54 protein-coding genes (2 of these 54 running past the window's edge) are annotated in these 56,811 nt (G+C 67.9%); 21 read left to right on the top strand and 33 right to left on the bottom strand.

The genetic code is table 11. From position 1 onward, the window contains the following. The 4 genes from NF4_RS26765 to NF4_RS38810 form a co-directional block, all read right to left on the bottom strand. On the bottom strand, positions 1-1,073 hold the 5' portion of the coding sequence (locus tag NF4_RS26765; protein ID WP_063130144.1) for a MaoC family dehydratase. The gene continues 118 nt to the left of window position 1, outside the view; 1,073 of the gene's 1,191 nt are visible here — the first part of the coding sequence; its start codon is at positions 1,071-1,073; its stop codon lies off the left edge, out of view. Between the two features lie 12 nt (positions 1,074-1,085). Beyond that, a complete protein-coding gene (gene acuI / locus NF4_RS26760; protein WP_063130143.1) occupies positions 1,086-2,069 on the bottom strand; it encodes an acrylyl-CoA reductase (NADPH) in 984 nt (327 codons plus the stop codon). A gap of 158 nt (positions 2,070-2,227) precedes the next feature. Further along, positions 2,228-3,004, bottom strand: a complete 777-nt coding sequence (locus NF4_RS38815; RefSeq protein ID WP_063130142.1) for an SDR family NAD(P)-dependent oxidoreductase — start codon at positions 3,002-3,004, stop codon at positions 2,228-2,230. Beyond that, complete coding sequence (locus NF4_RS38810; RefSeq protein ID WP_232330658.1) at positions 3,001-4,539, bottom strand: class I adenylate-forming enzyme family protein; 1,539 nt, start codon at positions 4,537-4,539, stop codon at positions 3,001-3,003. The genes NF4_RS38815 and NF4_RS38810 overlap by 4 nt, the downstream gene beginning before the upstream one ends. A gap of 81 nt (positions 4,540-4,620) precedes the next feature. On the opposite strand from NF4_RS38810, the gene NF4_RS26745 reads away from it, so the two are divergent. Genes NF4_RS26745 through NF4_RS26735 form a run of 3 tightly spaced genes read left to right on the top strand, consistent with a single transcriptional unit; the run spans position 4,621 to position 7,859 of the window. Next, positions 4,621-5,811, top strand: a complete 1,191-nt coding sequence (locus NF4_RS26745) for a CaiB/BaiF CoA transferase family protein (protein WP_063130141.1) — start codon at positions 4,621-4,623, stop codon at positions 5,809-5,811. Next, positions 5,808-7,067 (top strand): acetyl-CoA hydrolase/transferase family protein, encoded by a 1,260-nt coding sequence (locus NF4_RS26740; protein WP_063130140.1) that lies wholly within the window; start codon positions 5,808-5,810, stop codon positions 7,065-7,067. Before NF4_RS26745 ends, NF4_RS26740 begins: the two co-directional genes overlap by 4 nt. Beyond that, entirely contained in the window at positions 7,068-7,859 is a 792-nt protein-coding gene (locus NF4_RS26735; protein WP_063130139.1) for an enoyl-CoA hydratase/isomerase family protein, read from the top strand. A gap of 299 nt (positions 7,860-8,158) precedes the next feature. Here the strand turns inward: NF4_RS26735 and NF4_RS26730 are convergent, their stop codons facing one another. The 3 genes from NF4_RS26730 to NF4_RS26720 are packed head-to-tail and all read right to left on the bottom strand — an operon-like array spanning position 8,159 to position 12,776. Next, entirely contained in the window at positions 8,159-9,487 is a 1,329-nt protein-coding gene (locus NF4_RS26730; RefSeq protein ID WP_063130138.1) for a PucR family transcriptional regulator, read from the bottom strand. Then, the gene (locus NF4_RS26725) at positions 9,484-10,938 is read right to left on the bottom strand and encodes a phytoene desaturase family protein (RefSeq protein ID WP_063130137.1); all 1,455 of its coding nucleotides are present in this window, start codon (positions 10,936-10,938) and stop codon (positions 9,484-9,486) included. The genes NF4_RS26730 and NF4_RS26725 overlap by 4 nt, the downstream gene beginning before the upstream one ends. Beyond that, positions 10,935-12,776 (bottom strand): DUF3556 domain-containing protein, encoded by a 1,842-nt coding sequence (locus NF4_RS26720; RefSeq protein WP_063130176.1) that lies wholly within the window; start codon positions 12,774-12,776, stop codon positions 10,935-10,937. The genes NF4_RS26725 and NF4_RS26720 overlap by 4 nt, the downstream gene beginning before the upstream one ends. A gap of 933 nt (positions 12,777-13,709) precedes the next feature. On the opposite strand from NF4_RS26720, the gene NF4_RS26715 reads away from it, so the two are divergent. Continuing rightward, positions 13,710-14,402 carry a type 1 glutamine amidotransferase domain-containing protein gene (locus NF4_RS26715; protein ID WP_063130136.1) on the top strand — a complete coding sequence of 231 codons (693 nt, stop codon included), beginning with the start codon at positions 13,710-13,712 and terminating at the stop codon, positions 14,400-14,402. Positions 14,403-14,503: 101 nt separating this feature from the next. After that, positions 14,504-15,526 carry a zinc-dependent alcohol dehydrogenase family protein gene (locus tag NF4_RS26710; protein ID WP_063130135.1) on the top strand — a complete coding sequence of 341 codons (1,023 nt, stop codon included), beginning with the start codon at positions 14,504-14,506 and terminating at the stop codon, positions 15,524-15,526. A 242-nt stretch (positions 15,527-15,768) separates the two neighbouring features. Here NF4_RS26710 and NF4_RS26705 read toward each other — a convergent pair whose 3' ends face one another. From NF4_RS26705 to NF4_RS26695, 3 genes are all read right to left on the bottom strand, one after another. Beyond that, positions 15,769-16,296, bottom strand: coding sequence for a hypothetical protein (locus NF4_RS26705; protein ID WP_063130134.1), 528 nt, complete (start codon positions 16,294-16,296; stop codon positions 15,769-15,771). Next, positions 16,297-16,611, bottom strand: a complete 315-nt coding sequence (locus NF4_RS26700) for a TetR-type transcription factor C-terminal domain-containing protein (protein WP_063130133.1) — start codon at positions 16,609-16,611, stop codon at positions 16,297-16,299. Between the two features lie 89 nt (positions 16,612-16,700). Then, the gene (locus NF4_RS26695; RefSeq protein ID WP_063130132.1) at positions 16,701-17,072 is read right to left on the bottom strand and encodes a hypothetical protein; all 372 of its coding nucleotides are present in this window, start codon (positions 17,070-17,072) and stop codon (positions 16,701-16,703) included. On the opposite strand from NF4_RS26695, the gene NF4_RS40305 reads away from it, so the two are divergent. Then, a complete protein-coding gene (locus NF4_RS40305) occupies positions 17,023-17,274 on the top strand; it encodes a DUF6939 family protein (RefSeq protein WP_439956774.1) in 252 nt (83 codons plus the stop codon). The two genes, NF4_RS26695 and NF4_RS40305, sit on opposite strands and share 50 nt — an antisense overlap. Here NF4_RS40305 and NF4_RS38095 read toward each other — a convergent pair. After that, entirely contained in the window at positions 17,181-17,609 is a 429-nt protein-coding gene (locus tag NF4_RS38095) for a hypothetical protein (protein ID WP_063130131.1), read from the bottom strand. The genes NF4_RS40305 and NF4_RS38095 overlap by 94 nt on opposite strands. A gap of 496 nt (positions 17,610-18,105) precedes the next feature. On the opposite strand from NF4_RS38095, the gene NF4_RS26680 reads away from it, so the two are divergent. Next, positions 18,106-19,365, top strand: a complete 1,260-nt coding sequence (locus tag NF4_RS26680; RefSeq protein WP_063130129.1) for a cytochrome P450 family protein — start codon at positions 18,106-18,108, stop codon at positions 19,363-19,365. Between the two features lie 359 nt (positions 19,366-19,724). On the opposite strand, the gene NF4_RS26675 is transcribed toward NF4_RS26680, so the two are convergent. Together NF4_RS26675 and NF4_RS26670 are read right to left on the bottom strand one after the other, a co-directional pair. Further along, the gene (locus NF4_RS26675) at positions 19,725-19,946 is read right to left on the bottom strand and encodes a ferredoxin (RefSeq protein ID WP_063130128.1); all 222 of its coding nucleotides are present in this window, start codon (positions 19,944-19,946) and stop codon (positions 19,725-19,727) included. Between the two features lie 5 nt (positions 19,947-19,951). Next, positions 19,952-21,241 carry a cytochrome P450 gene (locus NF4_RS26670; RefSeq protein WP_063130175.1) on the bottom strand — a complete coding sequence of 430 codons (1,290 nt, stop codon included), beginning with the start codon at positions 21,239-21,241 and terminating at the stop codon, positions 19,952-19,954. 143 nt (positions 21,242-21,384) lie between these two features. On the opposite strand from NF4_RS26670, the gene NF4_RS26665 reads away from it, so the two are divergent. Genes NF4_RS26665 through NF4_RS26650 form a run of 4 tightly spaced genes read left to right on the top strand, consistent with a single transcriptional unit; the run spans position 21,385 to position 25,626 of the window. Beyond that, entirely contained in the window at positions 21,385-22,545 is a 1,161-nt protein-coding gene (locus NF4_RS26665) for an acyl-CoA dehydrogenase family protein (RefSeq protein ID WP_063130127.1), read from the top strand. A gap of 32 nt (positions 22,546-22,577) precedes the next feature. Then, the gene (locus tag NF4_RS26660) at positions 22,578-23,807 is read left to right on the top strand and encodes an acyl-CoA dehydrogenase family protein (protein WP_063130126.1); all 1,230 of its coding nucleotides are present in this window, start codon (positions 22,578-22,580) and stop codon (positions 23,805-23,807) included. Positions 23,808-23,837: 30 nt separating this feature from the next. Then, positions 23,838-24,755, top strand: coding sequence for an LLM class F420-dependent oxidoreductase (locus NF4_RS26655; RefSeq protein ID WP_063130125.1), 918 nt, complete (start codon positions 23,838-23,840; stop codon positions 24,753-24,755). Between the two features lie 13 nt (positions 24,756-24,768). Further along, the gene (locus tag NF4_RS26650; protein WP_063130124.1) at positions 24,769-25,626 is read left to right on the top strand and encodes an SDR family NAD(P)-dependent oxidoreductase; all 858 of its coding nucleotides are present in this window, start codon (positions 24,769-24,771) and stop codon (positions 25,624-25,626) included. 133 nt (positions 25,627-25,759) lie between these two features. Here the strand turns inward: NF4_RS26650 and NF4_RS26645 are convergent, their stop codons facing one another. Next, positions 25,760-26,212 (bottom strand): MarR family winged helix-turn-helix transcriptional regulator, encoded by a 453-nt coding sequence (locus NF4_RS26645; RefSeq protein ID WP_063130123.1) that lies wholly within the window; start codon positions 26,210-26,212, stop codon positions 25,760-25,762. A gap of 69 nt (positions 26,213-26,281) precedes the next feature. Between NF4_RS26645 and NF4_RS26640 the strand changes: the two genes are divergently transcribed. Next, on the top strand, positions 26,282-26,884 hold the full coding sequence (locus NF4_RS26640; RefSeq protein WP_063130122.1) for a TIGR03086 family metal-binding protein: 603 nt from the start codon (positions 26,282-26,284) through the stop codon (positions 26,882-26,884). Between the two features lie 96 nt (positions 26,885-26,980). Here the strand turns inward: NF4_RS26640 and NF4_RS26635 are convergent, their stop codons facing one another. The 8 genes from NF4_RS26635 to NF4_RS26600 form a co-directional block, all read right to left on the bottom strand. Next, on the bottom strand, positions 26,981-27,781 hold the full coding sequence (locus tag NF4_RS26635) for an NAD(P)-dependent oxidoreductase (protein ID WP_063130121.1): 801 nt from the start codon (positions 27,779-27,781) through the stop codon (positions 26,981-26,983). A gap of 126 nt (positions 27,782-27,907) precedes the next feature. Next, positions 27,908-28,747 carry an NAD(P)-dependent oxidoreductase gene (locus tag NF4_RS26630; RefSeq protein WP_063130120.1) on the bottom strand — a complete coding sequence of 280 codons (840 nt, stop codon included), beginning with the start codon at positions 28,745-28,747 and terminating at the stop codon, positions 27,908-27,910. A gap of 21 nt (positions 28,748-28,768) precedes the next feature. Then, a complete protein-coding gene (locus NF4_RS26625) occupies positions 28,769-29,290 on the bottom strand; it encodes a DoxX family protein (protein WP_063130119.1) in 522 nt (173 codons plus the stop codon). 4 nt (positions 29,291-29,294) lie between these two features. Further along, positions 29,295-30,266, bottom strand: coding sequence for an alpha/beta hydrolase (locus NF4_RS26620; protein ID WP_063130174.1), 972 nt, complete (start codon positions 30,264-30,266; stop codon positions 29,295-29,297). A gap of 16 nt (positions 30,267-30,282) precedes the next feature. Beyond that, positions 30,283-31,968: a thiolase C-terminal domain-containing protein gene (locus NF4_RS26615; RefSeq protein ID WP_063130118.1), complete on the bottom strand. Its 1,686-nt coding sequence runs from the start codon at positions 31,966-31,968 to the stop codon at positions 30,283-30,285. A gap of 110 nt (positions 31,969-32,078) precedes the next feature. Continuing rightward, the gene (locus tag NF4_RS26610) at positions 32,079-33,431 is read right to left on the bottom strand and encodes a cytochrome P450 (RefSeq protein ID WP_063130117.1); all 1,353 of its coding nucleotides are present in this window, start codon (positions 33,429-33,431) and stop codon (positions 32,079-32,081) included. 16 nt (positions 33,432-33,447) lie between these two features. Beyond that, positions 33,448-33,642: a ferredoxin gene (locus NF4_RS26605; RefSeq protein WP_063130116.1), complete on the bottom strand. Its 195-nt coding sequence runs from the start codon at positions 33,640-33,642 to the stop codon at positions 33,448-33,450. A 45-nt stretch (positions 33,643-33,687) separates the two neighbouring features. Continuing rightward, positions 33,688-34,395, bottom strand: coding sequence for an SDR family NAD(P)-dependent oxidoreductase (locus NF4_RS26600; RefSeq protein ID WP_063130115.1), 708 nt, complete (start codon positions 34,393-34,395; stop codon positions 33,688-33,690). A 233-nt stretch (positions 34,396-34,628) separates the two neighbouring features. On the opposite strand from NF4_RS26600, the gene NF4_RS26595 reads away from it, so the two are divergent. Beyond that, the gene (locus tag NF4_RS26595) at positions 34,629-36,098 is read left to right on the top strand and encodes an aldehyde dehydrogenase family protein (RefSeq protein WP_063130114.1); all 1,470 of its coding nucleotides are present in this window, start codon (positions 34,629-34,631) and stop codon (positions 36,096-36,098) included. Between the two features lie 203 nt (positions 36,099-36,301). After that, complete coding sequence (locus NF4_RS26590; protein ID WP_063130113.1) at positions 36,302-37,525, top strand: CaiB/BaiF CoA transferase family protein; 1,224 nt, start codon at positions 36,302-36,304, stop codon at positions 37,523-37,525. Between the two features lie 16 nt (positions 37,526-37,541). Here the strand turns inward: NF4_RS26590 and NF4_RS26585 are convergent, their stop codons facing one another. Then, the gene (locus NF4_RS26585; RefSeq protein ID WP_063130173.1) at positions 37,542-37,796 is read right to left on the bottom strand and encodes a hypothetical protein; all 255 of its coding nucleotides are present in this window, start codon (positions 37,794-37,796) and stop codon (positions 37,542-37,544) included. Positions 37,797-38,007: 211 nt separating this feature from the next. Here NF4_RS26585 and NF4_RS26580 point away from each other — a divergent pair, with 211 nt between their 5' ends. After that, a complete protein-coding gene (locus NF4_RS26580) occupies positions 38,008-38,445 on the top strand; it encodes a TIGR03667 family PPOX class F420-dependent oxidoreductase (protein WP_063130112.1) in 438 nt (145 codons plus the stop codon). A gap of 73 nt (positions 38,446-38,518) precedes the next feature. On the opposite strand, the gene NF4_RS26575 is transcribed toward NF4_RS26580, so the two are convergent. Then, positions 38,519-38,815, bottom strand: coding sequence for a hypothetical protein (locus NF4_RS26575; RefSeq protein ID WP_063130111.1), 297 nt, complete (start codon positions 38,813-38,815; stop codon positions 38,519-38,521). 169 nt (positions 38,816-38,984) lie between these two features. Further along, positions 38,985-39,719, bottom strand: coding sequence for a TioE family transcriptional regulator (locus NF4_RS26570; protein ID WP_063130110.1), 735 nt, complete (start codon positions 39,717-39,719; stop codon positions 38,985-38,987). 81 nt (positions 39,720-39,800) lie between these two features. Here NF4_RS26570 and NF4_RS26565 point away from each other — a divergent pair, with 81 nt between their 5' ends. Further along, positions 39,801-40,991, top strand: coding sequence for an erythromycin esterase family protein (locus NF4_RS26565; RefSeq protein ID WP_063130109.1), 1,191 nt, complete (start codon positions 39,801-39,803; stop codon positions 40,989-40,991). Between the two features lie 170 nt (positions 40,992-41,161). Here NF4_RS26565 and NF4_RS26560 read toward each other — a convergent pair whose 3' ends face one another. The 4 genes from NF4_RS26560 to NF4_RS26545 form a co-directional block, all read right to left on the bottom strand. After that, positions 41,162-42,421 (bottom strand): amidohydrolase family protein, encoded by a 1,260-nt coding sequence (locus tag NF4_RS26560; protein WP_063130108.1) that lies wholly within the window; start codon positions 42,419-42,421, stop codon positions 41,162-41,164. A 150-nt stretch (positions 42,422-42,571) separates the two neighbouring features. Then, positions 42,572-43,999 (bottom strand): FadD3 family acyl-CoA ligase, encoded by a 1,428-nt coding sequence (locus tag NF4_RS26555; RefSeq protein WP_063130107.1) that lies wholly within the window; start codon positions 43,997-43,999, stop codon positions 42,572-42,574. 34 nt (positions 44,000-44,033) lie between these two features. Further along, positions 44,034-45,230 (bottom strand): amidohydrolase family protein, encoded by a 1,197-nt coding sequence (locus NF4_RS26550; RefSeq protein ID WP_063130106.1) that lies wholly within the window; start codon positions 45,228-45,230, stop codon positions 44,034-44,036. A gap of 35 nt (positions 45,231-45,265) precedes the next feature. After that, complete coding sequence (locus tag NF4_RS26545; protein ID WP_063130172.1) at positions 45,266-46,828, bottom strand: AMP-binding protein; 1,563 nt, start codon at positions 46,826-46,828, stop codon at positions 45,266-45,268. 166 nt (positions 46,829-46,994) lie between these two features. On the opposite strand from NF4_RS26545, the gene NF4_RS26540 reads away from it, so the two are divergent. After that, positions 46,995-47,711 (top strand): enoyl-CoA hydratase/isomerase family protein, encoded by a 717-nt coding sequence (locus tag NF4_RS26540; RefSeq protein ID WP_063130105.1) that lies wholly within the window; start codon positions 46,995-46,997, stop codon positions 47,709-47,711. A 19-nt stretch (positions 47,712-47,730) separates the two neighbouring features. Here NF4_RS26540 and NF4_RS26535 read toward each other — a convergent pair whose 3' ends face one another. Beyond that, positions 47,731-48,315 carry a TetR/AcrR family transcriptional regulator gene (locus NF4_RS26535; protein WP_063130104.1) on the bottom strand — a complete coding sequence of 195 codons (585 nt, stop codon included), beginning with the start codon at positions 48,313-48,315 and terminating at the stop codon, positions 47,731-47,733. Between the two features lie 354 nt (positions 48,316-48,669). On the opposite strand from NF4_RS26535, the gene NF4_RS26530 reads away from it, so the two are divergent. The 3 genes from NF4_RS26530 to NF4_RS26520 all read left to right on the top strand — a co-directional run bounded on the left by NF4_RS26530 (position 48,670) and on the right by NF4_RS26520 (position 51,462). Next, positions 48,670-49,938 (top strand): cytochrome P450, encoded by a 1,269-nt coding sequence (locus NF4_RS26530; RefSeq protein ID WP_063130103.1) that lies wholly within the window; start codon positions 48,670-48,672, stop codon positions 49,936-49,938. A gap of 64 nt (positions 49,939-50,002) precedes the next feature. Next, positions 50,003-50,839, top strand: a complete 837-nt coding sequence (locus NF4_RS26525; RefSeq protein WP_030520989.1) for a mycofactocin-coupled SDR family oxidoreductase — start codon at positions 50,003-50,005, stop codon at positions 50,837-50,839. 194 nt (positions 50,840-51,033) lie between these two features. After that, on the top strand, positions 51,034-51,462 hold the full coding sequence (locus tag NF4_RS26520; protein WP_063130102.1) for a hypothetical protein: 429 nt from the start codon (positions 51,034-51,036) through the stop codon (positions 51,460-51,462). A 108-nt stretch (positions 51,463-51,570) separates the two neighbouring features. Here NF4_RS26520 and NF4_RS26515 read toward each other — a convergent pair whose 3' ends face one another. Both NF4_RS26515 and NF4_RS26510 read right to left on the bottom strand, forming a co-directional pair. Further along, the gene (locus tag NF4_RS26515; RefSeq protein ID WP_063130101.1) at positions 51,571-52,467 is read right to left on the bottom strand and encodes a serine hydrolase; all 897 of its coding nucleotides are present in this window, start codon (positions 52,465-52,467) and stop codon (positions 51,571-51,573) included. Next, entirely contained in the window at positions 52,464-53,339 is an 876-nt protein-coding gene (locus NF4_RS26510) for a LysR family transcriptional regulator (RefSeq protein WP_063130100.1), read from the bottom strand. Before NF4_RS26510 ends, NF4_RS26515 begins: the two co-directional genes overlap by 4 nt. A 163-nt stretch (positions 53,340-53,502) precedes the next feature. Here NF4_RS26510 and bla point away from each other — a divergent pair, with 163 nt between their 5' ends. Beyond that, positions 53,503-54,447: a class A beta-lactamase gene (bla, locus tag NF4_RS26505; protein WP_063130099.1), complete on the top strand. Its 945-nt coding sequence runs from the start codon at positions 53,503-53,505 to the stop codon at positions 54,445-54,447. 130 nt (positions 54,448-54,577) lie between these two features. Here the strand turns inward: bla and NF4_RS26500 are convergent, their stop codons facing one another. Next, on the bottom strand, positions 54,578-56,811 hold the 3' portion of the coding sequence (locus NF4_RS26500) for a 2Fe-2S iron-sulfur cluster-binding protein (RefSeq protein WP_198165494.1). The gene runs 280 nt beyond the window's last position; 2,234 of the gene's 2,514 nt are visible here — the last part of the coding sequence; its start codon lies beyond the right edge, outside the window — the gene reads right to left on this strand; it ends in the stop codon at positions 54,578-54,580.

Below are 56,811 nucleotides of genomic sequence, written 5' to 3'. Positions count from 1 at the left end.
ACGATCTCGCCCTCGAAGTAGGTGACATCGCCCTCGAACGCGGGCAGGCGGAAATCGGCTTTCGTATGCCGGACCAGCCCGTCGTTACCGGCCCAGTAGGCCAGGTAATCGGTGCACCACGCGCCCATGGTCGCCCCGTAGCCGTAGGCCCGGGCCATACCCACGTCACCGGCTTTCTCGGCGTCGATATGACCGCGCGAGGGCCCGACGTAGAGCCCGTCGCGCAGTCGCGGGTCGATCTTGGCGCCTTCTTCGTCGAAGCCGAAGCCCTCGGTCCAGCCCGGATCCTGGTACACCCAGGGATCCTCGATACCCGCGGGCGCGGTCCAGCGGAAGGTGCCCCAGATATTGAACAGGAAGGCACGGTACTCGGTGGTGAAGCTGGCGATACTGTGCGGGCCGATCACCCGCCGGGGCAGTGCGTCGCCGACCTTCACCTCGTCGAAATGCGGGGATACGCCGAGCCGGTTGGACATCAGCCATTCGGTGCGCAGCGCGTCCACCTCGGCCAGTTCGGCGGCCGTCCACTTCTTGATCGCACCGAGCTGGTTCTCGTACATACCGCGCTTGTTCGCCTCCTCGGCGAGATAGCGGATCGCGGTCGAACGCTCCTTGGCGACGAGGGCGCCGTGCTGGTTGCGGTGGACGGTGTCGCCGCGCGAGAACATGGTGGGCCCGGCGAATTTCGTCTGGACCACCTTGTAGTCGTGGAAACGGCGTTCCTGGAACAGCTGGTCACCGGGCCGCACCGGGCAGCCGTAGAACCACCATTCCTCGCCGCCGAAGATGAGGTGGCTGTCGGGGATGCGGCCCACGCAGGCCGGTGCGGCGCCGTGCCCGTAGTCCAGCGCCACCGCGATCGACTGCGGCGCGACCAGCCCGCCGTACCGGGACGCCCGGGCGAACTCCTGATCCCAGTGCAGTGGGTTCGGATAGTCCATCGCCATCACCCAGCGGCGGATATCGGAGGTACTGCACGGATCCCACAGCTGGCCGCCGCCGATCGGTTTGCCGACCCGGTGGTCGACATCGCCGAGGTCGAGTTCGACGGTGGTGTCCGGTTTCTTGCTCACGAGAACTCCTGCTCAGCGGTTCACATCGACGACTATCCGGCCGCGGACGGTGCCCGCGATGAGATCGTTCGCCGCCGCGACGGTCTCACCCAGGGTGATCTCGCGGGCGATCGAATCGAGCACGGCCGGATCCAGATCCCGGGCGAGCCGGGCCCAGGCGTCGAGCCGTTTCGGCAGCGGCGCCAGCACACTGTCCACACCCAGCAGCGAGACGCCGCGCAGGATGAACGGGGCCACCGAAGCCGGGAAATCCATACCCTGGGCCAGGCCGCAGGCCGCCACCGCGCCGCCGTAGCGGGTCTGTGCGCAGGCATTGGCCAGGGTATGGCTGCCGGCGGTGTCCACGACACCGGCCCAGCGTTCCTTCTGTAGCGGTTTGCCCTTGCCGGCGAATTCGGCGCGGTCCACGACCGTGGTGGCGCCGAGTTGTTTCAGATAGGCGTGTTCGCCGGACTTGCCGGTCGCGGCGGCCACCGCGAAGCCGGCCTTGGTGAGCAGTGCGATGGCCACACTGCCCACGCCGCCGGTCGCGCCGGTCACCAGTACTTCGCCGCTGTCGGGGGTGAGTCCGTGGGCCAGCAGGGCATCGACGCAGAGGGCGGCGGTGTAACCGGCTGTGCCGATGGCCATGGCCTGCCGTTCGGTGAACTCGGCGGGCAGCGGGATCAGCCAGTCGCCGTCGAGCCGGGCCCGCTGCGCGAGGCCGCCCCAGTGGGTTTCGCCGACACCCCAGCCATTGAGGACCACCTTGTCGCCGGGAGACCAGCGGGCGTGGCTGCTGGCGGTGACGGTGCCCGCCAGATCGATGCCCGGAATCATCGGGAATTTGCGCACCACGGGGGAGGCGCCGGTGATCGCGAGTGCGTCTTTGTAGTTGAGCGTGGACCAGGCCACCTCGATCTCGACGTCACCCTCGGGCAACCGGGCCTCGTCCACGCTGGTGAGTTCGGCTGTCGTGCCGGATTCACCCTTGTCGATGAGAACTGCGGAGAACATCGGTGATGTGTTCCTTTCTCGATTCGTTCGGCTGCCGTTCAGCTTGTCGAACGACCGTGCCGAGGGACAGGGCGCCGAGCCGGGATCGCGGGAGAATTTGATTCTCTAAAACAAGAATTATATTTCCAGCAGTGGGGATCGGTGTCAACACCCCGGGGTCAGCGTGCGGTCCACCCGCCGTCGACGACGATGGTCTGCCCGGTCACGTACCGGCCGGAATCCCCGGCCAGCCAGACGATCGCGCCCACGATGTCGGCGGCGGTGCCCTCGGTGGGCAGCGGGATATTGCGGCGCAGATAGCCGGCGCCGCGATCGCTGTCGTAGAGGCTGTCGGTGATCTCGCTGCGGAAGAAGCCCGGCGCGACAGTGTTCACGCGGATCGAATGCCGGGCCCACTGCACGGCGAGTTCGGTGGTGAGCCCGGACAATCCGGCCTTGCTCGCGGCATAGGAGGCCTGCGGGATGCCGGGGATGCCCACCCGTCCGCTGATCGAGGAAACGTTCACGATCGAACCCCGGCCGAGTGCGCGCATGGCGGGGAAAACCTGCTGGGCGAGCAGCAGTGGAGCCAGCAGATTCAGCTCCAGGGTGCGCCGGATATCGGTCAGCGACTCCGCTTCCGCGCCCCCGGTGCCGAAGCGGTTACCGGCTGCGTTGACCAGGATCTCCGGCGGGCCCAGCGCGTCGGTGACCGCCGGGACGATCTCGGTGATCCGCTCGGGATCGCCCAGATCGCACCCCACGGCCAGGCCGTCGATCTCATTCGCCAGGGACTCCAGCCGGTCCCGGCGTCGCGCCACCACCGCGACCCGTGCGCCCAGTCCGGCCAGGGCCCGGCTCGCCGCCGCCCCCAAACCGGATGATCCGCCGGTCACGACGGCCACCCTGCCGTCGAGTTCGAAGGGGCGCACGGCCGCGGCGCGGTCGCCGCTCACACCGGATCCCGCCGCGCGAGCAGACCGGCGAGTTCGGTGCGCACCACCTTGCCCATGGCGTTGAGGGGTAGCGCGTCGACCGCGGCCCAGACCTCGGGAACCTTGTACCCGGCGAGCTCGCTTCGGCAGAATTCGGCGAGTTCCGCGAAATCCACGGGCCGTCCGTTTGTTTCGATCACGGCGGCCACCTGCTGGCCGAGCCGGTCGTGCGGCACTCCGCACACCACCGTCCGACCGACGGCCGGATGGGCTGCCAGTACCCGCTCCACCTCGAGCGGGTAGATATTCGCGCCACCGCGGAGGATGACCATCTTCTTGCGGTCGAGCACCGTGAGCCAGCCGTCCGCGTCGACGGCCCCGATATCCCCGGTCGCGATCGGCCCGTCCGGTGCGGGCTGTACTTCCCCGCCCGACCAGTACCCGAGCATCGGCCGCCACAGTCCGGCCCACGGCCCGTCCGTACGGCCCGTCAATCGCAACTCGCCGAGTTCGCCGGGAGGAAGCCGATTTCCGTCGTCGTCGTAGGCGGCGACATCGTAGTGGGGCAGTACCCGGCCGCTGGCCCGCGGACGCCACTGTGCGCCGGGCGGATCGATGGCGACCACGGTCGGCGCCTCGGTGAGGCCGTAGGTCACCCGTGGTACCGGGCCGTGGGCCTGCGCGAAGGCTGCCCGGAGGGTATCCGGGGTGTCGCTGCCGCCGCTCCACACCTCCTGGAGTGAACCCAGTTCGAGTTCCGCACGGGCGGCCAGATCGTAGAGCTGGGCCGGGGCGCCGTTCCAGACCGTCACTTTCCGGGTGGCGATCCATTCCGCGACCCCCGCGACATCGCGGCGGTCCATGATCACCGCGCACCCTCCGGCCTGGGCGGTGAGCAGGGTGGACAGCACCATGAGGTTGAGGATGGTCAGCGGAAAGCTGTCTCCTTTGCGTAATTCTGGGCCCCACCCGCGGGTGGCGACCAGTACGGCCCCGGGCAGCAGCAGATTGCGCTGACTGTGTACGACCGCTTTCGGACGCCCCGATGTGCCGCTCGTGAACGCGATCGCGGCCGGTGCGTCCGGATCGTGCGTGATCTCGGGTGCCGCCGGGGCCCGCAGCGCGGCGGCCCAGCGTGCCGGATCGACCCGCGTGGGGGTATCGAGCGTGCAGCGGGGGCCCGCCAGTACTACGCGGGGCTCGATCAGATCGTGCAGATACCGCTGTTCGGCCGGGGCGAGCGCTTCGCCGATACCCGCCCAGATCGCCCCGATCCGCTGCGCGCCGTGGAAGGCGGCCACGATCGGCAGATCGTTGGGCAGGCAGGCGGCGACGCGGTCACCGGGGCGGACGCCGAGCGACCACAGTGCGCCGGCGGCCGCGTGGGCTTGTTCGTCGAGCTCACCGTAGGTCCAGGAACCCGATGCCGCCTCGACGGCGACCGCTTCGGGGTTCGCCGCGAGGGCGGGTTCGAGTACCTCGGCGACGGACGCCGGAATCACGGGCACGCCGGCGCCGCTGCCGGGCCCGGCGTTCTCGCCATTGAAACTGGGCACCCATACTTGATATCACTATCCTTACAAAGATTCATCAGATAGCCGCCGATTCGTTCGGCCGGCCCGGTGAAGGTAGGGCGTATGCAGCACACAGGGCCGCTGGCCGGGGTGCGGGTGATCGATCTGACGGCGATGGTGATGGGTCCCTACTGCACCCAGATCATGGCCGATATGGGCGCGGATGTGATCAAGGTGGAGCCGCCGGCCGGGGACAACACTCGCCATATCTCGGTGGGCCCGGAACCGGGAATGGCCGGGGTGTTCGTCAACGTCAACCGCGGGAAACGCAGTGTGGTGCTCGATCTGCGCGAGCCGGCGGGCAAAACCGCGCTGCGCGAACTGATCAGCGGCGCCGATGTGTTCATCCACTCCATGCGCGGTAAGGCCGTGGCCGCGCTCGGGTTCGATTACCAGCAGGTCGCCGCGATCAATCCGGCGATCGTCTACACCAACTGCTACGGCTACGGCCGGCGCGGCCCCGACGCCGATCGCACCGCCTACGACGACACGATCCAGGCCGAATGCGGACTCCCGCACGTACAGGAACTCCTCACCGGCACACCGGGGTACGTGGGCACCATCATGGCCGACAAGATCGCCGGAATGACCGCCCTCTACGCCACCACGATGGCCCTGTTCCATCGCGAGCGGACCGGGGAGGGACAGGAGGTGGAAGTCGCGATGTTCGAAACCATGGCCGCCTTCATGCTGGTCGAGCACGCCAACGGCAAACTTTTCGACCCACCGCTCGGCAGTGCTGCATACCCGCGCGTGGTCACCCCCGAACGCACCCCCTATCGCACCGCGGACGGCTACCTCTCCGCGCTCGTCTACAACGACAAACAGTGGATCGCGTTCGTCGACGCGGTTCGCCCGGCATGGAACGGCCCGGAATTCGCGACGCTGGCCCAACGCGCCCGCTGCATCGACACGGTCTACGCCCACCTGCGCGAAACCTTCCGCACCCGCACCACCGCGGAGTGGCTGGAACTGCTGAACTCCCTGGACATCCCGGCGGCGCCAGTGCAGACACTCGACGATCTGTTCGACAACCCGCACCTGAACGCGGCCGGCTTCTTCGAAACCGTCGACAGCCCCGACGGCCCGATGCGTTTCCCCGGCCCACCGACCTGGTTCTCCCGCACCCCCGGCCGGGTGGCCGGACCCGCGCCCCGGCTCGGCGCGCACACCCGCGAAGTGCTGGCAGAGGCAGCTCCGCCGCGCGAACCGGAACCTGGTCCGGCGGATCGCAATGGCGGGGGTTCGGCATGACCGGCGCTGAGATCGAGTTGGCCGAGTGGCTGCGTCCCGGAGATCGGATCGTCATCGGTCAAGCCTGCGGCGAACCGACCACGCTCATCGAGGCGCTCATCGAACAGGGGCCCGGGATCGGGAAACTGTCCGCCTTCACCGCCACCAGCTTCTCCGGACAGTTCGCGCCCGGCGTCAGCCGGTCTTTCACCCTGTCGAGTATGGGCGCCATCGGCGCGCTGCGCAGTCTGACCAGAAGCCATGAACTCGATATCGTGCCCTGCCATATCGGCCGGGTGGCGTCGATGATCGAAACCGGGGAACTCGGCTGCGATGTGGCGTTGGTCCAGGTCAGTCCGGCCGACGGTGCGGGCCGGCACAGTTTCGGGCTGATCAGCGACTACGTCCGGGCCGCGGTCTCGCGCGCCCGCGTGGTGATCGCCGAGATCAACGATCAGGTGCCCTACACATTCGGCGAATCGCTGGCCGCCTCCGAGATCGACTGCGCCATCGCGGTATCGCGCTCACCGGTACAGGTGCCCTCGGCGGCGATCGCGGCCGTGGACGAGGCCATCGCCGGGCACATCACGGACTTCATCGGCGACGGCGCGGTCTTGCAAACCGGAGTCGGCGCCGTTCCCGACGCGGTGTTGCGATCGCTGGGCGACCGCCGCGACCTCGGTGTCCATTCGGGGATGATGGGCGACGGGCTGGTCGACCTCGTGGAAGCGGGGGTGATCACCAACGCGCGGAAGCGGATCGACCGGGGCGTATCTATCACCGGTGCGCTCATCGGCACCCGGCGGCTCTACGATTTCGCGCACCGCAATCCGGCCGTGCACATGTGTGCGACGTCCTACACCCACGACGCCGCCATACTCGCACAGGTCGAGAACCTGGTGACGCTCAACTCGGCGCTCGAGGTCGACCTGACCGGTCAGGTGAACGCCGAACAATCCGGCGAGAGCTACATCGGCGGCACCGGCGGCCAAGTGGATTTCGTCCGCGCCGGCCTGCGCTCACCCGGCGGCCGCTCGATCATCGCGCTACCCGCTACTGCGAAGAACGGCACCGTCAGCCGGATCGCCGCGGCGCTGTCCGGTCCGGTCACCACTGCGCGCAGCGAGGTCGACATCGTGGTCACCGAATACGGCGCCGCCGAACTGGCCGGGCGCACCCTCACCGAACGTGCCCGGCGCCTGATCGGTATCGCCCACCCCGATTTCCGGGACGACCTGGCGCGCACCGCGCATCGTATCGAGCAGCGAGGTTTTTAGATGGAAGACGCCGTACTCTTCGACGCCCGCGACGACGGGATCGCGGTCATCACCCTCAACCGTCCGCAGACCCGCAACTGCCTGTCCGCAGAGGTCCGGGCGGGGCTCTTCGCCGCCTGGGACCGGTTCGAGCGGGATCCGGCGCTGCGGATCGCGATACTCACCGGCGCCGGTGCGAAGGCGTTCTGCGCGGGCGGTGACCTCCGGGAAATGGTGGAAACCGGTATGGCCGAACCGCCCCGGGATATGTTCCCCGTTCCGTACGACACGATCGAACTGTCCAAACCCACCATCGCCGCGGTCAACGGTGCCGCGTTCGCGGGCGGCTGGATGATCGCCCAGGCCTGCGATCTGTGTGTCGCGAGTACCACCGCCAGGTTCGCGGTGACCGAGGTGAAGGTGGGGCGCAGTTCGCCGTGGGCCGCGCCGCTGATCCATATGATCCCGCAGCGCATCATGATGGAGATCCTGCTCACCGGGACCCCGATCACCGCGGCACGGGCCTACGAAATCGGTTTGGTGAACCGGCTGGCCGAGCCCGCCGACCTGCTGGACACCGCGCTCGACCTGGCCGCAACCGTACTGGCGGGTGCCCCGCTGTCGGTGCGAGCGGCCCGCGAAACCGTCATGGTGGCAACTGAAATGGGTCGTTCGGCCGCCCTGCAATCGGCACGGCACGCGTGTGCCCGTGCCTACCGCAGCGCCGACGCCCAGGAGGGTCCGGCCGCGTTCGCGGAGAAGCGGGCGCCGCGCTGGACGGGGAGTGAACCGGTGCGCTTGCGCGCCGAGTGATCGGTGACAGTGAGAATGCTCGTGTACGGAGACGGGTCGACCACCACCCTTCTCCAGCAGATCGCGGGATCGACGCTCGTGGGCGATGTGCTGCCGTCGTTCGACGTCGACGCGGGCGCCCACCCCTTTCTCGCCGAGGTCTTTACCGTGCCGGCCGGTCACCTGCGCATTCGGCACACGAGGCTGCGGGACGGTTCGGGTGCGGTGGTCGGCGAGAACCTGATCGCCTACCGCACAGCGGATTCCGACACCCTGGTTTCACCGTGGGATCCGGTGGGTCGGACCGTGGACCTGGTGGGTCAGGAAGAGACCTCGGATGCCCCGCGCAACACACTCGCACCGAGAAGACGGCACGCCTGCAGGGCCAGTGCGATATCGAGTTTGTCGTGCGGACCCGCACTGGTGCGGGTCGTCTCGACAGCCTTGGTGATGCGGTACTTGACCGTATTGCGGTGCAGTGTGAGGGCTTGGGCCGTCTGCACATGACTCTCGCCGGTCGCGTAGTAGGTGCTCATCGTATGGCGCAGGGTGGCGGCCTGGTCGCTGTCCTCGGCGAGATCCCCGAGCACCTCGCGCACCCACACCCGGATCGCCTCCAGATCCTTGGCCAGTAGAGAGACCACCGCGACGCCGGGGTCGCCGAAACTGATCCCGGGATACGAGTTCAGTGCGCCGGGCACCGTCGCGATGAAGTAGGCGGCTCGGGCCTGCTGATGCGAGCGGCGGAATCCGCCCGGTCCGTGGCCCGGTAACCCGGCGGCCAGCCGAATGCCCTCGGAGAGTCCGGTTCCCGCACGCAGTTCGGTTGTATCGGTGACCGCGGAACGCCTGCCGAACGGCAGCCAGGCCCACACTGTCCGGCGGTCGATGGCCGTGACGATTGGCGGGCCGTCGGTATTCAGGGACAGGCCGATCGCGCGCACCTGGCTGTCCAGCAGGTTCAGTGTGCTGGTCTGTTCCGGCCCCTCCCGCCACAGGATGAGCGCCAGATGTGCCTGGTTCAGCCGATACCCGGTCTCGTGCTCGAATGCGGCGGTATCGGGCCTATCGCCCGAGAGCGCCTTGTGCACGATGGACGAACGTACACTGCCACGGGCGTTCATCCACCGCGTGCGCTCGGCCTCGTAGGCGTCGAAGACGTATCGTGTGATCCAATCGATGTAGCTGTAGATGATCTCGGTCAGCCGTTTGACCGCGGTCAGGGCCAGCGATGCGGGTAGTTCGCGGCGGTCGAGTTCGGTGTAACAGATACGGAGCATTTCGTGCTGCCCCATGTGGTATGCCCGGACCAGCGAGTTGGCGGGCACATCGCGCTGGGCCAGTCGCAGGGCGTACTCGACGGCGGCTGTGGTGGGTTGCAGATGATCGACGGGAATATCGTTGAGCAGGACGTCGATCACGGTGGCGACATTGCCGCGCACACTGGATTCGAGCATTTCGGCCAGCCCGGGGTCGTCGTCGAGATGGTCGATCTCGTGCGCCATCAGAGCGCTCATGCCCGCGCTGATCTCGTGTTCGCGTGATTTCAGCGTGCGCGCGACCTGGGCTATGACGCCGACGACCTCGGCATCGGCCGTCGGTATCCGTGTCGGTCTGCATTGTTCTGCTGGTATGCGCGAGAGGGTCATCGGTAGGTGTTCTTCCTGGTCGACGAGCGATGTGAGGTCCGCAAGTACTTCAGTGCCGACTCCGCGGCATGCCGGCCACACATACCGTGCGCGCCCGCGCCCGGTGGGGTGGCGGCGGAACACAGGAAGACGCCGGGTACCCCGAGCGCATAGGGGTCCGGGGACAGCCGCGGCCGGAAGAGCAACTGCCTGGCGGTATTGGCGCCGCCGACGATATCCCCGCCGATATTGTTGGGGTTGCGCTCGGCCAGGTGCGCGGGCGTAGTCGAGACCGTGTGCACGATCTGTTCCCGGAAGCCGGGGGCGAACCGCTCGATCTGCGCGATTACTGCCCCGGTCGCGTCACCAGTGTAGCCGTGCGGTACATGGGCGTAGGCGTAGAGCGGGTGAATATCGCCCACCGAACGGGTCGGGTCGGCGACGAACTGCTGGCCGACCAGCACGAACGGTTTCTCGGGTAGCTGCCCCGCGACGACCCGGCGTTCCGCGGCGGCGATCTCGGTGAACGATCCGCCCACATGCACTGTGCCGGCCCGGCGGCAGGCCGGATCGCGCCACGGTACGGGACCGTCGATGGCGAAATCGACTTTGAATGCGGCCGGACCATGCCGGTAGGCGCCCAGAGCACGGGCGATCCGTCCCGGAATCCGTTCGCCGAACAGGTCGAGCACTCCGCGCGGGGGCAGGTCGAGGAGCACGATATCAGCCGGCGGCAGGTCGGCCACGGAGCGGACCCGCATCCCCGTCTCGACCTTTCCGCCGTTGTCGAGCAGCACCCGTTCCAGAGCCGTGGCGATGGCCTGGGAGCCACCCTCGGCCACCGGCCAGCCGTGCCGGTGCCCGGTTGCGGCGATCATCAGACCGACCGCGCTGCTCGCGGGAAGGTCCAGCCGGGAGAACGCGTGCGCGGCGATACCGCCGAACAACGCCCTGGCGCGTGGGGTACGGAACCAACGCGCGAGAGCGGCGGCCGGTAATACTGCCTTCATCCCGAACTTCGCCAGTGGCAGCGGATGACGAGGCAGATGCACGATCGGCCGAAGCAGTTCCGATGATATCTGCTCGAAATCGGCGACCGGACCCGCGAACAGGCCGCGCCACCGCGTCTCGTCGCCACCGAGGCCCGCCGCGGTGGCGGCGAGCGAACGGTACAGCAGTGCGGCAGGGCCGTGATCGAGTGGGTGCGCGCAATCGATTTCCGGCCACCGCCAGCGCAAACCATAGCGGTCCAGGCCGAGACGGCTGAGGAACGGTGAGCCTGCGCCCATCGGGTGGATGGCCGCGCAGTGATCGTGCACCAGCCCGGGGACGGTGAGGTCGGTACTGGACCGCAGACCGCCGCCGACCCGGTCGGCGGCTTCGAGCAGTTGAACCTCGATACCCTGTGCGGCCAGATGAACGGCGGCGGCGAGCCCGTTGGGCCCGCCGCCGACCACGACCGCAGTCGTCACGACGATGCCTCGGCCGTGGGTAGGGGTGCGGGCATCGACGGCTCCTGGGGTTCGGCCTGCTCGGCCGGAGTCCGGGGCAGGGTGGTTTCGTGGGACCACTCCACGGCGAACGGGATGGGGCCGTTGGGCAACCATGGTTGTTCGGCGACAGCGTCGGCGACGAGGTAGGTGCCGGTTTCGATGACACCCAGCGCGGCATCTATCACTTTATAACGTTGCGTCTTCTTGTGGATGGGCTGCGATTCGATCCATGCGACGAGGAACTCGCCGGGAGCGAAATTGCACCGGCGCTGTACGGCGCTGATGAGTCGCTCGTCGTGCAGATGGCCGTCCCCGAAATTGAACGCCACCAGACTGTTGCAGCTGAACTCGGCTTCGCGCAGCGCGTACCGGTCGATATCGGGTCCGAGGTGCCGGATCATCAGCGATAGCAGCGCACGCCCCTGGGAGTGCAGTGCCCGGAACCCCAGCGGCTGGTGCATGACCACATCGGCGACCTCGGGCGGATAGCTGTCGAGCAGTTGGGTGCGGGTGATCGGCGCGGGACGCGGAATGTGTTTGTCCAGCTCGGCCTCCGCACCCGGTGCGAATGCCCAGGTGGCTGCCGCCCAGTTGCCCGCGTACTGGCGCATCGACGGCAGGAAGGAGACGAGGTCGGGCCGCAGGTTCCCCAGAATCGGGAAGAATATGAGCCCAGCCGCGATGAGTAACGGCAACCACGGCGCCGACATGTCGGTGATACCGAAACCGTCCTGGTTCGGGAAGCCGATGAACAGGACGACCGCCGCCCAGCCGAACAGTATGTTCCATTCCAACGGGACTGCGAGCGGGAATGTGGACAGGATGAACAGGTGGAAGGCCACCATGGCCGCGACGCCGAGCAGGGTGATCATCGGGTGACGGGAGAACAGCAGGATCAGCGGGACAACGATCTCCACGAAGGTACCCAGCACATGCGCGACCGTGCCCGCGACTACGGACGGACGCAGATCGTCGGGGAAGTTTCGGTAGAACAGCCGTTTGACAGCTCTGGACGGCAGCCACGGCGTATTGGAGATCATGGGCGGCACCACCATCGCGAAATGGCGGCCGATCTTCGACACTCCCGCGCCCACCCATACGCTGACGATCAGCAGTTTGAGCGCGACGATCATATCGATGCCCGGTAGGACGGCGAAGAAGATCATCGCCGGCAGATACTGTTCGCCGCGCGCCGCGATGAACACCACTTTGTCCCGCAGCCCGAGGACGATCAACCCGGCGATCACCGGATACAGCAGCTCCGGTCGTACCCAGCCACCTTCCGCCCCGAGCACCGAATCGCCGGTGTGGGGAGGGACACCGGGCAGCGCGACCGCCGACACCAGACAGAGCAGGATCGCAGCATAGAGCAGCACGTCCACCACCCGCCGGGTGTCGCCTGCGGTGCCGGGCACTCGATCCGGCCAGGGCGGCAGCCTTATGGTCCCGGGGCGCAGCCAATAGCGGATACCGCCGGTCATGGGTTTGAAATGACCGGCGAGCGGGCCCCATGAACCGGCGAGCCCGGCCATCTCCAGCAGTACCGTCCACAGCAGCAACTTCTGGTACACGATGGGCGCGTTCCACCAGCTGCCGATATCCAGCGGTCCGAAACCCGACGTCAGAGTCGTGAGGGCCACTCCGCCACCGATGTACAGAACGAGCAATTTGGCGATATAGATGCTGTGCACAATTTTGGGCGCGCCGAATCCGTATTCGACCCAATGGGTGGTGACGGCCCGAATTCGTTCCAGAAATGGTTGCCGCGGGAATTCGGCGGGATCGATCGGCGGAAGACTCCCGGTGATGAAGCCCATCATGCCTCCTCGGGGAAACGGTGTGAAGAATTGAACCCGCGGAGGGATGATCCGATGGGGCCGCGGAGAACGTCACGGACCACCTGCCCCGTCGCTTCCAACAGCTCCGGTGCATGATGTTAACGAGCCGCCCGGGGGCGGGAAACGGCCTGTCAGACCATACTTTCGGCTGCGCGTTGTGATGTCTGCACAATCTCGCGGCCCAACCATCGGCAAGGCACGGATCTCGTTCGGTGAACAGGGAACGAACGTTCCCCTGGCGAGAGAACCGTCGGCTCGACGGGCTATACGGTCGCGTGGATGCGGCGAAATTTCAGTAGTTTACCTGCCGAGCGGCCGTTCTCTCGCGCTGTCGAGTATGGGCGCTATCGGTGCGCTGCGCAGTCTCACCAGGAACCGCGAGCTCGAGATCGTGCCGTGCCCTGTGAGCCGGGTCGCCGCCATGATCGAATTCGGCGAACTCGGCTGCGATGTGGCGCTCGTTCAGGTCGGCCCGGCGCGCTGCGGGCCGCCCGGCACGCCTCGGCGCGGGCCTATCACAGCGCGGACACGCAAGAAGGCCCCGCGGCGTTCGCGGCGAAGCGGGCACCGCGGCGGACGGGGCGCCGATACATCGGTGATCACGAGTCGGCGCGGGAGGTACCGGCCGCCGCGCGCCGACTCCGGCGTGCCGGCCTGGTCGAGAAGCGTGCGGCGGCTCCCGGGACAATGACCTCGGGCGAAGAGCGGGCCGCATCGGCATCCGTCGATTCTCGTGCGAATTGCACTCACATTCATCGATGATCCATTCATCACGCCTATGCTGCCGCGCGGGGGAGCATCGGGGCTGTTGCCCGTCCCCGCGGGGCCGCCTTATAGTGGATGCGAATTCGGGTTGCGTGAAATCTACTTCACCCGCTCACAGCTCTACAACCGATCGGGGAGTAAGCTGTTATGGCCGATATTCTTTTCGTGGTGACCGGGGCGAGTTATTGGACACTCGACGACGGCACCCGCCACCCCACCGGGTATTGGGCCGAAGAGTTCGCCGCTCCCTATCGCGCACTGACCGGGGCCGGTCATCGAGTTGTGGTGGCCACCCCCGGCGGGGTGGTGCCCCATGTCGACGTGATGAGTCTGCGGCCCTCGATGGCCGGCAGCGAAGAGATCGCCCGGGATCTGGAAGAGGCCCTGCGCTCGGCCGAAGAGTTACGCCGGCCGATCGAACTGGCACACGCCCGCCTGTCCGACTACGACGCGGTCTACTACCCCGGTGGCCACGGACCCATGGAGGATCTGTGGCGGGACGCGGACTCCGGCAGGCTGCTGACCGCGGCCCTCGCCTCGGGCAAGCCGCTGGCCATCGTCTGCCATGCACCGGTGGCGATCCTGGCGACCAGACGCCACGGTGTATCGCCCTTCGCCGGGTACCGCCTGACCGCGTACACCAATGACGAAGAAGACGCGGTCGGGTTGCGTGCGAAAGCGTTGTGGACGGCCGAGGACGAACTGGTGAAGCTCGGTGTAAATTTCACACGCGGCGAAATCTGGAAGCCGTACACCGTCGTCGACCGGAATCTGTTCACCGGCCAGAATCCGGCTTCCTCCGGGCCACTCGCCGAAAAAGTTGTCGAGGTGCTTGCCTGACGCGAATTTCTCTCCCGGCCGCACTATCCCGCGTATCGGAATATCTGCGACGTGCTCCGGAAAATTCGAAACCTGAGCGAAAACAACAGGAGACGGTGAACATGCGTGGAGTCATCATGTACGCCCCCGGCGACATCCGGGTCGAGGACCGGCCCGACCCCGAGATCGTCGAGCCCACCGACGCGGTCATTCGCATCGCCGCCACCTGTATCTGCGGGTCGGACCTGTGGCCCTACCGCGGCGTGGAACCGGTCGAGGGCCCGGCCCCGATGGGGCACGAATACATCGGCGTCGTGGAGGAGATCGGCCCGGAGGTGGCCGGTATCGCGGTCGGCGATTTCGTGGTCGGGTCGTTCTTCGCCTCCGACAACACCTGCGAGATCTGCCGGGCCGGATACCAGAGCCGCTGCGTGCACAACGTCCCGATGGGCTCGATCGGCACCCAGGCCGAACGTGCCCGTATCCCGCTCGCCGACGGAACGCTGGTCGCCGTTCCGGGATCTCCGGATCCGGCGCTGTATCCGAGTCTGCTCGCGGCGTCCGATGTACTGGGAACCGGCTGGTTCGCCGCCGTCGCCGCCGAGGCGGGCCCCGGGAAGACGGTGGTGGTCGTCGGCGACGGCGCGGTGGGTCTGCACGGCGTCCTGGCCGCGAAACAACTCGGCGCCGACCGGGTGATCGCCATGAGCCGCCACGCCGACCGTCAGGCGCTGGCCCTCGAGTTCGGCGCCGACGAGATCGTCGAAGAACGTGGCAAGGCCGGGGTGGCCCGGATCAAGGAACTCACCGGCGGGCTCGGCGCGCATTCGGTGATCGAGGCGGTCGGCACCCAGGAATCGATGATGCAGGCGATTCGCGCTGCCCGTCCCGGTGGCCATGTCGGCTACGTCGGGGTGGCCCACGGTGTCGAACTCGACGGTATGCGGCTGTTCTTCTCCACCGTCCACCTGCACGGCGGCCCGGCCCCGGTGCGCCGTTTCCTGCCCGAGCTGATCGACCTCATCGTCCGCGGTGATATCGACCCGGGAGAGGTCTTCGATCTGACCCTGCCGTTGGAGCAGGCCGCGGACGGCTACCGCGCGATGGACGAGCGTCGCGCCACCAAGGTCCTGCTCACGGTCTGAGAGGGTGTCTTACGTGGGGTGCCGTGCGCGCACGGCTTCACCACCGATCGGCAGAACACCGAATTCGATTTCGTTTGGTTGCAGGCTGTGTGGTGGGCGCTCGACATGGACCGGGATGCGGCGGATCGAAAATGATGGAGGACGAATGCGCGACCTCGAGGAAATCCGTGACATCCTGGGAGTCCCGCCGTATTTGCTGGACCTGCGGGAGCGGCTGGCGAGCCGAGGCGTCCGGTAGCTGTTCAGATGAAGCCGAGTTCTTCGATGAGGAGGCGCCATTCGTCCTCTTCCTCGTCCTCAGGCGTTGGGTAGCCGCCGGCGAGGTCGATGAGCTCCCGGTAGCGCGGGCCGAAAAGGAACGTGTCGGCGAAGGCGACAGGGTTCGGCGCGATGGGGTCGGCCGGGAGCGTCTCGCCCTGCTCGACGGCGTCGATATACGCGTCGGCGTCGAGCAGGTGCACCGCGCCGGAGTCGAGGTCGGCGCACAGTACGAAGCTGGCGCAGACATTGCCGAACTGCAGCAGGTTCGGGGTGGGCTCATGGAGGTCCCCCGTCCCTTTCCCGGAGAGTTCGGCCAGGACGTCTTCGGCCGCACGGACATCGATGAGGCCTATGCGGGTGCTCAGGCCGTTGAAGTGCCGGTACAGGTCCGCGAGCGCGGGCGGCAAGCCCTCGGCTCGGACAGGTTCGCCGAGCTCGTGGGCCCAGCCGTTGCGTTCGAGTTCCGCCATGCGGGGGCGGACGAGGGCAGCCTTCTCACCGAGTTCCATCTATTCGGCGTGTGTCCGCATCCCGGCGATAGCGGTGTCGAGGAACTCGTCCGTTATCTGCTCGGGGGTTTCGGGGCCGGTGGGACTGATCCAGAGATAGCTGTAGTTGAACATGTCGAGCATCCCTTCGGTTGTCAGAGGTGGGAGGGTGCGCAAGTGATTATCGCGAAGGACATGCCCCAGCGGGTTGCGCCGATGAGATTTGTAGCGTTCCTTTTCCGGCTCGTAGTCCGCGAACTCGACCAGCCGCCGCTTCTGTTCGACCATGCGATCGATCAGATCCTGCCAAGCCGCCCGCCCGACGGAACCGCCCATACCCTGACTCCTTCGGAGCCGGGAGTTGGAAATATCGGCCGCTTCCGAAACTGTAGAGCTCGAATACTACCGTGCAGCGCCCACCGTCGTTATCCGCCCATCGCGGCGGCTTCGACGTATTCGTTCAGTTCCTCCCAGACATACCGACCCATCAGGGTTGGCGTGGGATCGTTTCGGCACAGGCCCACACAGTCGCGAGCGTAATCGCCGTAGGTCAATGTCGACTGGACCAGACGGCCATCTGTTCCGAAATAGCGTCCACAGGATATGGCGAAATGTGCCGCGAAGAGAACAGAACGTACCGACTTATGCGCTGTTCCCGACGGCAACGTGAAGTTCCATTCACCGCTCCCATCGTCGGTGATCGAAATCTCGCAGATCATGCCCAGCCAGGTATGCGCAAGTTCATGAATGAGCGACGCCTCGAGAACTTCCGGCGAGTGGAAGGCCTGTTCTCCCAACGCGATCGTCTGTGGAACGTTTTCCCGGGCCCCGCAACCGTGGGAGCGCCTGAGTCCGTTCTTTCCGCACGGCGGTATCCCGGTTCCGTACTCCGGCGAGGTAACCGATCAGTCGGTCGAGGGAATATGGCAGGCGCTCGAGGTATTCCAGGGCTGTGATGTGGATCCGTCGAAGCTCGACAGCGCCACGATGAAGGGCTGAAGCGGACCGTGCGTCGGTACGGTCCGGTTCGAGGCCATCGTGCGGGGTTGCACGGCGAGCGGTTGCTGTCCTATCAAGTCGCCCGGCGGCGGATCTATCTGCCCGCCTACCGCTGGGTTCTCGAGCGACGGGTCGCGGATCTGGTGGAGCGGCTTCGCGATCCCGTTGCCCGGCTTCAGGTCGACCCCCACCGCTACCGTGACCTGAATCTCGGACCACTCACCGCCGCCCCCTCGCTTGTGGCAGTGATCCGAGTCCGTCGGCTCGGTCCGGGCGGACCTTTGAGAGATGCCGTCGCGTAGCCGATGCCGCCATGTGACCTGCATATCGGTCACATAGGCTTGTCGTGAGGTTTCGACTTCGAGATAAGTTCAGAATCTCAGTGTTTGCGTCGGATGCTCGGTTCGAAGTGAGGTACCGCCGCGCACAGGTCGGACAGCGCTCCGCTGCGTTGTACGATGCCGTCCGGCCGGACCAGGACCCCACTCATTCGGCCGAGGCGAAGCCAGACGCGCAAATTCGTCCCGTGCCGCGCCTGGGTCATGGCACCACCATGTCTTTCGACCAGCGCCCGTTCTTCGGGAGGCGGGTCGACCGTGGTTTGCGTGATCATCTCGCAGACGCACAGCCGAGCGATCGGAGAAAGATAAGCCCGCGACCATTCGTACCGGTGTGAGCCGACGGCGTTGCGAATTTTGTTCGAGTAGAGAGGTATTCGTGTCGGATGTGATACCGAATGTGTCGCCTCAGACTGTAGGACTCGCCCAGGCGTGCCGTCTACGGTGATGCGCGTTACAACGGCATACCTTTCACTCGGGAGACACAACGACGATGGCCACCAGACAGCCTCCGGTATCGGCGTCGCCGGACACCGCGCGCGCTTCTCACCCCGTCCAGCAAGGATCCCCTACCAACACCGACACGCCTCAGGTCTGTTTGCGCAGCCGGAAGTTCGCCGCCGACCCGCACAGCGGGTACCGAGATCTGCGCAAGCGGTACGGTTCGCTGGCCCCGATGGAGCTGGCACCCTCTGTACCGGCAACCTTGGTGCTCGGCTACCACACGGCGCTGCAAATCCTCAATGACCCCGACCATTTTCCTTCCGATCCACGGAGCTGGCAGCAGCGCATTCCCGCCGACTCTCCCATCCGCCCGATGCTGGAATGGCGTCCGGATGCGCTGCACAACAGCGGTGCGGCCCATGTTCGATATCGGCGGACGTTTACCGCGAGCATCGAAGGGATCGACCTGCACGGGCTGCATTCCATGGTGGAGGAAATCGCTGTCCCGCTGATCGAAGCCATCGCTGCGGCCGGTACTGCCGATCTCGTATCTCAGTATGCGTTTCCGCTCGTCTTCCAGGTCCTCAACCAGATGGTGGGGTGCTCGGCGGAATTGGGGCAGCGGGTAGCGGCCGGTACTGCCGCACTCTTCGATACCGTCGCTGCCGACGACGGTATGCGCACATTGAGCGATGCTCTCGCAGAGCTGATCGCGATCCGGCGCGCGGAGCCCGCGAACGATGTCACGTCGTGGCTTGCCCATCATCCGGACGACCTCACCGATGAGGAGTTGCTCGCTCAGTTGATCAGTTTCTACGGCGCGGGCCTGGAACCGCAGCAGAATCTGATCGCCAACACCCTGCTGCTGATGCTGACCGATAGCCGGTTCGGCGGGCATGTGCTCGGGGGAAGCTTGTCGACCCGTGATGCGATCGACGAGGTGCTGTTCAACGATCCGCCGTTGGCGAACGTCTGCGCAACCTATCCTCTGCAGCCGATTCTTCTCGACAACACCTGGTTACCTGCCCATCAACTGGTGCTCATCAGCCTCGCCGGGTGCAATAACGATCCCGCGATCCGTGGTGGGGACCGCACCGGTAACCGATCACATCTGGCGTGGAGCGCCGGGCCGCACGCCTGCCCCGCCAAGTCGGTGAGCTACCTGATCGCTCAGGACGCGGTCGATCAGCTGATCGACGCACTCCCCGAGATGCGGCTCGCGGTGCCACCTCATGAACTGGCGTGGCGGTCGGGCCCGTTTCACCGGGCGTTGACCGCGTTGCCGGTCGTCTTCTCTGCAACTCATTAGCGGGGCATTATGCGGCCGATCCCCCTACCGCGCGACTTCACCCTGCTCGCCCGGTTCAGATCGGGGTGACCGAAGCGCGAGGACAAATGGGGCCGTTTCCGCTTCCGTCTCGCCATCACTGGGAAGGAATGGCCCCCGCGGTGATCGACACCAAACCTTCGACCACGATGCGCGAGCTCGGCATCGTCCAAACCGGCAGCACTATTCTCGGACAGCTGGTCGGCGAAGGCGGCCTGCCGGCGCGAGTGACGAGACCGGTGAAGGACTCCGCGCTCGATCGTGTACTGGCGCGTGGAGACGCCGCAATCCGCAACTGGGAACGCGCAGCCCGCCGGACCGGGCGCGACCTCCGATACCGACTAAGTCGCGCCCGGTGGCCGGCCCTCCGTCTCGTCGACGATCTTGATCGCCCACTCGGGGCAGGCGTCCTTGGCGGTCAGCACCGCCTCGTGCAGCTCTTCGGGGATGTCCTCGGAGACCGCCTCGGCGTAGCCGTAGTCGTTGAGCGTGAACACTTCCGAGCACAGGGTGGTGCAGATACCGTGCCCCTTGCAGGAGTCCTCGTCGACGATGACCTTCATCTGGCCTACCCTTCCGTCCGGTCGAATTCCAGGTGCAGTGCGGTGATCCCGCGCAGGATGAAGGTGGGCAGATACTGGTATCTGCGCGCGTCGGCCGGGCCGTGGGCGCTCTCGTCGATCCGGATATCGGTGGTGCGCTCGAGCAGGCGTTTGAACGCCACCTTCGCCTCGGTGCGGGCCAGCGGGGCGCCGGGGCAGGTGTGGATACCGCGGCCGAAAGCGATGTGGGAGCGGGCGTTGGGCCGCTTGGCGTCGAAAACGCTCGGGTTCTCGAAGCGCCGCGGGTCGCGGTTGGCGCCGCCGTTGGCGAGCATGAGGACCGTACCCGCCGGGACCTCCACACCGCCGACCGTGGTCGTGGTCTTCGCCAGCCGGAAATCGCCCTTCACCGGGCTCTCCATCCGCAGCATCTCCTCGATGAAGTTGTTGATGCGTTCGGGGTCGCCGCGCAGCCAGGCCTGCAGTTCCGGGTCCTCGGCGATCAGTTTCAGCCCTGAGGACAGCAATCGCACCGTGGTTTCCTGACCGGCCGAGAAGAGGTTGGCGGCGACCCGGACCACGTCGATCACCTTTGGCCGGCTACCGTCGGGGAAGGTGGCCTCCGCGAGACTGGTCAGCACATCGCCGCGCGGATTCGTGCGGCGGTCCTCGATGTAGGTGGAGAACTTCTCGTAGAGGAATTCGATCGGGTTGTGCTCCATGGCGTGATCGGAGCTGGTGCTGCCGACCGTGCCGGTGCGGTGCGGATCGCGCTGCAACGCGTTGAGGAACTCCTCCTGGTCTTCCGGCGGCACACCGAGCAGGTCCGCGATCACGTAGAGGGTGAAGGGGCCCGCGAAATTCCGGATGAGTTCCCCTTTTCCGGGCGCCAGGTACCCGTCGAGCACCTTGTCGGCCAGATCCCACATCGCCTCTTCGTTCTCCTTGAGGCGTTTGGGGGTGATCAGCCGCATGAGCAGCCCGCGGTGCGCGGTATGGGTCGGCGGGTCCAGGGCCGGGAGCTGATCGCTGAACGGCAGTGAATCGCGGTGTTCGGCGATCAGGGCGTCGGCGTCGGAGTTCTCGTCGATGGGGACGGGAAAACCGGGGAAGGGCCCGGTCACCGAAATGCAGGAGGAGAACCGCTCGGCGTCGTTGAGGACCTCCAGTGCCTCGTCGTAGCCGGTCACCATCATGACGTTGTGGTGCTTCTCGCGGGTCACCGGGCACCGTTCGCGCAGGGCGTCGAAGTACGGGTAGGGATCGGCGACCAGCTCCTGCCCGAGGAAGAAGTCCAGATCCTCGAAGTTTTTCACGTGACGGGTTCCCTTCGCTCGGCCGGCACCCACCACCACGAGCAGCTCCGCCGGTTGACTTCCGCATTTGAGAATATAACTCTCATCTGTGAATATGAGATTTCCACACGGTGTGCCGTGCGTCAACCGGAGGACCGGCGAACATGACCCTTGATCTCACCGCTGACCAGCGGCTGTTCCAGCAGACAGCCCGGGAATTCCTGGCCGAGACCGTCCCGGTGCCGACGGTACGCGCGCTCGGCGAGGCCGGGACCGGATTCGACGATCGGTGGTGGCGCTCGGCCGCCGAACTGGGCTGGACCGCCATGCTGGTCGCGGAGGAGTACGGCGGCGGCAGCGTATCCGGGCGCCCGATGACCGAATTGGCCTTGATCGCAACCGAACTCGGCCGAGCCTGCGCGCCGGGGCCGTTCGTCACCACCAACGCGGTCCTCGCCGGACTGGCGACCGCGCGCGCGGCTCTCGCCGATACGGTCACGGGAATCGCGGCGGGTACCTCGATCGCCTCCTGGGCCGTCTACGAACCCGGACGTGGTCTCGATATCGTCGACGCGCTCGCCGATCGCGAAGCGCCCCCCGACGGGGAATGGGCCCGCGCCGTCCGCGACGGCGCCGGCTACCGGCTGACCGGGGTGAAGGACCGCGTCGAAGCCGGGGACCGCGCCGATATCCTGCTGGTGACCGCACAGAGCGCGGACGGGCCGGTACAACTGCTGGTGCCCACCGACGCACCGGGGGTCACCGTCACCCCGACCTGGACTCTGGACCTGGTCCGCCGCACCGCCCGGATCGAATTCGCCGAAGTCGCGGTGCCCGCGGAGTCCGTGGTGCACACCGGAGCCGCCGCGGCCGCCGCCGTCCGCGCCCAATTGCATACCGCCGCGGTACTGACGGCGGCGGAGACGGTGGGCGCCACCGGCAAGGCGATGGAGGCGACCCTGGTCTGGCTCACCGACCGCTTCACCTTCGGCCGCCCGCTGGCCTCGTACCAGGCGCTCAAACATCGGATGGCCGACAACAAGACCTGGTACGAGGCGTGCCGGGCGACCGCCGCCGCGGCCGCGGCGGCCTGTGACGACGATCCGGAGTCCGCCGCGGAAGCGGTGAGCGTCGCGAAATCCTATGTGGGCGCGAAAGCCCCGGTGATCGGTCAGGACTGTGTGCAGTTGCACGGCGGCATCGGGGTCACCTGGGAACACGATCTGCATCTGTATCTGCGGCGGATCGGACTGGGCCGTGCGCTCTACGGCACTCCCGAGGAGCATCGCCGCCGGATCACCGACCTCCTCCTCACCGCCGCGTAGCGCCGCGGAACTCTCCGGAAGGCAGTACCGCTATGACCACCGAACTCGAACCCGTAGCCGAGTTCCGCGAACGCGCCCGGAACTGGTTGCGCGCCAACCTTCCCCCCGCGCTGCCGGACCAGGGACCGCCCGACAGCAAAGAGGAGTGGGACCGGGCACGGGAACTGCAGCGAATGCTCCACGACGGCGGTTTCGCGGGCATCTGCTTTCCGAAGGAGTACGGCGGCCTCGGCCTGACGCCCGCGCATCAGCGGGCGTTCACCAAGGAGTCCTACGCCTACGAGATGCCGGTGATCCTGAACGTGCCGACCCTGGCCATCTGCGCGGCCACCCTGCTCGATCTGGGTACCGAGGAGCAGAAGCGGGAACATCTGACCGCCGTGCTGCGCGGGGACGAAGTGCTGGTGCAGTTGCTGTCCGAGCCGCGCGGTGGGTCGGATCTGGCCGGGCTCACCACCCGGGCCGAACGGGACGGTGACCGCTGGATCCTCAACGGCTCCAAGATCTGGAGTTCGGGCGCCTACGCGGCGGACTACGGGTTGTGTTTGGCCCGCACCAACTGGGAGGTGCCCAAACATCGCGGGCTCACCATGTTCCTGGTGCCCATCGGGGCCGAGGGAGTGACCGTGCAGCGGATCAAACAGGTCACCGGATCCACCGAGTTCTGCCAGGAGTTCTTCGACGATGTGGCGCTCGGCGACGAGGCCGTGATCGGCCGGGTCGACGACGGCTGGGAGGCCGCGTCCCGGTTGCTGTACCACGAGCGTTCGGCCATCGGCGGGACCTCGCCCTATCTCAGTGGCGCCCGGCCGCATATCGGCGGTGAAGAGTCCCCGATCCTGGATATCGCCCGCGATAGCGGTCAGCTCGACGATATCCGGGTCCGCGAGGATATCGGCGAGGCGCGGGCCATGCAGGTGGTGCGCGATCAGCTCATCGACCACATCACCCGCAGTGTGCTCGCCGGGGAGCTGCCGCCGGCCGCCGGCTCCATCACGCGCCTGTTCAGTGCCGAGAACTCCTGGCTGCAAACCGATCTGGCGGTGAAGGTCGCGGGGGCGGCCGCCGCGACACACGCCCCCGGCGACCCGGTCGACACCGCGCGCATCGGCACCGACTTCCTGTTCCGCGCCGCCTGGAGCCTGGCGGGCGGCAGCACCGAGATCGCGCGCAATGTGATCAGCGAACGCGTGCTCGGGATGCCGCGGGAGTACGCCGCCGACCGGGACGTGCCGTTCAACGAGGTCAAACGTGGGCGGTAGCGGAGTCGGAGCGAGGACGCGGAGGTAGCGATGCGGTTTATCTTCCACTATCCCGAAACCGGCGGCGTGGCGGGCGATGTGCTCGACGCGGGGCCGCTGGGAGAGGTCGCGCGCGCGGCCGAGCGGGCCGGTTTCGCCGGATTCTCGCTCAGCGAACATCCGGCGCCGGGCGCCCGGTGGCTGGGAGCCGGCGGCCATCAGACCCTGGACCCCTTCGTGTCACTGGGGTACGCAGCGGCGCTGACCGAACGGATCCGCCTGATCACCTACCTGTCGGTGGCTCCCTACCGGAATCCGATGCTGCTGGCCAAAGCGGCGGCCACCCTGGACAAACTGTCCGGCGGGCGGGCCGTCCTGGGGATCGGCACCGGATATCTGAAGGGTGAATTCCACGCGGTCGGGGTGGATTTCGAGGAGCGCAACACCCTGTTCGACGAAGCACTGGACGTGCTGCCGCTGCACTGGAAAGGCGAGCCGTTCAGCTATACCGGAAAACACTTCAGCGCCCGCGAGGTGCAGGCCCGGCCGACCCCGGTCCAGCAGCCCATCCCCATCTGGATCGGAGGCAATTCGGCGCTGAGCCGGCGCCGGGTGGCCCGGGCCGCCCAGGGCTGGATCCCGATGTCCGGGGGCGCCGAACTCAGCACCACCGCCCGGACACCGGAACTGGGCACCATCGCGGACCTGGCCCGCAAGATCGCCGACGTGCGCGCGGCGGCCGCGGACCACGGCCGCACCGGACATATCGACCTGGTGTACTCCTACAGCCACACCGGGCTCACCGGTCCCGGCGCCGATCCTGGGCCGCACCGGGAAGCGTTCGCCGAATTGGCGCGGGCCGGGGTCGACTGGATCACCGTCTCCACCCGCGCCGGTGTGCACGACCCGCTCGACCCGGCGGCCACCTTCGATTTCCTGTCGTCCTTCGGCGCGCACTACATCGGCTAGGGAGGCGGATCGGATGGGCTGGTTCGAGGAACGCGGCGGTCTCGCCGGCAGTGTGGCGGTGGTGACCGGCGGGGCGGGCGGTCTGGGCCGGGCGATCGTCGCGGATCTGGCCGCCAACGGCGTGCGTCCGGCGGTACTGGATCTCGATCCCGCGGCGCTCGCGGAGCTGCGGGAGTCACCGGCTGGGCAGGAGGCCGTCGTACACCACGGTGATGCCCGCGACCCGGCGGTCCTGGCGGCGCTGTTCGAGGCCGCCGACGCCCGATGGGGCCGGCTCGACACGCTGGTGAACGTGGTCGGCGGCACCTTCCGCGCCCCCTTCACCGAGACCGGCCCGAAGGGCTGGGACGCGCTGTTGCGCACCAATCTGACCCATGTCCTGCACGCCTGCCATCTGGCCGTACCCCGGATGCGCGCGGGGGGTCGCGGGGGCAGCATCATCAATATCACGACCATCGAAGCCCATCGCGCGGCACCGGGTTTCGCGGTGTACGCCGCGGCGAAGGCGGCGGTGGAGCAGTTCGCCCGCACGCTGGCCGTGGAGGTGGCCCCGGACGGGATCCGGGTCAACAACATCGCGCCCGATTTCGTTCCTACGCCGAATCTGGAGCGTGTCGGGACCGGTGACAACGCCATGACCGATCCGGCAGGCGTGAAAGTGGCCATCCCCATGGGCCGGGCCGGGCACCTCACCGATATCTCGCAGTGCGCGGTGTTCCTGGCTTCCCGCCTGTCGTCCTATCTCACCGGCACCACCCTGCACCCCGATGGAGGTACGTGGGCGTCCGCGGGGTGGTTCAACTGGCCGGAGGAGGGCTGGGCGAATCACGCCCCGCTGTGGGTGTTGCGGGCGAGCGAAGACGGGCGGTGAACGGCTCCGCGCGCCTGCCCGGCGGGTCGTAGTCGAGCCGGTTCGGTGCTGCCGGCCGCCAACCGTGACAGGTCCTTTGGCCGACCGGGCAATCGGCCTTCGGCAGCCGGCCGGGGAGAGCCGAGGGTCGCTGTCAGTCGCTGCCCTCCGGTGCCGGGTCCCGGGGTTGCGCGGTCAGGATGCGCAGGGCGTTGAGGAAACCGCGGCGGTCGGCGGCGGGCAGCTGTTCCAATACCTGTTCGTTCTCGCGTGCCTGGATCTCCGCCTGTACCGCGGCCGCGATCCGGTGGCCCTCCGGCGTCAGCTCCAGCAGCCGGGCCCGGCGGTCGGCGGGATCGGGGGTGCGTTCGATGAGGCCGCGGTCCTGGAGGTCGTCGAGAACCGCGATGATCCGGGTCTTGTCCGCGCCGATCTCCTGGGCGAGTACGCCCTGACCGCGGGCGGCGCCCCGGCTCAGCGTGATCAGAACCGTGTAGGCCCACATGGTCAGCCCGTGGGCTTCGAGAATCGGGCGTTCCAGGGCGATGAGAGTGCGGGTCAGCGGCGCGAGCATCGCGGCCAGATCCGGACGGTCCGTGGTTCCCATGAGTAGAACCTACCCACTGGAAAATGATAAGCATTGACCTATTGTAAGCGCCTGCGTACTGTTGCGCGTATGACCACAGACCTCGTCGAACTCGACCGCCGGGCGGTGCTCACCACGGTGACCACCGCCGAACTCGTAACCCCTGACCGACTCGCCCTGCCGACCCCGTGCGCGGGCTGGACAGTGGGTGACCTGCTGGCGCATATGGCCGCACAGCATCGCGGCTTCGCCGCCAGTGCACGTGGTGACGGCGCCGACCTCGCCCACTGGCAGGTGCGCTCGCCAGGAACGCACACCCCGGCCGAATACACCGAATCCGCGGCCGAGGTCCTGCGCGCCTTCGCCGAGCCGGGCACGACGGAACGCCCCTTCGCGATGCCGGAATTCGGGCCGGACGTCACGGTCCCGGGCCATCAGGCCCTCGGGTTCCATCTGGTCGACTACGTCGTGCACGGCTGGGATCTCGCGCGATCCCTCGGTGTGGGCTATGAACTGGACGCCGCCACGGCCGAGCCGGTGCTGCGCATCGCCGAATCCGTCCCCGACGGCCCGGAACGCGAGCAGCCCGGGTCCCCCTTCGCCCATGCGCTGCCGGGTGGCGACCCGGATGCGCCGCTGGACCGCATCCTCCGGCTGCTCGGTCGTTCGCCCGCGTGGCCGAAAAGCGAGTAGCAGGACGCCGGACCGGCCCGCGGCGTCAGCCGCTCTGTGTCTGCGGAGGAAACGGGGGAGCGGCGGCCACTGTTCGACACGGGTGGGGTGCCGCAGTCAGCCGGTGCCGACCGCCGCGCGGATGGCGGGGTCGAGCAGGCCGAGATCGCTGCCCAGCCGGTCGGCGAGTTCGCGGGCCACGGCGACATCCTTGCGCAGGAAATCGCCCACCGAGTCCGCGAACGCCGCCACCGAACCTTTGGTCGCCACACTCAGCACCGCACGCCCCGAACTACTGGCATGCGGTAGTGCGGAAAGGACCTCGGCTTCGGTGAGGCCCAATTCCTGAGCCAGCCGCACAGCCTCGGTGACCAGGCCGATCTGGGCGGCGAACAGCGCATTGTTGACGAGTTTCACGCGCTGCCCGTTACCGAGTTGCCCGACCGCCAAGACCGGATCGGCGTACGCGGCCAGTACGGGGCGCGCCCGCGCGGTCGCAGCGGCCGAGCCGCCCAGGAAGACGGTGAGCGAACCGTCGGCGATACTGTGCGGCCCTCCGCTCACCGGGGCGTCGACCACATGGCGCCCGGCAGCGGCTCGGGCGGCAGCGATCGTCGTCGCGGTGTCGGGGCTGCCGGTGGTGTGCAGGATCAGGACCGAGCCGGGCGGCATCGTCTCGAGCAGTCCGCTGTCCAGGCACACTTCGCGGACCTGCTGATCGGTGAAAACACAGACCACCACCGCCTCGGCGTCCTGTCCGGCCTCGATCGCCGAGCCGAGCGCGGTGGCGCCGGTCGTGGTGATCGCGGCTCGGGCGCCGGGATTGCGCCCGAGCGCGCGGACACTGTGCCCGGCGGCCGTCAGGCGCTGGATCATGGGGGTTCCCATGCGGCCGGCGCCGATGAATCCGATACGCACTCGGTTCTCCTTCGTTCGAAAAGTCCCGGCCTGCCGTGCCTCCCGCGCCGCGATGGGGCCGCAAGCACGCGGACGACTCGGCGGCGCCGGTGCCGGCCGGGCCGGCAGGGGCGTGGTGCCGGGGGGTCAGCGTGGGCGGCCCATCAGGGCGAGCGTGGCGTCGGCGGTATCGAGTACCACACCGGGGGCGATCTGTGCGGCGTCGGCCAGTTCGCTGATCAGCCGGACGTCCTTGCGCAGCAGATCACCGGCATGTGCGGCGATCTGGTCGAGAGTTCCGCCACCCGCCAGGATGCGGCCGAGCGCGAAACTGTTCCCGCTGCCGTTGCCGATCACCTCGCCGAGCCGCTCGGGGCTCACGCCCAGCCGCGCGCCCAGCTCCAAGGTGCTGACCGCAGTGGCCATATGCGCGGTGAACAGGAGATTGTTGAGCAGTTTGGTGGTCTGCCCGGCGCCGACACCGCCCAGATGCACGATCGGGCTCGCGTAGGTCTCGAATACCGGCCGGCAGCGCGCGAGGGTGTCCGCGTCACCCCCGGCCATCACCAGCAGCCGCCCGGCCGCGACGGCGGGAGCCCCACCGCTGACCGGTGCGTCGATGAGCGAAACACCCTGGGTTGCGGCGATTTCGGCCAGTTCCCGGCAGGTGTCGGGGTGGACCGTGCTGTGGATCGCGATCACCGGGGCCGCTTCGCGTCCGGCCGCGGAGGCGGCGAATCCCGCCAGGACACCGTCCGCGCGTTCGAGAACTTCGCGCACATCGGCGTCGCCGACCACGCAGAGACACACGAGATCGCTGTCGGCGGCGAGTTCCGCGGGAGTGCCGGCGACTTTCGCCGCGGTATCGGCATACGGTTCGGTGGTGGCGGGGCGGCGTGCCCACAGGGTGGTCCGGTACCCGGCCTCGACGATACGGCGGGCCATGGGCCCGCCCTGACTGCCCAGTCCGATGAATCCGACGCGCATGATGTTCCTCTCTCGCGCAGCTCAGGAATCGGCATCCGCCGAATCCGGTTTCGGGGTGGCCGGTCGCCAGAACACCGCCAGCAGACCGGCGGTGGCGGCGACACCGACCCCCAGCGCGACGGCGCCGCCGCCCCAGCCGGTGAGCTCGATCCCGGCGGCGTGGTCCACCGACAGCCATCCGGGGCCGAGGATCCCGAGCGCCAGCGAGACGACCGCGAGGACCAGGACGTACTCATAGCCGTCCTTGAACACGAAGAAGCCGTTCTTCCGGTGCGCCAGCAGGGCGGCGACCAGCATCACCGAGATCACCGCCGCGGCGGCCAGCGGGGTGAGCAGCCCGACGACCAGCAGTGCCCCCGCCCCGATCTCGGTGATCACACTGAACCAGGCCTGCAGGACGCCGTGGCGTAACCCGAGGCCGCTGAACCAGCCGGCGGTGCCGGCGATCTTGCCGCCGCCGATCCAGTGGTTGATCCCGTGGGCGATCATGGTGCCGCCCACGACCAGGCGGAGCAGCAGCAGTGCGATATCGGTGACGTCCATTCGGCTACCTTTCCGGCCGCGCGGCCGCGCCGCCGTCGAATTGCAGGGCGGGGCCGGAGAACTCTCCGGTCCCGCGGGCGATGATGCACTCCTCGGCGAAGGCCAGCACGGTGAGGTGGTAGGCCGGCGCGGTCCGGCCGAGGCTGATGTTGTGACCGGTGTTGGGCATCCGGTTCAGCACGACCCGTGGCGACCGGGTGAACAGACCGCCCACCGCGACCATCTCCGCGGGATCGTTGCGCCACACCCGCTCGTATTCACCCAGGCTGTACCGCACCGGGACACCGATATCGGGGGCCAGGCCGAGGAATTCCCGCGCGGCCCAGTCGTGCAGCGCCCGCGATTCCAGGTGCGAGCCCTGCGCGGAGACGGTACTGCCGCCCAGGACGTCGTCGGGATACAGCCGCGACGGCTCCCAGATCAGCCGCCCCACCCCGCGCGGCCGCCGGCCGGCCATCCGATCGGCGCCCCAGAGCAGGTCGTGGGCGGCCTGCTGGTGCCGGCGCCCGGTGCCGGCCAGTTCCAGTCCGAGTAGATCGGCGCCGCGGTCGGCGGCCGCCATCCGGACCGCGAGTTCGCAGCCCGCCGAATGCGCGAGCAGAAAGACGCCCGCGCCGCGCGGTAGGCCGTCCAGGAGTGCGTCGACGGCGCCGTAGACGAGGTCCACCCGGCGCTGTGGCGGGTCCAGGAGCCGGGCGTGCGGAGCCGAACTGCGGAACCCGGGGCGGTCCAGCGCGAGCACGGTGTAGCCGAGCCGCTGTCCGGTGCGCAGCAGCGAGTACTCCGGATGTCCGGGGCAGTCGAAATATCGGGAGTCCACGGCACCGCCGTGCAGGGCGACCACGACCGCCCGCGGGTCGGGCACCTCGGCCAGCAGTCCGGAGACCGGGATCCTGTCGACTCCGGGCACTTCGGCGACCACAGGCAACGGGCCGGTGGAATCGGCCGGCGCCAGATCGGATCCGGTCAGCGTCACCACGCGCCCCGGGGCATCAGGATTCGCTCCGCAGCAGGACCGCGCCGCCCGGGGTGAGACCCCCGCTGGACACCACCGCCACCGTCGCATCGGGCACCTGCCGTGCCCCGGCGGTCCCGCGCAATTGGACGATCGCCTCGTGCATCAGCCCCATCCCGTGGGTACGTCCGTGCGAGAGCTGGCCGCCGTGAGTGTTCAGCGGCAGCATGCCGTCGCGGGCGATATTTCTCCCGCCGTCCAGGAAATCCTTGGCCTCACCGATCTTGCAGAACCCGAGCGCTTCGATCCAGGACAGGCAGTTGATGGTGAACCCGTCGTACAGCTCGGCGACGTCCACATCCTCGGGCCGCAGCTCGGTGCGGGTCCACAGATGGGCGGCGGGGCCGAGGACCTGGGGTTCGTGGGTGAGCGTGCTCTGATCCCATTCGATCCGTTCGACGATCTGGGTGCCCACCGCCTCCACCCGGATGGCGGGGACGGGCAGATCGGCGGCGGCCTCCCGGGCCGAGACGATCACCGCGACGGCGCCGTCGCACGGGACATCGCAGTCGTAGAGGCCGAACGGTGTGGTGATCGGGCGCGCGTTCAGATAGTCGTCCATCGTCAGCGGGTCCCGGTATACCGCGCTCGGGTTCAGCGCGGCGTTCGCGCGCTGGTTCAGCGCTATCCAGCCGAGGGTTTCGCGGGTGGTGCCGTAGTCGTGGAAATGCCGTTGCGCCTTCTGCGCCAGCGTATGCGCGGCGGAGGTGGAGCCGAACGGATGCATCCAGCTCGCGGTGCGGCCGCCGCCGGCCGCGGGGATCGTGCCCCGCTTCAACAACTCGTTGAACGTGGCCTCCCAGACCGTGCGGAAACACAGCACATGGGTGGCCAGACCCGCGTGCACCGCGAGCATGGCCGCGATCACCGACCCGCCAGGTCCGAAGGTCTCTATCCCGCCGTTGTGCCAGGTGGGCCGGATACCGAGCGCGGACTCCAGCGCGGTGACGCCGCCCTCTCCGAATCCGCCGAGATTACCGCCGCCCGGATACGAGGACAGTCCGTCGATATCGTCGAGGCTCAGGCCCGCGTCGGCGATCGCCTGCTGGCAGGCGTCGACGGTGAGTTCCAGCGGCGGCCGCATGAGCCGCCGCCCGATCCGCGACATCCCGATCCCGGTGAGGGCGACGCTGTCCTCGAACTTGTCGCGGCGCCGCATCGTCGTCACATGCCGCCCGAACTGATCCGCGGGTATATCGTCCACCGGCAGCGGCGCCGGGCCGGGCTGCTGCGCGGCGGGCCGGAACAGCGGCAGCCACACATCGTCGTCCTGCCGGAACACCACCTCCAGCCGCATACCCAGGGTGAGTTCGCCGGGATCGCAGTCGACGATATTGGTGGTCAGCCGGACCCGCGGATCGTCGTCCAGCGCCACCGTCGCCACCACGTACGGCGGGGGGAGACCCGGTAGCGCGAAGCGATGGTTGACGGTGAACGACGCGAGGATCGCGGTGCCCGATACGATCCGGGGCGCCAGCTCGCGCCCCCGGCAGTAGCGGCAGATCGGCTGCGGCGGATGGATCAGTGCCGCACACGCCCGGCACTCCTGGATGCGGAGGTTCCCGTCGGCGCCCGACGTCCAGAAGAACTCGGTGTCCAGGGACAGCAGCGGTAGCGGTCGCCCCGATCGGGGTGCCGGTTCGTCGCCGGTCGTCGATGACATATCGCCTCCTCGTGGCGTCGGTGCCGGGGCCCGGTGCCGCCGGTGGCGACCACGTCCGGCGCTCCACCCCGGCCCTCCGCCCGGGGTCGATTACATTGCGCTGCGTTGGGTCAGATCTGCGCCGCGTCCTTGCGGATGGTCACCGGCTCGGCGAGCCGCTGTTCATCGCAGACGGTCTGCAGTTTCTCGAGTGTCTCGGTGAGTCCGGGACCGAGCGGTTCGCCGGGGGTGAATGTGGCCGGCAGGTGCCGCATACCCTGGATCACCGCGATGGTTTCGTAGTGCACGGCTTCCTCGGGGAGACACCGGAAGTCCGGTAGCCGATCGAGTACCGCGACCAGCATCCGCTTGTAGACCGCGCGAGCCACATTCGATCCGATACACCGGTGGATGCCCAGACCGAAACTGAAATGCCGGTTACCTTTACGGTCCAGCACGACCGTATCGGGCCGGTCGAACACGGCCGGGTCACGGTTTGCCATGGCCCAGGACAACCACAGTCGTTCTCCTTCGGCGAACCGCGCGCCGGCCAGTTCGACATCGGCGTTCACGGTGCGGCCGTCGCCGGGCGCCGGCGTGAAGTAGCGCAGGAACTCCTCGGTCGCCGAGTCCAGTAAGTGGTCCCGTTCCCGACTGAGGGTTTCTCGTTCGTCCGGATGCTCCGACAGCCACTCCAGCGAATGCGCGGTGAGTGCGGTGGTGGTGTCGAAACCTCCGCCGATCAACAGGCCGAGCATGCCGAGGATCTCGATATCGGACAAGGGGTCCCCGCCGAGCGTCGCCTCGGTCGCGAGCGCGTGGATCAGGCCGGGCCGGGGATTCGCCCGGATCTCGGTGAGATTGGTGTAGAGGTCCAGGCCCATCTCCTGGTGCATCCGGTGTACCCGCTCGAACTCCGGCGAGTCGGGCGGGGTGTACACCGTCGCGTGCGCGGGCTCGCTGTAGACCGCCCAGTTGCGCAGCGGTACCCCCAGCATGGCCAGGGTCAGGACGGCGGGCACGATATTGGCCAGGTCGTCGACGAAATCGATGCGCCCCGTGGCGATCTTCTCGTCGAGCGCGGCGCGGACCAGTTCGTCGACGAACGGTATCCACCGCTGCACCGCGGCGGGCGACAGATACGGGTTGAGCACCGCCCGCAGTTCACGGTGCTCGGGGTCGTCCATCTCCAGGATGCCGTTGCGGATGGCGGCCTGGTTGGTGGAGGGGATGGTGATGCCCTGATATCCGCGCCGCACGCCGTCGACGTCACGGTCGTTGGAGACGTAGGGGCACCGGGCGAGTTCGAAGACCTCCCGGTTTCCCGCGGCCACCCAGTAACCGTCGTGACGGTCGGTCCAGGCGATCGGGCACTGCCGGTGCATATGCTCGGTGATCGCCTGGAACGATTCCCGGTAGGTGGGGCCGTAGCGGTCGAAATCGAGCCGGGGATGCCGGCGGTCGGTGGATTCGGTGGCGGACATCGGGTGCCCCCTCGTACTACTCGGTGAGCGAGATGGCGCGCTCGGGGCAGGAGTGCACCGCTTCGCGCACCCGGTCCTCTTGGTCGTGGGCTACATTTTCGTCGACCGGCGAGGAATGCCCGTCGATTTCACTGAGTTCGAACGCTTTCGGCGCGATCATCGAGCACAGGGTGTGCCCCTGGCAGCGTTCCTGATCGACATGGACCTTCACGGTTGTCACTTCCCTTCGGATGCGGTGGGCGGATTCCTGTGGCTGTCAGGTGTTGCGTCCGCCGTTGACGCCGATGATCTGGCCGGTGATGTAGCCGGCCTCCTCGGAGATCAGGAAAGCGCAGGTGGCGGCGATGTCCTCGGGTTTACCGACGCGCCGCACGGGGGTGCGCTGGATATGGTCCTCGACGGTGCCGCCGAGCAGCCGGCGTTCCTCGGAGCGGCGCAGCATGGGGGTGTCGATGAAGCCCGGGGGGACCGCGTTCACCGTGATCCCCGAGGGACCCAGTTCCAGCGCAAGGGATTTGGTGAGTCCGTTGACCGCGGATTTCGACGATACGTAGTGGGACATGAACGGCTGGCCCGACTGTGCGCTCGACGAGGAGATGTTCACGATGCGGCCCCAGCCGGCCTCGATCATATCCGGCAGTACCGCCTGGATGGTGTGGAAGACGCCGTGCAGGTTCACTTCGATAACCCGCTGCCATTCCGCGAAGTCGATGTTCTGGAACCGTTTGAATCCGTCGACTCCGGCCGCGTTCACCAGAACGGTGACCGGACCGAGCTTCGCGCGGACGACCCCGAGCGCTTCGGCGAGGCTGTCCGGATCGGTCACATCGGCCCGGTAGGCGGAATCGTCCTCCGCGGCGGCATTGCGGTCCAAGGCGGCGACATGGAATCCGTCGCTGCGCAACCGCTGCGCGATGGCCAGTCCGATGCCCGAGGCGCCGCCGGTGACAACTGCGGTTTTCACGCCTGCCTCTCCTCTCCCGCGCCCACCGACGCAAGAATATGCATTCCGATTATAGAGAACCGTACTCTCGTCCAGTTCGTGTCCGCAAGATCGGCGGGAGCCGTGTGGGGCAGTCGACCCGTGGATGTTTCGGATTGCTCCGGCTCGCCGAATCGCCAGCCGGACCACCCGTGCCAAATGTACTATTCTCCTCAGACGAGAATGCAATTTTCATAATCTTGCGAGGAGGCGGGATGTCAACGCAGGAAGAGGCGGTGACTGCGACCCAGCGGTTGCTCATCGACGGGCAGCTGGTCGAGACCGGGGCGACCCTGGCCTCACTCAACCCCGCGAACGGGGAAGTGGTCGGCCATGCGCCCGAGGCCGGGGTCGCCGAAGTCGACGCCGCGGTGGCCGCCGCCCGCCGTGCGTTCGACACCACCGACTGGTCGACGAACCACGAATTCCGCGCGCGCTGCCTGGAGCAGCTCTACCAGGCGTTGCAGGACAATGTGGAGGACCTGCGCGCTCTGATGATCGCCGAAGTCGGCGCGAGCTACATCCTCACCAAGGGCAACCAGCTCGAAACCCCGTTCGAGATCGTCAAGTACTACGCGGGCGTGCTGAAGGACTACACCTGGACCGAGGACCTCGGCCCGGTCGAGATCCGTGGTGCGCAGCATCAGCGCTGGGTGGAGAAGGAGGGCGCGGGCGTCGTCGCCGCCATCGCCGCCTACAACTATCCCTACCAGCTGGCGTTCGCCAAACTCGCGCCCGCGCTGGCCGCGGGCTGCACGGTGGTGCTCAAGGGCGCTCCCGACACTCCGCTCATCACGCTGGCACTGGGCGAGCTCATCGCGAGCCACACCGATATCCCCGCCGGGGTGGTGAACATTCTCGCGAGTTCCGATGTGGCCGTCGGGGAACGGATGACCACGCACCCCGACGTCGACGTGGTGTCCTTCACCGGCTCCACCCCGGTCGGTCGCAAGATCATGGCCGCCGCCAGCGCCACCCTCAAGAAGGTCTTCCTCGAGCTCGGCGGAAAATCCGCGGCCATCCTGCTCGACGACGCCGACTACAACCTGGGCGCCATGTTCGCCGCCTTCAGCATCTGCTCGCATGCCGGCCAGGGCTGTGCGATCACGACCCGGCTGCTGGTACCCCGCGCCGACCACGACAAGGTCGCCGAACTGGTCGCCGCCAACCTCGCCAACATCACCTACGGCGACCCGGCCGACCCGAAGAACTACATGGGCCCGCTGATCAGTGAACGTCAGCGCGACAAGGTGCACGGCCTGGTGGAGCGGGCGGTGGCCGCGGGAGCCACCCTGGTGGCCGGCGGCGAGAAGGTGGACCCGGGGTATTTCTACAAGCCGACCCTGCTGGCGAATGTCGACCCCGACAGCGAGATCGCGCAGGAGGAGGTGTTCGGCCCGGTGCTCGCGCTGATCCCCTATGACGATATCGACGACGCGGTGCGGATCGCCAACAACTCGATCTACGGCCTGTCCGGCGGCGTCTTCGGCGCCGACGCGGAGCGGGCGCGGGCCGTGGCCCGCCGGATCCGCACCGGCACCTTCAGCATCAACGGCGGCAACTACTTCCATCCGGACGCCCCCTTCGGCGGCTACAAACAGTCCGGTGTCGGGCGTGAGATGGGCGTTGTGGGCATGGAGGAGTTCATGGAGCGCAAGACCCTTGCCGAGGTGGTCTCGGCATGAGCGAGTCAGGCCCGGAGGCGGCAGCGGAGCGTGACCACGGAGGGCCCTCGCTCATGCCCGATGGACACAGCATGAGCGAGTCAGGCCCGGAGGCGGCAGCGGAGCGTGACCACGGTGGGCCCTCGCTCATGCCCGATGGACACAGCATGAGCGAGTCAGGCCCGGAGGCGGCAGCGGAGCGTGACCACGGTGGGCCCTCGCTCATGCCCGATGGACACAGCAGTAAGCCGCTGGAAGGGATCACGGTCCTCGAGGTCGCCATGTACGGGTTCGTCCCCTCGGCGGGCGCGGTGCTCGCCGACTGGGGCGCGAACGTGATCAAGGTCGAGCACGCGGTCACCGGCGATCCGCAGCGGGGGCTGCGTCAGATCGGCAAGTTCAAGGTGGAGGGCGATCCGAACCCTAATATCGAGCACGCCAACCGCGGGAAACGCAGTATCGGCGTGGATATGTCGAACCCGGCGGGCCGCGAGGTCATCCACGAACTGGCGCGGCGCGCGGATGTTTTCCTCACCAGTTTCCTGCCCTCGGCGCGGACGAAGTTCGGGATCGACGTCGACGATATCCGCGCGGTGAACCCGAAGATCGTCTATGCCCGGGGTAGCGCGCTGGGTCCGCGTGGCCAGGAGGCCGATCGCGGCGGCTACGATATGACCGCCTTCTGGTGTCGCGGCGGCGTGGCCGCCACCATCACCCCGGAGGGCACCGACGGGATGATCCAGCCGCCCGGTCCGGCTTTCGGCGACACCATCTCCGGGACGAACCTGGCCGGCGGGATCGCCGCGGCGTTGCTGAAGCGGGAGCGCACCGGGGAACCGTCGGTCGTGGATGTCTCGTTGCTGGGCAGCGGACTCTGGTCGCTGGGGCATACGATCGCGCTGTCGGCGTATCAGGGTGAACCCATGCTGGCGCCCCCGCCCGGGACCCACGGCGCGATGGCGAACCCGCTGTCGGGCCTCTACCGCACGGCAGACAACCGCTATCTCTCGTTCGTCATGCTGCAGCCCGGTAAGTTCTGGGCCGATGTGTGCCACCACATCGACCGCCCGGAGCTGGCCGAGGATCCCCGCTTCGCCGACGCGGCGCAGATCGCCGCCAATACCGCGGCCGGGGTCGAGATCCTGCGCGAGGCCATCGCACAACGGACGCTGGCCGAGTGGACGAAGAAGTTCGCGACACTCAAGGGCCCCTGGGCCCCGGTCCAGGACTCGCACCAGGTGGGCCAGGATGAGCAGATCAGGTCCAACGAATACATTCTCCCGGCCGGAGAGCTGGAACTGGTTTCCAGTCCGGTGCAATTCGATGTCACGGCTCCCGAGTTGCGGCCCGGGCCGGAGTTCGCGGCACAGACCGAGGAGGTGCTGCTCGAACTCGGCTGGGATTGGGAGCGGATCATCGAATTGAAGACCAGCGGCGCGGTGGCCTGACCGATAGCGCGTCCGTTCAGCTACTCTCGCAGCCGATTCCGTTGCCTTCGCGATCCAGGTCGTACTCGTCGGGTCCGATCACCCGCACTCGCCCGGTGTACGCGGGCCCGTTGCCGCTGCCGCCGGCGCAGTCGACATCACTGGTGATGGGCACGCAGGGGTCGTAGGAGGCGTGGCATCCGGCCGGTGCGGCATCGGCCGGGGCGGCTGCCATCAGGCCGAACGAGCCGGCGGCGAGGGCGGCGGTGCCCAGGATGGACAGGGTTTTCATCAGGGCTTCTTTCAGCGGGAAGGACGAACCGCTGAAGTTTTGCACGGCCCCGGCCGGGCGAGCCCAGATTTAATGGAAAAGTGACCTATAAAAATAGTTACCGGATACTTACCGGAACGCAGGGCAACCGCGCTCTCGGGCGGGAATCCTCGCGTGGGCCCGGATGTTGTTCCGGGCGCATCCCGCCCGCCCATCCCCCCGGAGGCTGCTCATGACGACACCTCGCGCGCACGAATTGATCGACCCCGCAACGGATTTCGGTGCCCGTGTGGCCGAGCGGCTGGACCGCGAGCAGATCGTCTGGCTGACCACCGTGGGCCCCACCGGCACCCCGCAGCCCAACCCGGTGTGGTTCCGCTGGGACGGGAGCGGCTTCCTGATATTCAGTCAGCCCGACCGTCCCAAGCTTCGCAATATCGCCCGTAACCCGCGGGTGGCCCTGCACTTCAACAGCACCGAGAGCGGGGGAGAAGTGGTGGTCTTCGGTGGTGCGGCCCAGCTCGAGCCCGCCGTCGACGCGGAGGAGATCGCGGCCTTTCTGGACAAGTACGAGGCGGGGCTGGCCGAGCTGTCCATGACCGGTGATCAATTCCGCGCCGAGTACTCGGTGCCCCTCCGCGTGGTGCCCGACCGCTTGCGCGGCTTCTGACCCGGTCAGAACTCCAGGTCCGACCACGGAATCCGGTTCCCGGCAGCTCGGGGTGATGGGCCGCGGGCATGGCTCAGTCGCTGAACACCACGCTCTCGAACGCCGACTTCTGTTCGGGGGCCGCGGGCGCTCCCTCGCAGTTCGGTCCGGGAAACGCGGCTACCCGCAACCGCGTGTCGTTGGCGACCACCCCGGCGGCGCCCGGTGTGTTGTGGCATCGGTCGGGCACGGGGTCGCTCAGTACGGCCGGGCTGCCTTTCTGTGACACGTAGACGAAGTCGCCGGGGTCCGCGTATGCGGTGAGCGGGACGGTCAGTGTGATCGCCGCACCGGTGGCGGCCACGCCCAGGGTGTTCGCGATGTGTCGCACTCTCGCTGTTCCTCTCGTCTCGGGGAAAGGGACGGCTGTTCGTGTACGTGTTCGCAGTATTCACGTTCGGTCCGCCGGATGCAGTTGTGCGGTAGGTCCCGCCGGTCACCGCGCCTTTTCGGAGTGTCGCGGCGGTATCGCCGCGCACCCCGCGAGCGACGAGCCGGGGTCATCCCGGCCGCTCCCGGTCTCCGTGCGGGAGGTGGCGCACATAGTCTCCGAGCCGGCCCGCTGCCCGCAGCATGGCCAGCCCCTGGTCGGTGAGCCGGCGCTGCCAGGCGGCCAGCGCGGTCGTCAAGGCGTCGGTGCCGCCGGCCGTCCGGACCTGTTCGACCACGAGGGCGATATGGTCCAGCCCGTAGCCTCCGCGCCGGAGCAGGTGGGTCAGTTCGGCGTCCCGGATATCGGGCGCCCGGTAGATCCGGTAGCCGGTGCCCGGGTCGCGCTCGGGAGTGAGGATGCCCGCGGCTTCCCACGCGCGCAGTGTGGCCGGGGTGATGCGAAGGTGGTGGGCCAGTTCGCCCACAGTGCGGTCGGTGCTCGTGCGGGAACGTCCGGGGGCGGGGTCGGGCCCGGTGGGCAGGTGCGCGATGGCCCGGCGGACCGTCTCCAGGGTTTCGCGGTCGCGCAGCAGTTGCTGGTGGCCGCGGTCGATGAGTTTCAGGGCGTTGTCCAGGTCGCCGGTGTGGAGTTCGGTCATGATCCGGCCGGCGAGCGCGTGCCCGTATGCCGCGACCAGAGCAAGGAAAGCGCGCAGGGCCGCCGCGTGGACCTCGGTGTAGATCCGGTAGCCGCTCGCCGTGCGTTCGGCCGCCGGGAGGTATCCGTCGCGTTCGTAGTTGCGGACCGCCTGGGTCGAGAGTCCGTGCTCGCGCGCGAGGTCGGCCGGTCGCAGGGTGATCATCGGTTTTGAGACTTTACCAACAAATCAAGGCATAGATGTACAGAAAGTATCAACCGAGCCTTCAAAGATACGATCGAAGAAATGAACTTCGACATCGATACCCTGCTCGCCGCCTCCCCTGAGCTGCTGGCATTCGGCGAGCCGACCCATCTCGAACCCGCCTTCGCCTGGACCCGCAACGAGCTCTTCGCCGAACTGGCCGGCCGCGGCTACCGCTCGATCGCCCTGGAGACCGATCGGGTGGCCGCCCTCACCGTGAACGACTATGTCCAGCAGGGTGTGGGCACCCTCGATACGGCCATGGACGAAGGTTTCTCCCACGGGTTCGGTGGTCTCGCCGCGAACCGGCAGCTGGTCGCCTGGATGCGGGAATACAACGAGGGGCGGCCCGCCGCCGAGCGGTTGTCGTTCCACGGCTTCGATATCTCTGCGGAGACGATGAGTGCGTTCAGTCCGCGCCGCTACCTCGAATACGCCCGCGACTACCTGGGCCTCGACCTCGATCTGGCCGGCCTGCTCGGTGCGGACGAACGGTGGCACCGCACGGAGGCGGTCATGGAACCGGCGGAGTCGATCGGTGCCACCGCGGCGGCCGACGCCCTCCGTGTGCACGCCGACGATATGCTCACCGAGCTCTACCTGCGGGCGCCGGAGCTGATGGAGAAGACCTCACGTGCCGAATGGTTCCGGGCCGAAACGTATCTCACCGCCGGACTCGGTCTGCTGCGGTACCACAAGCTGGCGGCCCGCCGCGTCGAACAGGCTGCTCGCTGGACCCGCATGTGTGCTGCCCGGGACGCGCTGATGGCGCAGAACCTCCTCGATATCCGCCGCTTCGAGGCCGGCCGGGGCCCGACGCTGGTTTTCGCCCAGAACGCGCATCTGCAACGGAATCCGAGCCATATGACCATGGGACCCATGGAACTCGACTGGCACAGCGCCGGCGCCGTCGTGCACTCCCTGGTGGGCACGGACTACGCTCTGATCCTCGGCAGCCTGGGTCGCGACGAGACCTTCGACCTGCCCGAACCCGAACCCGGCACCTACGAGGGGTTCCTGCAGACCCGTATCACGGACCGGGGTCTGATCGCACCCACCGAGATCCCCACCGCCCGCATCCGCGACGACCACAGCCCGGGGCACGGCTACTTCCCGCTCGACCGCGCCTCGATCGACGCCGCCGACGCGATCCTGCACATCCACGACGGCGCCGGCTACCGCGGGGCCGGGGAAGGCGATCCGCGACCGTGGATCCCCGCGAGCCCGGCGTGATCGCCGGCCGGCGGGCGTGACCGGACCGGGCCGTCGCTACGGCTCAGGGGACGGCGGTCCGGAAGGTCCGGGGTGAACGCCGACCGCCTCCCGGACTCCGCGGAGTCCGGGAGGCGGTGTACCGGCGGTCGTGGCGGGCTCATGAGGGAACGCCCGGCCCCGACCGGGGCTCAGCTCGCGTGCTTGGCCGCGAAGCGCTCCGCGTACTCGGCACGGGTCGTGGTCGACAGGTCCACGTCGGTGGCCTTGGCGCGCAGGGCGCCGACCGTCGCCTGCTCCCGGGGGGTGTGTGCGAACGGGTCCCAGTTCAGGAAGCGGCAGGCGTTCTGCCAGGTGATCTTATCGATATCGGAATCGTCGGCACCCGCGCGCTGGAGCTCGTCGAGCACGAATTCCGGGGCGCCCGGCCACAGCGAATCCGAATGCGGGTAGTCGCATTCCCACGCGATATTGTCGATGCCGATCTCGTGCCGCAGTTTCAGTGAGGTCGGGTCCGTGACGTAGCAGGCGAGTACGTGCTCCCGGAACACCTCGCTGGGCATCTTGCCGCCGAAATCGCGGCGCAGCCAGCGCTGATTGGTGTAGTGCCGGTCGGAACGGTCCAGGAAGAACGGGATCCAGCCCACGCCGCCCTCGGACAGGGCGACCTTGAGTTTCGGGAAACTGCGGAAGGCCGGCCCCCACAGCAGATCCTGGGTGCCGATGAGCGAAATACTGGGCGCGAGGACCATGAGATTGTCGATCGGCGCGTCCGGGGCCAGCTTGAGGACGCCGAAGCCCTGTCCGATGTGCAGGTTCATCACGGTGTCGTTATCGGTGAGCGCCTGGAACACCGGGGCCCAGTAGTCGATGTCGTGGTAGCTGGGCAGTCCGTCGATATGCGGCAACTCCGGCATGGTCACCGAATGACAGCCCTTGGCGGCGACGCGGTTGATCTCGTCGACGGCCAGTTGCGGCTCCCACAGCGGCAGGATGGCGATCGGGATGAAGCGACCCGGGTAGGCGCCCGCCCACTCCTCGATATGCCAGTCGTTGTAGGCGGAGATCATCGCGACGGTGATCTCGTCCATCCCGCCGCGGCTCAGATGCCCGGCACTGAAACCGGTGAAGGTGGGGAAGCACATGGAGCCGAGGACGCCGTTGGCGTCCATATCGCGTACCCGGTCGTGGATGTCGTAGACGGCGGGCCGCATCTCGGCGTATCCGGCGGGGTCGTAACCCCATTCCTCGGCCGGCCAGGAGACGACCGCGTTGAGCCCGGTGACACCGGTGGGCCGGTCCCGGTAGATCCAGCGATCGATGCCCGTGTCGTCGACGACGACCTTGGGAACGTACTCGGCGTACTTCTTCGGCACGTGGTTGTCGAACATATTGCGCGGCTCGACCACATGGTCGTCGATGCTCACCAGAATCATGTCGTCGATATTCACCGGACTCCTCGCTGTTCATGGTCGACGCCGGGCGGGGCCCGGACAGGAGATCGAAAATCTCTTAGATGAGAATCCCACTCTCGGTTGTGTTCGACGATACACCGTGGTCGTTGTCCCGGTCGAGATCGCCGAGAGGGTTCTCGGGTGCTCTCAGCGCAATTGGTCCTTCACGACCTTTCCGGTGGCGTTGAGCGGTAGCTCGTCGAGGAAGACCACCGACCGCGGCACCTTGTATCCCGCCATGCGTTCCTTGGCCCAGGCGATGAGCTCCGCTTCGCCGAGTTGTCCGCGCGCCACCACGAACGCCTTCCCGACCTGGCCCATTCGCTCGTCCGGGACACCGATCACCGCGGCCTGCGCGACCGCCGGATGTTCCAGCAGGAACCCTTCGATCTCGGCGGGATAGGCGTTGAACCCGCCGACGATGTACATATCCTTCTTCCGGCCGATCACCTTCAGCCGGCCGCCGTCGTCCAGACTGCCCAGATCACCGGTATGCAGCCAGCCGTCGGCATCGACGGCCGCGGCGGTGGCCTCCGGGTCGTCGAGGTAACCCTGCATCACGCTGTAACCGCGGATGAGCACTTCGCCGTCGTCGGCGATGCGCAATTCGATTCCGTCGCAGGCGCTACCCGCGGTGGTCGCGATCTGCTCGAAGGTGTCTCCGGGCCGGGAGGCGGTGGCCGTACCGGCTTCGGTGAGGCCGTAACCGGTCATGATCGACCGGAACGGCAGTTCCTCCCGGATCCGGCGGATCAGGTCGACCGGGATATCGGCCGCCCCGGTCACCGCCGCGCGCAACGAGGAGATATCGCGCGCACCCCGGTACTCCAGCAGCGAGTGGTACAGCGTCGGCGGTCCCGGCAGCATGGTGATCCGTTCGGCCTCCACGAGTTCGATCACCCGGTCCACGTCGAAGACCGGCACCGGCAGCATGGTCGCGCCCCGGACCAGCGAGGACACTATGCCCGCCTTCAACCCGAAGGTGTGGAAGAACGGATTGACCATCAGATAGCGGTCGCCGCGGCGCAAATCGGCCAGATCGCACCATTCCGAGTACAACCGCAGCGTCTGCCGATGGTTCATCATCACGCCCTTGGGGCGCCCGGTGGTCCCCGAGGTGTAGATGATGTCGGCGATATCGGTACCCGCGACCTCGCGTTCGAAAGGTGCACCGCCGGTGAGGAAATCGGACTTCAGGTCGTAGACCGGCACGCCCGGTGGTGCCGGATAGTCCGCGCCGAGAAAGCCCTTCTGCACCAGCAGCGCCCGGGCGCCGCTGCGGCGGATGACATCGGCGGCTTCCTCGGCCTTGAACCGGGTGTTGACCGGCACCAGGACACCGCCCGCGGTCATCAGGCCCAGGGCGGCGACGATCCATTCCGCCGAATTGGGCGCCCAGACGGCCACCCGGTCGCCTTTGCCGATCCCGGATTCGGCGAACGATCCCGCGGCCCGGCGGATCCGGTCCACCAGTTCGCGGTAACTCCACCGCAGTTCCCCGTCGACGACCGCTTCGGCATCGCCGAAACGGTCCGCCGCCGACAGGGCCAACTGGGGGATGGTTTCCCAGGTCATGCTGTGTCCTCGGGTAGGAGCGCGTCCGATCCGCTCACACCTCGAGCAGCCGCGCCAGGTTGCCGCCCATGATCTTGGCCTGGTTCTCGAGCGGCATGTCCTTGATCTCGTGGATATAGCGCGCCGGCTCGGCCAGGCCCTCCGGATGCGGCCAGTCCGACCCGAACAGCACATGGTCGGCGCCCATGACCTGCGACAGCCGCTCCAGATCCTCTTCCCAGAAGGGGCTGACGTAGAGGCTCTGTTTGATGGCCTCGACCGGATCGCGGAAACCGAAACCCTCCGGTGCCTTCTTGTAGACATCGGACAGCTGCTGCAGCAGCGGCTCGAGCCAGGCCGAACCGTTCTCGATCACCGCGATTTTCAGGTCGGGGAAGCGGTTCAGCGCGCCGTGGCATACCCAGGAGGCGACGGCGTCGGTGACCGGCCGCCACTGGTTGGTCATCGCGAAGGTGTTGGTCTGGAACGGCAGCATCTCCAGGCTGTTGCCGTCCCATTCGGCATCGAACCGGGAGTAGCCGCTGTCGGAGGAGTGCATGGTGACCAGCACGTCGAGTTCGACGACGCGCTTCCAGAACGGATCGAATTCCGGCTGCGCGAACGAGCGCATGCCCTTGAATCCGGGGACCGGTGCCGGCCGCACCAGGATGGCCTTGGCGCCGTGTTCGACGACGGCCCAGTTCAGTTCGGCGATGGCGCGTTCGACGATCGGCAGGGTGATCACCGGGACGGTGAAGATCCGGCCGGAGTGCACGAAGTTGCCGTCCTGGCCCCAGTCGTCGAGCATCCAGCGGTTCAGCGATTCGATCACCGCGTGGATGAGTTCGGGATGGTGGCGCATACGTTCCTCGACCAGGCTGGCCAGGGTCGGGAACATCAGGGCGCGCTGCAGCTGCAGATCGTCCATGACCTTCAGCCGGGCTTCCGGATTGCGGAAGGCGTCGATCGCCTTCATCGACTTGCCGAAGATCTCGCGCCGGCTCTTGCCTTCGGGGTTGCCGTGTTTGAAGTACTCCTCCATGGCGCCGGGGCGTGCCACGACCTCGAAGGTGGGGTTGGGGATGTACTCGCTGATCTGGCCGAGGACCGCGATCTTGGTGCGGCCGTTGATCTCGACGTACTGGATGGCGCCCTCGTACTCCTTGGGGAGATGCCGGGTGAGCGCTTCCTTGGTCTCGTAGAGATGGTTGTCCGCGTCGAAGAGCTGGTACGGCAGCTCGACTTTACTCATGGAATCCTCCTTGGCTGTTTACGAGAATCGTATTCTCATAATGGTTCGGCCGCAACGGCCTCGTCGCGCGCTGCGGTCAGCTCCCGCCGGATGACGAACTTCTGGATCTTTCCGCTGGGGGTCCGCGGGAAGTCGGCGACGATATGCAATTCCTCGGGCCACTTCTGCTTGGCCAGGCCCGCCCGGGCGAAATGCGCGCGCAATGCCTCGATATCGGGCGCCCCGTGGCCGGGCAGGCAGCGCACCACCGCGGCGGTGCGTTCGCCCAGGCGCGGGTCCGGCACGGCGACCGCGACACCCTCGGCCACGCCCGGCAGGGTGAGCAGCACCTCCTCGACCTCGAGTGCGCTCACGTTCTCGCCGCCGCGAATGATGATGTCGGACAGGCGATCGGTGATGGTGAGGTAGCCGTCGGCGTCCACGGTGCCGATATCGCCGGTGTGGTACCAGCCGTCGGCGTCGAAGGCGCGGGCGGTGAGTTCGGGATCGGTGTAGCCCAGGCACAGATCGGGGCCGCGGCTGATGATCTCGCCGTCGTCGCCGAGCCGGAATTCCACGCCCGGGAGCGCGTTACCGTCGGTGAACAGGCGTTTGTCCGCGGGCGCGGTGGCCAGTGATCCAGTGATCGACGGATGCTCGGTACTGCCGTAGGAGCGGAATACGGTGATTCCGAGTTGTTCGAGCCGGGTGCTCACCGCCGCCGGGACAGCCGCGCCGCCGAGGCCGGCGTAGCGCAACTGCGCGAGATGGGCGGGCCGGTAGCCGGGGTGGTCGAGCAGGCTGGTGACGAAGTAGCTCACGCCGCCGCCGACGCAGATGTTCTCGCTCGCCATCAGGTCGAGCACCCAGCCGGGATCCCACAGGTCGAGCAGGTGGATGGGCGCCCCGTCGAGGACCGGGATGAGCAGGGCATTGAGCATGCCGATGAAATGTCCGACCGGTGCCGAGGTGAGCTGGTCGCCGCGATCGGCCGGGTACATCCCGGCCAGCTGCCGCACCTCGTAGCCCAGGGTGTTGTGGCTGTGTACGACGCCCTTCGGTGCCCGGGTGGTGCCCGAGGTGAAGGCGATACATGCGGGACCGTCCGGGTCGGCGCGCAGTACACCGTCCATCGGTTCCGGTTCGAGCAACTCGTCGAAATCCCGGTCCACCACGCCCATCACCGGCACCGCGGCGCACAGGCCGGGGTCGAATTCGTGGTGACCGAAACGTTCGCAGGTGATGAACACCTTCGGCGAGACCGCTCCCAGGATGTAGCCGAGTTCCCGGCGTCCGTAGAAGTGTGCGATCGGTACCACGGTGGTGCCGAGCAGGGCCGAGGCCCAGTAGGTGGCCGCCGCCTCCATCCAGTTCGGCAACTGGAACGCGACGATGTCTCCCGGACCCACGCCGCGGCGGCGCAGTCCGGCGGCGAGGCGTCGCGCGATCCGCTCGACCTCGGCGAAGGTTCCCGACCACGGCCGGATCCGGGAGTGCACCCGGAAGGTCGCGCCGGGTGCCGCCGCCAGGCCGCGGGCCAGGATCTCGCCGAGTGTCTCGTCGGTCCACCAGCCCGCCTCGCGATAGCGAAGAGCCAGTTCGGGGGGAACTTTGCGGATGAGCGATTCGGGCCCGGAGGCGGTTGCGGAGCGTGACCACGCGGGATCCTCGCTCATCCGCCATGGATGCTGCATATCGAACTCCCGATCCGATCGCCGGAAACCAGCCGGAAAGTATATGATTCTCTAAGTAAGAGAATCATATTTCCGTCGAGGAGAACAAGTCGTGATCGAGCTCGAACTGGCGGACGGTCTGGCCGTCGTCACCATCAACCGGCCGCACGCGCGCAACGCCATCGCCCTGGACACGATGGACGAACTCGGCAAAGCGATCGACGGGGCGGCCGGCGCCCGGGCTCTGGTGATCACCGGGGCCGGGGACCGGGCGTTCGTCTCCGGCGGAGATCTGAAGGAACTGGCCGCGCTGCGCACCGTGGCGCAGGCGGCCGCCATGGCGAACCGGATGCGGGAGGTCTGCGATAAGCTCGAGCACTTTCCGGGGCCGGTGATCGCGGCGCTGAACGGGCATGCGCTGGGGGGCGGCGCCGAAGTCGCTGTCGCGGCCGATATCCGGATCGCCGCGGACGATATCAAGATCGGTTTCAACCAGGTGTCATTGGCGATCATGCCGGCCTGGGGCGGCGCGGAACGATTGTCGCGGCTGATCGGCCGTAGCCGAGCGCTACTACTGGCGGGCTCGGGTGAGATCCTGTCCGCCGCCGCCGCCGAACGCCTCGGCCTGGTCGACCGGGTGCTGCCGCGCGCCGACTTCGACGCGGGCTGGCGCGCTCTGGCCCGGGTCCTGGCCAACCCCTCCGCGCGGGCGATCAAACGAGTCGTCGATGGCGCGAGCCCGCAGGAGGCGGTGGCGGCCTTCGCCGAACTCTGGGTGGCCGACGCGCACTGGGCGGCGGCCGGCCGGGTGATGAACCGCGGGAAATGAGGCCCGGATGCGCCGTCGGCTACGTCCCGTCCTCGAGGAAACCGATCTCGCGTTCGGCGAAGGCGAAGGTTTCGGCGTGTCCCGCCGTCATCCCCAGCGCCTGTTCCAGCACGACCATCCGCGCCGCGCTCGTCATCAGCACCGAGAGCACATCGGCGGGAAATCGGCCGGTGTCCACGCCGTAGCCGTTGAGCAGCCGGGCCAGCGCCTCGGTCTGTGCCGCGCGGAACTGCTCGGAATAGCGCACCACCTCGGCGCGGATCGCCGGTTTGTGATTGGCCAGGCCGACGAATTCCATGGTGAACCGGGCGGCGGTGGTATCGGTGCTGAACTCCCACAGCGCGTGCAGCGGCCGGTCGGATTTCAGTACCTGCGCGAGGGTCTCCAGGCCCTGTTCGGCGCGGCGCCGGAACACTGCCAGGAACAGGTCGTCCATCGACCGGAAGTAGTAGTGCACCAATTGGGGTTTGAGACCGGCGTGTTCGGCGAGTCGTCGCGAGGTCACCGCGGCCCAGCCCTGTTCCAGCATCAGCTGTTCCGCCGCGTCCATCAGGACGCCGCGGTTCTTGGCCTCGGGTGCGCCGAGCCGGCGGGGTGATGACATGTGCAGGCCTCCTCTGAGCTTTCCGTATTACCACGCCGGTCGCGAGATCACCGGCGATCGTATCCCGCGGGTGACGACTGTTGACGCGCTCCCTCCGCCCATGCTAAGCATGTGCTCAGCATCACATCTGAGCGTTCGCTCAGCAGCTGTCCCGGATCGGTACCGGGTGCGGCCGCGGCCTCGGATGGAGTGTGTGACGGCGCGAGGAGGCGGCTGTGGGCGATCCGGAGCAGCAGCGCGCGCCGAAGAACGGCTTCCGGCGGCGACAGTCCGAGAGGGCCGCGGAGCAACCGAGCCGTATCAACCGGTGATCCACGGTTGGCGACAAGAGTCTGTTGATATCAGGAGGTTCCCGTGACCGATTTCGATACGGTCGACTACTTCACCGATCCCGCGCTGGTACCCGACCCGCATCCGTACTACGACCATCTGCGCGCCAAATGCCCGGTGACCCGGGAACCCAACTACGGTGTCTGGGCGGTCACCGGCTACGAGGAAGCCATCGACGTCCTCCGCGATTCCGACACCTTCTCCTCGTGCATCGCCGTCGGCGGTCCCTTCCCGCCGCTGCCCTTCACCCCCGAGGGCGACGACATCACCGGCCAGATCGCCGCGCACCGCGAACAACTGCCGATGCACGAGCACATGGTCACCATGGATCCGCCCGACCACACCGCCGCCCGCTCGCTGCTCAACAAACTGCTCGTTCCCTCCCGGCTGAAGGAGAACGAGGAGTTCATGTGGAAACTCGCCGACAGACAACTCGACGAATTCATCGACGCCGGCAGATGCGAATTCCTCTCCGCCTACGCCAAGGTCTTCACGCTGCTCGTGATCGCCGACCTGCTGGGGGTGCCGGAGGAATACCACGATGAACTGCGCATCAACCTGGCCGGCGGGCCCACGGTGGGTTCGATCGACAAGGAAATCGTGCCGGTCAATCCGCTGGAATGGCTGGACAACCTGTTCGGTGAACTCATCTCCGACCGGCGCTCGAACCCGCGCGACGATGTGCTGACCTCGCTGGCCCAGGCGAAGTATCCCGACGGATCGACACCCGAGGTGATCGAGGTGGTGCGCACCGCGACATTCCTCTTCGGCGCCGGTCAGGAGACCACCGCGAAACTGCTCGGCAGCGCCATGCAGTTCATGGCCACCCGCCCCGATCTGCAGGACGCGTTGCGCGCCGACCGCAGCCGTATCCCGGTGTTCATCGAGGAGACGCTGCGGATGCAGGCGCCGGTGAAGAGCGGTTTCCGGCTGGCGAAGAAACCGGTGGAGATCGGCGACGTCGCGCTGGAAGCGGGTTCGCTGGTGATGGTCTGCCCGGGCGCGGCCAATCGCGACCCGCGGCGGTTCACCAATCCGCACGAATTCGATCTCGACCGTCCGAATTTCCGAGAGCACATGGCTTTCGGCCGGGGAGTGCACACCTGCCCGGGCAGTCCGCTGGCCCGCGTCGAGGGCCGGGTCTCGCTGGAACGGATCCTGGACCGGATGCTCGACATCCGGATCGACCCGGAGAAGCACGGTTCACTCGACAATCCGACCTTCGACTTCGAGCCGACATTCATTCTGCGCGGCCTGACCGACCTGCACATCACTTACACCCCGAAGTCCTGAAAGAGCCACTCAGGCACCAGAATCCGGCCGGTCACCGCGGCCGGAACGAGGAAAAGAGGAAGTCATGACCGGACGGGTCGAGGGCAAGGTCGCCTTCATCACCGGTGCGGCCCGCGGCCAGGGCCGCAGCCACGCGGTGCGGCTGGCCGAAGAGGGCGCCGACATCATCGCCATCGATATCTGTAAACCGATCGACACCGTCGAGATCCCGCTGGCCACACCGGACGATCTCGTCGAAACCGAGGAGCTGGTCAAGGCCACCGGCCGCAGGGTCGTCACCGCCGAGGTCGACGTGCGGGATTCGGCCGCCCTGAAAGCCGCGCTCGCCGAGGCGGTCGGCACGCTGGGCCGGCTCGACATCATCGTCGCCAACGCCGGTATCGCCAGCGGCGGCGATACGCTGGCCGAGACCGACGAAGAGGTCTGGCAGGACATGATCGACGTCAACCTCAGCGGTGTGTGGAAATCGGTGAAGGCCGGCGTCCCCCACATCCTGGAAGGTGGCCGTGGCGGTTCGATCGTGCTCACCAGCTCGGTCGGTGGTCTCAAGGCCTACCCGCAGACCGGGCACTACGTCTCCGCCAAACACGGTGTGGTCGGCCTGATGCGGGCCTTCGCCGTGGAACTCGGACAGCACAATATCCGGGTCAACTCGGTGCACCCGACGCACGTGAGCACCGCGATGATCATGAACGAGAAGACCTTCAAGATGTTCCGCCCGGATCTGGAGAACCCGACCGCCGACGATATGGCGCCGATCTGCCAGCTGTTCCACACCCTGCCGGTGCCGTGGGTGGACCCGATCGATATCAGCAACGCGGTGCTGTACCTGTCCTCCGACGAAGCCCGCTATCTCACGGGTGTGACGCTGCCCGTGGACTGCGGGTCGATGCTGAAATAGTCGAGCCGATTCCGCGGCCGTGGACGCGCCCGGACGGCGAGACTGCCGCCCGGGCCGCTCGCATATGTGCAGGCAGGGGCACGGTGTCGGAACGGCTCCCGCTGCGTCGACATATCCGCAGTGATCCGGAGCGCTTGTCGAATGCTCCCGGTATGCCGCCGCCGGGTTCCGGTGTTGTGCGATGATCGGCTGCCATGCGTGCCAAGCGAATCGGCCGATGGGCAGTCGTGGCCGGGATCCTGGCGGCCGCGGCGGGATGCGGTGCGTCGGCCGAGCCGCCTCCGGTTTCCCCTGAACTCGGTACCGAGTTCACGCTGGCACCGGGTGGAACCGCCCGGCTGGACGACGACCGGTTGACGGTCTCGTTCGAGGAGGTTCCCGCCGACAGCCGGTGCCCGGCCGGGACCGCGTGTGTCTGGGAAGGCGACGCGACGGTGGTCACCGCAGTGACCGTCGCCGCACCGCGTTCCCGGCACGAACTCCATACGAATCAGCGATTCTCCACCGGGGTGACCGTGGGCCGGTACCGGATCGAACTGGTCGCGCTCCGGCCGGCGCCGACGGCGAGCGGACCGGTTCCGGGCGGGGACTATCGGGCGGAGCTGCTCGTCACCGGGGAATGACCCGCGGGAACGGTCATCGCAGGCGGCTCCGGGAAGCCCTGCGCCCGGACCGATTCACTGTCCGGCCCGGTCGGGGGTGAGGGATTCCGGTCACGATCCGCCGCTCGCTCACACCGTGGGCAGTGCCCGGCGCAACTCGGTCACCGCGATCCGCGCGGCCTCGGCGATCGCGGCGTCCACGGCCGGGAGAGCGGGGTCGGCGCGGGCGGCCCGGGTGAAAACGGCCACCGCGACCGGATGTTCGCCCGGGAACTCCACCACGGCGACCTCGTTGCGGATGATGCCGATCGTGCCCGTCTTCCCGGCCACCGCCACCCCGCGATGTGGGAATCCGGCCGCGATCCGGTGCGGCCAGACCTGGCGGCGCATGACCGCCCGGGCGAAATCGGTTTGTTCGCCCGACAGCACCTCCCCGCGCCAGAGCGCGCCCAGCAGCCGGGTCATCTCCTCCGGCGTGGTCGCGCTCGTATACGCGGGGTCGTAGGCGGAGACCGTCCAGGCCTCGTCGTTGTCGGCCAGGGCGGTGAACGCCTCGGCCGTACCGTGGGTGTCGGTATCGCGCACCAGGCTGCGCTGGATATCGGCGGTGCCGCCGACCAGCCGGGTCAGCTCCAATCCCAGCGATTCCAGCAACTCGTGTATCGCGGCCAGCCCGATTTCGCCGAGCAGCAGATCCGCGGCCGCGTTGTCGGAGACGGTCATCATGGAGGTCGCCAGATCGCGCCGGCTCATGGTGACCGGATCGTGCAGGGCGGAGATCCCGGTGGGGCCGGGTGTGCATTCCGACGGAATGAGCGTGAGCCGCGCCAGCGGGTCCAGGCGACCGGCGTCCACGGCGCGGCAGTACGCGAGCAGCAGGGGGAGCTTGTACACGGAGGCGGTGACCACCCGCTCGGTCCCCCCGATGGAGACCTCCGCGTCGCTGCCGTCGCAGCGGCGGGCGTGCAGCCGTCCGGTGCATCCGGCATCGGCGAACACCGCCCGGATCCGCTCGGCCGTGGTCATCGCAGGCGCTCCCGGTAGAGCACCCGGTCGACGGCGTTCGCCTGGTCCTCCGCACCGGCCCGGTGGATCACCCGGCAGCGCAACGCCACCGCCTGCGGGGCCATCCGCAGCCAGGAGACGCCCGGGATATCGGAGGGCGGTGTGGTGGTCAGTCCGAAACTCGCGCCCGCGGCGACGGCGGCGAGCACCGCGCGGTCGTCGTGGACGGTGACCGTCTGCGCGTCCAGGCCGCGTTCGCGTAAGAGGTCGCGGACGGTATCGGCGGCCGGGGGATTCGCGGCCCGGGGATACGCGGCGTGGGTCAGATCGGCCAGCATGGGGAAGGTGGGGCGTTCGGTGGCCGCGCTGCGGTGATCGGCCGGGACGACGATCCAGCGCGGGAGTTTCACCACCGACCGGGCCTCCACCCCGTCCACCAGCGCCGGATGCTCGATCACCGCCAGATCGCACAGCCCGGACCGGACGGCCGCCACCAGATCCACCGTCGTACCCGTATCGGTGGAAACCGCTTCGCCGGAGGTATTTCCGGTCCGCAGCGCGGTGACGCAGGCGGTGACGATCCGGTCGGGCAGGGCGGAGGTGGCGCCCCAGTGCACGGTGCCGCGGGTGCGGGCTATCCGCTGTGCTTCGGCGAGCAGCCTTTCCGCGTCGTCGACCAGCAACCGGGCCCGGGGCAGCAGTTGCCGGCCGGCCGCCGTGAGCACCGCTCCCTGCCGGGTGCGGTGCACCAGCTCGACGCCCAACCGGTTCTCCAGCCGCCGCAAGCCCTGGGAGAGCGGCGGCTGCGTCATATCCAGTACGGTGGCGGCCCGCCCGAAATGGCCTTCGTCGGCGATCGCGACGAAATAGCCGAGGTGTCGGATCAGGTCCATAGCGATATTGAACCAGCGACCCGGAGAACCGCTTCCGAACTGCGGATTCCCGGGCCGTTTCGAGCAATGAAACCGGACTCCACCTGCATACATATCAAATGCGACTGGTATGCGGGAGTGTCGGATATTGGCGGCGGCCGTTCGGCCGGTGTCTGCTGCGGGGGTGAAACCGAACCGATCCGCATACCGAATCCCGGCGAGTCGGCGATCACTGGCCCTCGTCCTGACCGCGGTCGCCCTGTCCGCCGTCGCCTGCGGGGGTGCCGATACCGGCACACCGGCCGCTCCCCCCACGGTCGAGCAGAAAACCGTGGACCTGAGCAATACGCTGATGACGCTGCAGGCGAAATACAATGTGCTCTTCGGGATCGCCGCGGTCGATACCCGGGGTGGGCGGACTTTCGAGTGGAACGCCGACGATCGATTCGCGCTGTGCTCCACCTTCAAGGTGTACGCGGTGGCCGCGATTCTGCGGCTCGCCGAGCGCAAGGAGCTGGATCTCAACGACAAGGTGCCGATAACCCGGCAGGACATCGTGATGAGCTCGCCGGTCGTCAGCGATCACGTCGGCGAGCTCATGAGCTATTACGAGCTGAGCCGGGCCGCGCTGGTGCGCAGCGACAATACGGCGGCGAATCTGCTGCTGCGCCGGCTCGGCGGGCCCGGTGCCGTCACCCGGTTCGCGCGTTCGGTCGACGACTCACAGACCCGGTTGGATCGGTGGGAGCCGGAGCTCAACGAGGCGCGGGCCGGTGATCCCCGCGACACCGGTACCGCGTCCGCGCTCGCCGCCGGCTATCGGAAACTGATCCTCGGTGACGGCCTGAGCACCGAATATCGGCGCATGCTCACCAGCTGGATGCGGTCGAGCGTCACCTCACGCCAGCGCCTGCGCGCGGGTCTTCCGGTCGGCTGGGTGGCGGCCGACAAGACCGGCAGTGGCGCCTACGGCACAGCAAACGACGCCGGTGTGGTGTGGAGCCCCACCGGCAGCTCATTGGTGCTGGTCGTCTTCAGTCGCTCCACCACGGGGTATCCGATGGCGGCGGGCGCCGATGCCGCGGTCGCCGACGCGACGGCCGCGGTGCTGGGCGCCATGTCGCAGTGAGTTCCGCACCCGGTATCCGGGTGCGCGGATCGGCGCCGTGGCAGCGGCCATCTCGGTGATCGCCGGGAGCGAATGCGCCGGTGTGCGGTCGGGGCCCCGGCGATCCGCGCCGGTCGCGTGGCAGACGCGGTTACCCGCCGAAGCGCAGGGTCACGTCCGGGGTGACCGGCCGGGCCAGGCACGGGAGGATCCGGCCGGCGGTGCGGTCGGCGGCGGTCAGCGCCGACAGCGGATCGGTATCCATCTCGACCTCTCCGCTCTCGAGCGTGGCGAGGCAGGTGCCGCAGGAGCCGCCGAGACAGGAGTAGGGCAGGTCCTCGCGCCGGGTGAGGGCCGCGTCCAGGATCGTATGCTCCCGCGGCATCGCGAATTCCAGCGGCTCACCGTATCCGGTGAGGGTGACCCGGCTGGACGTCCCGCTCGTCCGAGGTGGCCGGGGTGCCCGGGTCTCGAACAGCTCCGTGCGGATCCGCGACCGGTCCACGCCGCGGGCGCGCAGGGCCGTGACCGTAGCGGCCACCAGGGCTTTCGGCCCGCAGAGGAACCATCGGTCGGCATCGGTGCGGGCGATCTCGATCGGGTCGATCCGGCGGTACCGGTGGCCCGGGCCCTGCGGGTCCGGCCGTAGTCCGGCGCGCTGCCGGGACAGGTGGTGGACGACGCGCAGGCGCCCGGGATCGCGGTCCATCAGCTCCCGTATCCGCGCGGCGAGCATGATGTGCGTATGGTCGCGGCTGCCGTAGTGCAGGGTGACGGTGCTGTACGGCTCGGCCGCGAGCACGGTGGCGACGATCGAGACGATCGGGGTGATACCGCTGCCCGCCGCGATGGCCGCGTACCGGTGCCGGGCCGTGGGATCCAGGTCGGGGGTGAAGGTCCCGGCCGGCTCGGAGACGTAGAGCGCGGTACCGGTGATCCGGCGCTCGAACACATGGGAACTGAACGCGCCGCGCTCGTGGCGCCGCACTGCGATCCGCACCCGGTCCGACCCCGCCTCGTCGCACAGCGAATAGCTGCGACGGATCGGCTCGCCGTCGTGGCTGCCGCGGATCACCACGTGCTGGCCCGCGGCGAACTCGAACCGGGACCGCAGCCGGGCGGGCACCTCGAACTCGACGATCGCGCTGCCGGGAGTGTCGTAAACCACCGAACGCACGGTCAGCCGGTGGAATCCGCGCGCCGGGCCGGGCGGCAGCGGATCGAAGCGAGCGGCCGGGCCCGGCGCGCCGTGGCGCGCGCCCGGCCGGGACAGGCCGCGCAGACCGAGGCCACCGAGCGCGAGCGCGGCCGGGGACGCGCCCGGCCGGGGGAGGTTCCGCAGACCGATACCGCCGAGGGTGAGCGCGGTCCGGGCCAGCAGATCCGGGCGCAGCAGCGCGGTGGGCGGGTCCAGTAGGCCGGCGATACGGGAGATCTGCCGGCCGATGGCCGCGTCGCGCTCGCCGGCCGCCATGGCGAGGCCGGCCACCGGGCCGAGTGCGCGCAGCGCGGGCCGGCCGGCGGCATCCACGTGCGGCATGGCCAGATCGAACAGGGCGGTGAGCGCCCAGGCGTCGTCGATGGCGGCCGCCACGGCCCGGAACCAGCGCCGCGGCAGGTCGTGGTCACCGCCGGCGAGTACCGCGCGCAGTCGCATCGCCTGCAGGGCCGAGACCGTCATACCCTGGCCGAAGGCCGGACTGAAGCTGCAGACGGCGTCTCCGAATATCAGCAGTCCCGCCGGGAACCGGTCGAGTCGTTCGTAGCGGCGGCGTTGATTGGCGGGATATCGATAGGTCGCGATCCCGGTCAGGGGTTCGGCGTCGAGCAGCGCCGGCCGCAGGTCGGCAGGCGCGACCGACGACGCGAAGCGCCAGAAGCCGTCCGGATCGGTCGGTGGATGGTCTTTTCCGTATCCGATCAGCGTGAGGATGTGCTGCTCGTCCTCCACCGCGAACAGCGCCAGGCCCCGGGCCGGATTCTGGTTCGCGATCACGATCTCCTTGTCCGCGGGCGCGGAGCCGGCGGGCAGTCGCAGATAGCGGCTCGCGTACTTCATATCGATCCGCACGCCCTCTTCCGCCGGGCGCTCGTATCCCAGGTCGGCCAGCCAATCACCGACAGGGCCGTGGCGGCCGGTACTGCTCACCACCAGATCCGCCGGGATATCGCGGCCGGTGACCCGCACACCGGTGACCCGGTCCCGTGTCGCGTCGGTGAGCAGGTGCTCCGCGGCGGTGTTGTCGATCAGCCGGACACCGGGCAACGCGCGGACACGCTCCCGTACCCGCCACTCGAGAAACGGTCGACTGGCCTGCAGCAGCGAATACCCGGAATCGGATTGCCGCAGCGTATGTCCGGCGACGGTCATCCGCATCTCGGTCA

Origin of the sequence: Nocardia fusca NBRC 14340 (genome assembly GCF_001618425.1) — a bacterium.
Classification (GTDB): Bacteria; Actinomycetota; Actinomycetes; order Mycobacteriales; family Mycobacteriaceae; genus Nocardia; species Nocardia fusca.
Note: the sequence above shows the minus strand (reverse complement) of the source record. Positions and strands in the feature narration are given on the sequence as shown.

Excerpts from the sequence above, each read along its gene's own strand:
- acuI (WP_063130143.1), bottom strand. The coding sequence starts at position 2,069 with ATGTTCTCCGCAGTTCTCATCGACAAGGGTGAATCCGGCACGACAGCC.
- NF4_RS26745 (WP_063130141.1), top strand. The coding sequence starts at position 4,621 with ATGCAGCACACAGGGCCGCTGGCCGGGGTGCGGGTGATCGATCTGACG.
- NF4_RS26740 (WP_063130140.1), top strand. The coding sequence starts at position 5,808 with ATGACCGGCGCTGAGATCGAGTTGGCCGAGTGGCTGCGTCCCGGAGAT.
- NF4_RS26735 (WP_063130139.1), top strand. The coding sequence starts at position 7,068 with ATGGAAGACGCCGTACTCTTCGACGCCCGCGACGACGGGATCGCGGTC.
- NF4_RS26730 (WP_063130138.1), bottom strand. The coding sequence starts at position 9,487 with ATGACCCTCTCGCGCATACCAGCAGAACAATGCAGACCGACACGGATA.
- NF4_RS26720 (WP_063130176.1), bottom strand. The coding sequence starts at position 12,776 with ATGGGCTTCATCACCGGGAGTCTTCCGCCGATCGATCCCGCCGAATTC.
- NF4_RS26715 (WP_063130136.1), top strand. The coding sequence starts at position 13,710 with ATGGCCGATATTCTTTTCGTGGTGACCGGGGCGAGTTATTGGACACTC.
- NF4_RS26710 (WP_063130135.1), top strand. The coding sequence starts at position 14,504 with ATGCGTGGAGTCATCATGTACGCCCCCGGCGACATCCGGGTCGAGGAC.
- NF4_RS26705 (WP_063130134.1), bottom strand. The coding sequence starts at position 16,296 with ATGGAACTCGGTGAGAAGGCTGCCCTCGTCCGCCCCCGCATGGCGGAA.
- NF4_RS26700 (WP_063130133.1), bottom strand. The coding sequence starts at position 16,611 with ATGGGCGGTTCCGTCGGGCGGGCGGCTTGGCAGGATCTGATCGATCGC.
- NF4_RS40305 (WP_439956774.1), top strand. The coding sequence starts at position 17,023 with ATGAGCGACGCCTCGAGAACTTCCGGCGAGTGGAAGGCCTGTTCTCCC.
- NF4_RS26680 (WP_063130129.1), top strand. The coding sequence starts at position 18,106 with ATGGCCACCAGACAGCCTCCGGTATCGGCGTCGCCGGACACCGCGCGC.
- NF4_RS26675 (WP_063130128.1), bottom strand. The coding sequence starts at position 19,946 with ATGAAGGTCATCGTCGACGAGGACTCCTGCAAGGGGCACGGTATCTGC.
- NF4_RS26665 (WP_063130127.1), top strand. The coding sequence starts at position 21,385 with ATGACCCTTGATCTCACCGCTGACCAGCGGCTGTTCCAGCAGACAGCC.
- NF4_RS26660 (WP_063130126.1), top strand. The coding sequence starts at position 22,578 with ATGACCACCGAACTCGAACCCGTAGCCGAGTTCCGCGAACGCGCCCGG.
- NF4_RS26655 (WP_063130125.1), top strand. The coding sequence starts at position 23,838 with ATGCGGTTTATCTTCCACTATCCCGAAACCGGCGGCGTGGCGGGCGAT.
- NF4_RS26650 (WP_063130124.1), top strand. The coding sequence starts at position 24,769 with ATGGGCTGGTTCGAGGAACGCGGCGGTCTCGCCGGCAGTGTGGCGGTG.
- NF4_RS26645 (WP_063130123.1), bottom strand. The coding sequence starts at position 26,212 with ATGGGAACCACGGACCGTCCGGATCTGGCCGCGATGCTCGCGCCGCTG.
- NF4_RS26640 (WP_063130122.1), top strand. The coding sequence starts at position 26,282 with ATGACCACAGACCTCGTCGAACTCGACCGCCGGGCGGTGCTCACCACG.
- NF4_RS26630 (WP_063130120.1), bottom strand. The coding sequence starts at position 28,747 with ATGCGCGTCGGATTCATCGGACTGGGCAGTCAGGGCGGGCCCATGGCC.
- NF4_RS26625 (WP_063130119.1), bottom strand. The coding sequence starts at position 29,290 with ATGGACGTCACCGATATCGCACTGCTGCTGCTCCGCCTGGTCGTGGGC.
- NF4_RS26615 (WP_063130118.1), bottom strand. The coding sequence starts at position 31,968 with ATGTCATCGACGACCGGCGACGAACCGGCACCCCGATCGGGGCGACCG.
- NF4_RS26610 (WP_063130117.1), bottom strand. The coding sequence starts at position 33,431 with ATGTCCGCCACCGAATCCACCGACCGCCGGCATCCCCGGCTCGATTTC.
- NF4_RS26595 (WP_063130114.1), top strand. The coding sequence starts at position 34,629 with ATGTCAACGCAGGAAGAGGCGGTGACTGCGACCCAGCGGTTGCTCATC.
- NF4_RS26590 (WP_063130113.1), top strand. The coding sequence starts at position 36,302 with ATGCCCGATGGACACAGCAGTAAGCCGCTGGAAGGGATCACGGTCCTC.
- NF4_RS26585 (WP_063130173.1), bottom strand. The coding sequence starts at position 37,796 with ATGAAAACCCTGTCCATCCTGGGCACCGCCGCCCTCGCCGCCGGCTCG.
- NF4_RS26580 (WP_063130112.1), top strand. The coding sequence starts at position 38,008 with ATGACGACACCTCGCGCGCACGAATTGATCGACCCCGCAACGGATTTC.
- NF4_RS26570 (WP_063130110.1), bottom strand. The coding sequence starts at position 39,719 with ATGATCACCCTGCGACCGGCCGACCTCGCGCGCGAGCACGGACTCTCG.
- NF4_RS26565 (WP_063130109.1), top strand. The coding sequence starts at position 39,801 with ATGAACTTCGACATCGATACCCTGCTCGCCGCCTCCCCTGAGCTGCTG.
- NF4_RS26555 (WP_063130107.1), bottom strand. The coding sequence starts at position 43,999 with ATGACCTGGGAAACCATCCCCCAGTTGGCCCTGTCGGCGGCGGACCGT.
- NF4_RS26550 (WP_063130106.1), bottom strand. The coding sequence starts at position 45,230 with ATGAGTAAAGTCGAGCTGCCGTACCAGCTCTTCGACGCGGACAACCAT.
- NF4_RS26535 (WP_063130104.1), bottom strand. The coding sequence starts at position 48,315 with ATGTCATCACCCCGCCGGCTCGGCGCACCCGAGGCCAAGAACCGCGGC.
- NF4_RS26525 (WP_030520989.1), top strand. The coding sequence starts at position 50,003 with ATGACCGGACGGGTCGAGGGCAAGGTCGCCTTCATCACCGGTGCGGCC.
- NF4_RS26520 (WP_063130102.1), top strand. The coding sequence starts at position 51,034 with ATGCGTGCCAAGCGAATCGGCCGATGGGCAGTCGTGGCCGGGATCCTG.
- NF4_RS26515 (WP_063130101.1), bottom strand. The coding sequence starts at position 52,467 with ATGACCACGGCCGAGCGGATCCGGGCGGTGTTCGCCGATGCCGGATGC.
- NF4_RS26510 (WP_063130100.1), bottom strand. The coding sequence starts at position 53,339 with ATGGACCTGATCCGACACCTCGGCTATTTCGTCGCGATCGCCGACGAA.